Source organism: Pseudoalteromonas sp. Of7M-16 (genome assembly GCF_022347805.1).
GTDB classification, from domain to species: Bacteria; Pseudomonadota; Gammaproteobacteria; order Enterobacterales; family Alteromonadaceae; genus Pseudoalteromonas; species Pseudoalteromonas luteoviolacea_F.
This window is the reverse complement of the sequence record NZ_JAKRFY010000015.1, coordinates 57,672-114,366: the sequence shown is the minus strand read 5'-3', so window position 1 is coordinate 114,366 and position 56,695 is coordinate 57,672. Positions and strand designations below refer to the sequence as shown.

The following is a 56,695-nucleotide window of genomic DNA, read 5'->3' as shown; positions in this document are numbered from 1 at the left end:
AATTAAGTAAAAGCGCATTGAATTCCTTTGCGTACTGACGCTGTAATCTCTGCCGCATTGCCGACAATGCGGGAAGCCATGCCACGTTATCCAATGATTTTCCAGAATATCCATAACGAACCTCTCGGTCGGCAATAAAACATTGCAATCGTGGGATGTGATGATATTTGCCGTATACCTGAATTTGAGGTTGCTGCCATGGAATGCTGTCAACTAAATGATCATATAGCGCAAGGCTCTTATCAAAAGAAATAACACTCGGAAAATAAGCAAAGCCCTCAGGCAAACATTCTTTGTTCAGCTGTGACATGATATTATGCACTCACAATTTTAGTGAAAAATAAAGAACTATGACAACCGACGCGGTCTTGGCTAATCACCCATTTACTCTACATCGATTTCCCTTAGAACAAAAAAATCGCAGCCTACAAGCATGGGATTCCGCTGACGAATATCTAATCGACTATATCAGCGAAGAATACCCAAGTGTTCGAAATATATTGGTATTAAACGACAGCTTCGGTGCACTTAGCTGCGCCATTTCAGCGCTTTATAAACAGGAAGAACAATTACCTAGCATTCATTTTGTCAACGATTCATTTGTCAGTACAGCGGCATGTCGACACAACCTTAAAGAGAACCAGTTACCACTAACACATATCTCTTTTTTGCACAGCTTAGAGACGCTACCCCATGCTGTAGACTTGGTTGTGTTGAAAATACCTAAAAATGCCGGCTATTTACAGCATCAATTGGCACAATTAAGTCATTTACCGGCCGACATCCCTGTTATTGCCGCAGGCAAAGCGAAAGAAATACACACCTCAACGCTGAAGTCCTTCAATCACTTTCTATCTGAGCCCAAAACAAGCCTCGCAGTCAAAAAGTCTCGATTAATTTTTTCAAGCACAACGAACAAACCTGTAGATAGTAAGTTTCCTGTTTCTTGGCCGCTAGAAAGCACTGATATGACATTGATTAATCATGCAAATGTCTTTTCGCGTGACTCCCTAGACATCGGTGCTCGCTTTTTTATTAACTATTTGCCTGCCGGAAAAAAGCCTCTCAATATTATTGATTTAGGCTGTGGAAACGGGGTCATTGGACTGCAGACTTTAAAGCGAATGCCAAACGCAAAAGTTACTTTTGTCGATGAATCTGCGATGGCTGTTGCCAGCGCAAAACAAAATGTACATCACAACTTGCCAGAAAGGTTGAACCATTGCCAATTTACTCATAACGACTGCCTAACTGACTTTGCACCTAATAGTGCTGATTTGGTTTTGTGCAACCCGCCTTTTCACCAAGCTCAGGCCATCACTGATCACATTGCGTGGCAAATGTTTTTACAGGCCAAATATACTCTGAGAAATGGTGGTGAGCTCAGAATAATCGGAAATCGCCACCTAGATTACCAAGATAAGTTGCAGCGCCTTTTTGGTAATTGTAAGGTACTGGGCAATAATAAAAAGTTTACCGTATTAAGTGTAATAAAAAGGAGCTAATCATGGCCAAAACTCTCTACTCCGTCGCAACTGCGGGCTTGCTAACTATTTTATCAGGCTGCGCAGCTGCGCCAAAAGCGGTGATCATGAATCCTCAATACTCTGCCGGCCAAATTGTTCAGCTCAATACACCACTCACAGTTAATGTCGTAGATTTAAGAACTTCCAAGTTCACTGTAAAAGTCCTCGATACTGAGCCAGCAGTTTACCTGCCTGATGCCAACTTACCTGTGACTGTATCAGCTGTGTTAGAGAAAGCTCTAGCTGCCAACAACGCCAACGTAGTACCAGAAGCAAAGACAACCCTTACCCTAGAAATTCACCGCTTTTTAGCCTTGGTCTCAGAATCCTACAGCAAACATGAAAGTAACGCAGAAGCGGAGTTTAAAATTTCAGTATCCAAAGGGGGCAGCACATTTACTAAATCTTATAGTGGAAAGCGTACCCTATCTGGATCTTTAAAACACGACCAAGCTAAAATCGAAGGACAATTAAATACTCTCGCAGAACAACTGGTCACGCATATAATGGAAGATAAAGAACTAACGAACTTCATCTCACAATAAAAACAAATAGGCACTGACATGATCCGTACATTAGTATTTGCATTAATAATTGTTTCAGCTGGTTTTGCCCACGCAGCAAATAAAGAGGGACGATTTGTACAAAAAGATAACTTATTTCCTAGAGTTCAAGTCAACACCTCTCTCGGTAAGATAGTGATTGATCTCGACCGTTCTCGCGCACCTTTAACGGTAAATAACTTTTTGACGTACGTCGTCAATGGCGACTACAAAGGCTCTGTATTTCATCGTGTTGAACGCGATGAAGTAAATGAAAAGGATTTTGTTATTCAAGGTGGTGGGTACGACAAAGATTATGATGGTATGTTCGAACGCAAGCCCATTTTCAATGAAAGTGGCAATGGTTTAAAAAATGAAATGTACTCGGTCGCAATGGCGTATCAAGACAACAAACCTCATTCGGGCACACGTCAGTTTTTCTTCAATATGGATGACAATAATCATTTAAATCCAGGCCGCGGATGGGGCTTTGCTGTATTCGGTAATGTGACAGAAGGTTATGAAACCTTAGATAAAATCATGCAAGTAGAAACCGGTTATAACAAAAAGCTTGGTTACTCATTCATTCCTAAAACAGCGGTAATTATCCACAGCATTGAAATTCTGCCAGTTGAAGAGCTCTAGCTTAAACTATGATGACAACAGCAAGCATTGCACAATATTTAAACTACTATAAAGACAAACGACTATTAACTGTTTTTGCTCTTGGCATGAGCCAGGGGTTTCCTTGGGTTCTTATCGGTTCGGTAATGTCTGCTTGGCTTAAAGATGAAGGCCTTAGTCGCAGCTTAATTGGGTTATTTGGTATTGTATTTAGTGCCTATACGATCAATTTTTTGTGGTCGCCTTTAGTTGACCGCTTAACTCTCCCTCTCATAGGTAAAAAGCTCGGTCAAAGAAGGAGTTGGATTTTTTTAGGGCAGCTTGTCATCACGCTGAGTGCAGCTTGCTTGGCCTTTGTCGACCTAAAAAGCAGCTTATTTTACGCCGCGTTGCTGTGCTTTGTAATCGCGCTGTTTGCCGCAACACATGATATTGCAATTGATGGCTATCGAATTGACGTTCTACCACAATCTGAGAGTGAAAAGTCGACAGCCGCAGCAGCTATGGCAACGTCAGGATGGTGGACTGGCTATGCACTGCTTGGAGCCATACCATTTTTTGCTGCGGATCTTCCCAACGTGAGTTGGCCCGACATATATCTTCTGTTGGCTATGATAATGGCATTGCTATCTGTTGTCACAATATTGGCGAAAGAGCCCGACTCCCATCGCGATACAGCACAAGCACAAATACAAAAAGCGTACGAACAGAAATTATCTCAGCTTGGTCATTCCCGTGCGAATAAACTCCTTGCATGGCTAGGTGTCACACTCGTTGCCCCTTTTGTTAGCTTTTTCAACAAAAACGGAGTTAAAACTGCGCTTGCACTATTAACTTTTATCTTCTTATTCAAGATTGGTGAAGCTTTTTTAGCTCGCATGTCGATTGTTTTCTACAAAGAAGTGGGGTTTAGCAATACTCAAATTGCGCAGTATTCAAAACTTGGGACAGGCCTTATTACCATCATTTTTGCCTTTTTGGGAAGTATTTTTAACCATAAATATGGCATTGTTAAAGGGCTATTCATCAGTGGCATTGCAATGGCTGCATCCAACTTAATTTTCTCTTGGATAGCCATAGCTGGACCAAAAGAGTCGCTATATGCATTGGCAATTGTTGTCGATGGCTTTACACAAGCTTGGTCACTTGTTGCCATGGTCGCATTTATTTCGATGCTCTGTGACAGAACGTTCAGTGCAACACATTACGCTTTACTTGCCTCTTTGGGCAGCTTAGGTCGAACCGTGCTATCTAGTTATAGTGGCGTGGTCATTGATGATTGGTTAGGTGGAAACTGGGCTGTATTTTTTGTCATCACAGCACTTATGGTTATCCCTTCATTGCTGTTTCTCTATTTTATTAGGCATAAACTGTATGCCATTGAAGCTGCATATAAAAAACAAGACTAAGGTGCATTTCCTTGCACCTTGTTTTCTTAATCCCGTTGCAGGTTAAAGCTCTTCTTTGTTAATTAAAGACAAGCCTTCATACGGGTCAACTTCCAACGCTTCACAGTAACGTAAGAATTCAATCACATCTAAACGGCGCTCTTGGTTTTCAATCTTTCCAATGAAAGAGTGTGGCGTTCCTAAAACTTGAGCTAGGCTACGCATTGTATGACCTTTCTCATGACGCTTTGATTTCAACCATTTTGTTAACTTTCCGTTTTCTTCCGAAGAAACCGTTTTACCCATCATAAATAAACATCTCCTACTCGATGATTAATCTCAACTGGCCTCGTGAAATTTGCCCGTCTCACTCGGCTGTATTAATGTAGCTTAAATTATTTCGCTAGAGGCCTTACAGGCCTTGCACATTTCCTGTATCAACAACAGGGTTGTTCCTATGTACCCAATTAGGTATAGACTATCTTAACGCTAAATCCTAATAAAATTTCAAAAAACTATATTCGTTTTTTTCATGTAGGGTACAAGGTACACTTTAACAAAAATTTTATATCTTGTACCAGTATTTGAAATAATTTATTTTTCTTTAAAAAATAAGTATTTACAGCTAATCTTAAAATTAACCTAAAAAAAAGGGCTTCAGAATGTTCCGAATTTTATTTTTATTGCCACTGGTTTTGTGCTTTGGATGGTATTACTTCTTGCGGGTTAATAATGTACCTATCAGACAAGGAAAACGTGGTTTTATCTATATTCTTCTCTTTTCAGCATTTATCTTGGGCTTTTTTGTTCTGATGATCCATGTCACCAACCCGACATAAAAAAGCCATGCAATTGCATGGCTTTTTTACTGTTTAAATTGAATCTATTAGACACTAAAGCTTGCACCACAACCGCAAGTAGTTGTCGCATTCGGGTTGTTTACGAAAAAGCGCGCACCTTCTAACCCCTCAGTGTAATCGACGATCCCATCAACCAAATATTGGATACTCATTGGATCAACCACCATGACCACACCGTTTTTTTCAATTTCCAAATCGCCTGGATTAACTTTCTCATCAAACGTGAAGCCATATTGAAACCCAGAGCATCCTCCGCCAGTTACGTATACGCGAAGCTTTAATTCAGGATTTTCCTCTTCAGCAATCAACTCTTTTACGCGCGCTGCCGCTGCATCGCTAAACTTTATCGGTAACTCTTCTGACATGTGCGTTCGACCCTTGTACAATAATTAGCGGAATTATCTAATACCCGACTATTTTAATCAAGTATCTCTGAGCGCTCCACAATGAGTAGTCGCTAAATTGCCCAATCCCTCAGCAGAACACTATAAAGCTAAATTTATGGCAGGGACTTAGCATTAATCTTTTGATAAAATAAAGAGATAATTTCAATCCCAAGCGATGAACTATGACACTTGACCAAGTTAGACGGCGCCTTGCACAACCTCGAACATCAGCACAACTATGCCTGCTTGGCGTTTGTGCAGGTTTAATTGCTGCCGTATTAATAATCTTATTCAGATTAATGATCGAGCTAGTTCAGTCAGCCTTCCTTGATAGTCATGACGATTTTACTTCTCTTGCCGAACATCAAAGGCTTTTACTGCCCGTCGGCGCGGCCCTTATCATTGCCCTTTTTGCCAACTTAACTGGATTTAAGCACTATCGACTTGGTATTCCTTTTGTCATTAACCGTATCAAACTCCATTACGGCCATATGCCTATTTGGAACTCGGTAAATCAATTCTTTGGAGGCGGTATTGCGCTCATTTGCGGTTTTTCAGTTGGTCGTGAAGGACCTTCTGTACATATGGGCGCAACTGGCGCAAGTGTCCTTACAGAACGTCTTCACTTACCTCACAACGCAGCGAGAACTCTAGCAGGCTGTGGCGTGGCAGCAGGCATCGCGGCGTCATTCAATACCCCACTAGCCGCAGTTATTTTTGTTATGGAAGTTGTATTGAGGGAATACAAAATCCATATTTTTGTACCTATCATGCTTGCAGCTGTTACAGGCGCACTGGCTACACAATTTGTATTTGGCAATGTTTCTGAGCTCTCTCTAATTCAAATTGAAATGTTAAGCTTCTGGCACTACCCATACCTTATCCTTTGTGGTTTTGCGCTTGGCGCAGTTGCTTTTGCGTTTAATCAAAACCTCATGCTCATTATTAAAACCTTCAAACCAATCAGCATGTTTCCTCGCTTGCTACTTGCTGGACTCATCGCAGGCCTAATTGGATACCTAGTACCTGAAGCCATGGGCTCTGGCATGAGCGCTATTAAACTAGCGATAGAAACACCTGACGACTTGCAACTACTCACCACAATTTTTATCGCCAAATTACTCGCAACTTTATTTGCAATAGGACTCGGTATTCCGGGAGGGTTAATTGGCCCGGTAATCGGACTAGGCGTTGTAATGGGTACCTTGATGGCCTTTTTTGCTCAGTTTATTTCTCCTGAAGCAAACGTCGCCGGGACATATGGCGTACTTGGTATGGCGGGATTACTAGCGGCGACGTTACATGCCCCGTTGGCTGCACTGACAGCAGTGATGGAATTGACTTCAAACCCTCAGATCGTTGTTCCTGCTATGCTCGTTATTTCAACAGCTTATGTTACAGCACTACAAGTGTTTGGCAATCGTTCTATTTTTATTCAGCAACTTGATTTTCAGGGCCTGCCCTATCAAGTTTCCCCAGCTAAAGAAGCGTTACAAAAGGTGGGGATCGTAGAGGAAATGGAAGAAGACTTTAAGTTGCTTTACTCAAGCGATAAAAACCAAATTAAAGACACGCTTTCAGCCGTTGACAGCCAAACACCTCTCATTATCTATGATGAACAAAAAGGCTACCGCCTCGCAGAATACGACCTGACGCTGGTATCAGACGACAGCGCAACCGTTAAATACATCCCACTTCAAGGCTTGAGCACTCAGGCTACACTTGCGGAAGCATTTGAAATATTGAAAGATAAACGTTCTGGTGCGGTGTATGTCTATAACCAAAAAGACAGCCTCCAGATCATGGGCGTAGTGCGTTGGGATAAATTACGGCATATTCTAACAATGAGAAACAGTTTACTTTAACTAAAAATAAGGGGCACTATGAGCGCTTTGCTGATTTACAAAGCTTTGCACATCTTTTTTATGGTCGCGTGGTTTGCAGGCATTTTCTACTTGCCTCGGCTATTTATCTATCACACCATGACTGAAGAAAAAGCATGCTCTGCCATGCTCAAAATTATGGAGCGACGGCTGCTATACTTCGTGACGCCTTTTGCAGTACTCACCGCCGTTTTTGGTGTGCTGACTATTGTTGAATACGGCAGGGAGTGGTTTAAATACAATTTATGGCTCCACTATAAGCTGGTCTTTGTGATCATTCTTTATATATATCATGCCTATTGTTTCAAACTGTTGGCAGACTTTAAGCACGACCGAAATATTCGCAGCACACGTTTTTATCGATTTTTTAACGAGTTTCCGGTGTTCTTGCTATTACCCATCATATTGCTCGCAGTCTTAAAACCATTTTTTTAATACAAATATGACGGTATCCTGCCGTCATACTCTCCTGTTGACGTTCAATTATGCTATCATATCGTTCCAGTAACCTGCTGTTGCCAAGGTTATCTCGGTTAGGAGCGCACCCTTGCCTCCTGTTGTCAATCTGTGATTAGGAATCGCCGCATGCTAAGTTTCCAAGGTGAAAACATCCTTTCTGTCAATCAACTCGATAGAGAAGCCATTGAATTAATTTTTGACGTCGCCAAGCGCATGGAGCCGTATGCCAAAAAGCATAAACGTACTCAAGTGCTTGAAGGTGCCGTACTCGCAAATTTATTCTTTGAACCTAGTACCCGTACACGTGTCAGTTTTGGTACTGCATTTAACTTATTAGGTGGTCTAGTAAGAGAAACCACCGGCATGCAAAGCTCCGCCTTGGCAAAAGGTGAGTCACTATATGATACTGCCCGTGTTATCTCAGCCTATGCTGACGCGGTTGCCATGCGCCACCCAGATGCTGGCAGTGTCGCAGAGTTTGCGACAGGCTCCGATGTACCAGTACTCAACGGCGGCGATGGCCCGAACGAACATCCAACTCAAGCGCTATTAGACCTACTGACCATCGATCGTGAACTTAGTCGTTTCGATCGCACAGTCGATGGTATGCATATCGCTTTGGTCGGCGATTTGAAATATGGCCGCACCGTACATTCTCTGTCCAAACTACTGTGCCATTATAAAAATATTAAATTCTCAATGGTTGCACCTGACGGTTTGCAAATGCCTGACTACGTCCTCGACGCGGTCACCAATGCAGGCCATCAAATAGAGCTTGTTTCTCAAATGGAAGGTAACCTCGCAGCGGATATCGTCTACCAAACACGTATCCAGGAAGAGCGCTTTCCATCGCAAGAAGAAGCCAATAAATATCGTGGTGGATTTAGAATTAGCCAAGCAATTTACGATGCGCACTGTAAACCTGAGTCTGTACTGATGCACCCACTTCCAAGGGATAGCCGCAGCGATGCCAATGAGCTGGATAACGATTTAAACAGCAACGATAACTTAGCCATCTTTAGACAAGTACAAAACGGTGTACTGATCCGGATGGCACTTTTCGCACTGACACTGGGTGTAGAAAATAAAGTACAACAGTATGAAACAAACGTACCTTGGTTCAGCAGAAAACGTCAAAGTTAATCAAGAAGGACACATTATGACAATTAGCCAAGATTTATTTGAGCGTGCACAAGCTTCCATCCCTGGTGGTGTAAACTCACCAGTAAGAGCGTTTAACGGCGTTGGCGGCACACCTTTGTTTATTACAAAAGCACAGGGCCCTTTCACCTTTGATGCTGACGATAACCGTTACATCGACTATGTTGGCTCGTGGGGGCCAATGATCCTTGGCCACAATCACCCAGCTATCAAACAAGCTGTGTTAGACGCTGTTGAAAACGGTTTAAGCTATGGTGCGCCAACCGAGACCGAAATCTTGATGGCTGAAAAAGTCAAAGAGTTGGTTCCATCAATTGAAACTGTACGTATGGTAAGTTCAGGTACTGAAGCAACCATGAGTGCTATACGCCTTGCTCGTGGCTATACAGGCAGAGATAAGATTCTCAAATTTGAGGGTTGTTATCATGGTCATGCTGACTCTTTGCTAGTAAAAGCGGGCTCTGGAGCGCTCACTATGGGCGTCCCCAATTCCCCGGGAATTCCAGCAGACTTTGCCAAGCATACGCTAACGGTATCTTTTAATAACATGGATGAAGTCAAAGCGATTTTTGCCGAATATAAAGACGAAATCGCGTGCATCATCGTGGAGCCAGTTGCTGGCAACATGAACTGCATCCCACCTGTTGAGGGATTTTTAGAAGGTCTGCGTGCAATATGTGATGAACACAAGTCAGTACTTATTTTCGATGAAGTAATGACTGGTTTCCGCGTTGCTCTTGGTGGTGCTCAAGCATATTACAACATCGTGCCTGATCTGACTTGCCTAGGTAAAGTCATCGGCGGCGGTATGCCAGTAGGCGCTTTTGGTGGTAAACGTGAAATCATGGATTACATCGCACCTGTTGGCCCTGTATATCAAGCTGGTACCTTATCTGGTAACCCAATTGCGATGGCTGCGGGCTTAAAAGCTCTGGAGCTTCTCTCTGAGCCTGGTCTACACGATGCATTGGAAGCAAAAAGCAAAGCTTTATGCGCCGGTTTCCAAGCTGCGGCTGATAAACACGGTATTGAACTAACAACCAACTATGCCGGTGGCATGTTTGGCTTTTTCTTTACTTCAGCACAGCGTGTCGATAGCTACCAGCAAGCAACAGAATGTGACTTAGATAAATTCAAACGCTTCTTCCACTTAATGTTAGACGAAGGCGTATACCTTGCGCCATCTGCGTTTGAAGCCGGCTTTGTCAGCACGATGCATAGCGATAAAGATATTGAAAACACAATATCTGCCGCAGATCGCGCATTCGCAAAGCTAATCGCAAAATAAGTAGCAAAAAATGCCAACCTTGTTTGGTTGTTAAGTACATAAGAAAAAGCCCATTAAGGGCTTTTTTTTCATATTGAAAAAAAATTTCTGTTTCTTTGAACTATTCTTTGTCTTAATAAGGTCTCTATTTCGTGACTCAATAACAAAGATTTAAATTATGACAGGACTCAGATCGCTATGTAGCCCCGCCATCTCATTTATGGCTCAGTTAAAATATAAAACAAAAATCAGTCTGGTATTCGGTATTTTACTATTGCCTTTGGCACTAAGTCTGTTTTTTTTAAATTCAACTTTGACTCACTCAATTGAAGTTAGCCAACAACAGCAACAGGGTCTGAACCTCTACCCTAAACTGCTAGAGAACATCATCAACAGCCGTCAGAAAGATAATCAAAGACTGCTCTCTCAAAATGGCTTTTCAGTCAATGCAAAAGCGTCCAACACGCCGTTAGAGCAAGTATCCATTGCCTCCAAGTTAGCCATTGATAACGACTTAAGTCGCTCTTACTTAAACCGTTCACTGGTGGAGTCTCTACCCAAGGTTGTATATCAAATAAACAACATTGCAGAGCAGGCCAATGCCATCATTAGCAGAGGTCGTTTTACGCCAGACTCATTTATCGCGCTGTCTAATCTCAACAAAGCTCTGCCCATAGTAAAAGCTCAGTTGTTAGATAAACTTGAAGTTGCCACACAAGAAAGTCCATTTGTTAAGCAGCAGCTTTCTGGACAAATTGATGCACTCAACAAAGCATTGGACCAATATCAGCTAGCAATTAGAACAAAATTACTCGAGCCAGATGATATTGAGCTGACCGCCAGCGCTTTTGCCAACAGTCATAGAAATGTACAACGAAAAACACAGGACTTGATTGAAGCCGCGCTACCCACACTAAAAACCTTGCTGCAGGAGAAGCTCAGTACAGAACAAACGATCCGAAACCTTGTAGCTTCGGCATCTCTGCTGAGTCTGTTTATCGCTCTGTATCTAATGCTAGGTTTTTATTTTGCCGTTGTTGACACCATTTCTGAGTTTTCGGTATCTGCACAAAAGGCAGCTCAGGGCGACTTGCGTGCTAGAGCTGTTTCTCGGGGAGATGATGAGTTAAATGATATCGTTGCCCAATATAACCGTGTGCTGGATGCCTTTACTGAATTATTAGCAGATGTGCACAATACCACCAGCGACCTGCATCATGCTACCGACAAACTAAGTCACATAAGCCAAGACACTCGCCATGATGTCGCCCAGCAACAAATTAAAATTTCCGGCATTCATAATGCCCTTTCCGATATGGCCAATGCCGCAGATTCAGTGGAAACCTCTGCACAACACGCGACTGAGCTGGCAAGCGCCGCCGCTCAACAAGTTAAACAAGGCAGTGTGAATACGACTGAGCTCGCCCAACATATGACTGTGTTACAACGCGAGTTTGAGGAGAGTAGACAAGCGTTAGACAAACTTGCTCAAGACAGCCAAAACATCAGTAAAGTAAGCCTAGGGATCAGTGAAATTGCCGAACAGACAAATTTATTGGCTCTCAATGCGGCCATAGAAGCTGCGAGGGCGGGAGAACAAGGAAGAGGATTTGCTGTTGTTGCAGATGAAGTACGCACACTCGCTAAGCGCACCCAACAACAAACTGAGGAAATCCATTCGATTATCAAGTCATTGCAAAGTGCGTCAAATAATACTCAGCAAAAAATGCTGAGTAGCGTTGAAAAAATGGAGCGAGGGGTAAGTGCAGCCAACGAGACCAATCAAATATTAAGTGCCGCCGAGCAAAGCATGACAGATATTGATCAACAAGGACATGTCATTCGAGAGCTCGTACAACAGCAAACTCAAGCCACACAACAAGCGCTTTCTGAATCCAGCGAAATTAGCGATCTTGCTGAACATACATTGGGCTCAGCGGAAGCTACGCAAGATGATGCCCATCAACTGAGCAGCATGGCAGCCAATTTAAAGTCTGCCATGAGTCAGTTCAGAACATAAGGTCTACTCGCAACTTGGGCGTGGGTTAAATAGCTCCGCCCGCAGAGGCAACTGAATAGTTGGTCCACAGTGTGGTGCAGCTTGTTTACCCGTTGCTTTATTGACAAACGCCCACTTAACTCCTGCAGGCCGCTCATCCACAATAGCCTGCGGATTAAGAGGTTTCAAATAGCGAATATAAAGCTCAAGTGCGCCTCTTCCGCCAGTCAACTTTGCAGGTTTATTATCGTCTCGGCCGATCCAAGTTACCGTAACGGTATTATGATCGAAACCGGTAAACCAGCTGTCTCTCAAATCATTACTCGTCCCGGTTTTGCCTGCCAGTTGAATCGAAGGAAAGTGTTTATTAAGACGCTTACCAGTACCACTTTTAGTTACTCTTTTTAGACCATATTTCGTCATGTACACAGATGCAGGCTCAAACCTTTGCTCCCGCTCAGGTTGGTGTTTATAGAGTGTTTTTCCGCTGGAATCGGTGATCGCAGAAATACTGGTCAATTCACTATAACGTCCATCGGCAGCCAGCGTTGTATACATTTGAGCAACATCGAAACTAGAAAGCTCTACGGCCCCTAGCAACATTGAAGGGTACGTCGGAATATCACTTTTTATCCCCAGTTCAGTCATGGTATCTGCTACTTTATGTACCCCAACGTCTAACCCAAGGTTTACTGCTGGTATGTTTAAACTTTTACTGAACGCTTCGTAAAGCGGCACCTGACCTCGAAACTCATGATCAAAATTTTCAGGAGACCAAGTTTTACCCGATGCATCAGTTACTTGAAGTGGTGAGTCATCGACCAATGTGCCCAAGTTGTAGTCTTTTTGCAGTGCCGTTAAGTATATTGCAGGTTTGACCAAAGAGCCGACACTGCGCCTTGTATCCAACACTCGATTAAAGCCAGAAAAACGCATCTGCCTACCTGCCACCAATGCAGATACTCCAGACTTTTCTGCATTTACAGACAACATGGCCACTTCCAGTCCTGAAGTACCAAAGCGACGCTCTAAATAAGGTAAGCCAGATGTGATAGCTTCTTCCATCGCACTTTGTTTTTGCAATTCAAAGTAGGTAAATATCCTCACACCTGCGTGAATAATATCATCATTTGGCACCAGGCCTTTCAGCTCTCGATTTACCAACTCCAGATACCCCGGATAAGACTGAAGTAAACTTTCTTTTAGCGGCTGAATCTCAATTTTACGCTCTAGCGACTGACGATATTCAGTGGTTGTGATGATGCCATTTTCTGCCATCAGTCTAAGTACGAGATCTCGACGTTCCATAGTCCGCTCTTGGTATCGTCGCGGGTTGTAATAAGAAGGCCCTTTAACCATCGCAACTAACAGCGCAATTTGGTCAAACTCTAACTCATCTACAGGCTTAGCAAAGTAAAATTCCGAAGCTAGCCCCATACCATGTACACCTTGGTTGTATGCTTGACCCAAATAAACTTCATTGAGGTAAGCTTCCAAAATTTCATCTTTGCTATATCGGTAGTCCAAAATCAACGCGATAAAAGCTTCATTGATTTTGCGTACAATTGAACGTTCACGTGTCAGGTAGAAATTTTTAGCCAACTGCTGAGTGAGCGTACTACCCCCTTGCACTGTTCTTCCCGCTCGAATATTACTGTAAAGGGCACGCATTATTGACCATACGGATACTCCGTGGTGCTCATAAAAATTGCGATCTTCGACGGCCAATAGCGCTTGTTTGAGTACATTGGGAAATTTATCTAAAGGAACAAACTCTCGGTCTTGATTGGTTTCATTCCCGATCCGAGCAATTTGCACAGGTTCTAGACGCTCAGATGAAGTTCTTCTACCACTCTTATCAACGACACTTGCCAGTTTTTTTCCGGCAAAGTTAAGCGTAAATACTTTTGCCGACTCTTCGCCTTCATAAAACTCAAAAGCGCGACGATATATGGTGACCGTGCGACCTTGAACCAGATATTGACCCGTTCTTTTAATGCGATTTACTCGAGAATAATTTAGTCGTTCCAACTCCCAAATCACTTCATCTTCTGACAAATACTGATCTGGATAAAAGGTCATAGCTCGTGCATATACTTGCACTGGAAGTTGCCACTTATTGCCTTCAAACTGCTTACTCACTTTCGCATCTAGGTATACAACGTACATAGCAACCGCACAGCAAACTGCTAGACCACCTTTCCAAAATAGCGACCAAAGCGTTTGTAAAACCCGGGATTTAAATACCCCTAAGCGCTGCTTTATAGGCATTTTTTTAGAATTTGATGACTTCTTAGTTGTGCGCTTCGACTTTGATTTTTTTGCAGGGGTACGTTTTTTATCTGACATTTACCGGAGTAATTTTTACGATATCTAGAATGATGCTAGAGTAACTTAGATTAACGGCCACTGAAACCAAAAAAGCAGGCTAAAGCCTGCTTTTTTAATCTTTTTAACTGCTAGTGGTTACGTATCGTGACAAACTCTGGATACGCGTCAACCCCGCAGTCATGCTGGTCCATACCACTGAGTTCCTCTTCTTCGCTAACTCGGATCCCCATGGTCTTTTTCAAAAGCGCCCAGACCAAATAAGAGGTAACAAACACAAAACCGAGAATGGACATGAGACCAATTAACTGAGATACAAAATTGGCTTCGTCATTTGAAAATGGCACCATCATTACCCCTAAGCATCCACATACACCATGAACAGAAATAGCACCGACCGGATCATCAATTTTAAATTTATCCAATGTAACGATACTGAACACCACCAAACTGCCACCCAGTGCACCTATGATACATGCTAAAAGCGGTGTTGGAGAGGCAGGCTCCGCGGTAATACTCACCAACCCAGCCAGTGCACCATTTAAAATCATCGTTAAATCCGCTTTTTTCCACATAATTTTGCATACTAGTAGTGCTGATATCGCGCCTGCAGCAGCGGCAGCATTGGTATTGAGCATGATCTGACTCACCGCAATGGCGTTTTCTTTGTCTGCTATAAACAACTGAGACCCTCCGTTAAAGCCAAACCACCCCATCCATAAAATAAAGGTACCGAGTGTTGCTAGTGGTAAATTAGAACCAGGGATCGGGTATATTTCACCGTGCTTACCATACTTTCCTTTTCTCGCTCCCAATAGCAAAACTCCTGCAAGTGCAGCCGCAGCCCCCGCGCCATGAACAATTGCCGAACCAGCAAAGTCAACAAAACCCAGTTCAGATAAAAATCCAGCTCCCCAACTCCAATAACCTTGAATTGGATAAATAACACCAGTCAATACCACGGTAAACAATAAAAACGCCCATAGCTTCATCCGTTCGGCAACTGCGCCTGAGACAATAGACATAGCCGTGGCTACAAAAACTACCTGAAAGAAAAAATCAGACTCTAGTGCATGATCCGCATCCGCTGAGGCTTCGCCAATCAATGCTCCAAAACTTGGGACAAATCCACCTTCTGAATTTCCTACATACATAATGTTATAACCAATCAACAAATACATGGTGCAAGCGATCGCATACAATGCGATATTCTTGGTTAAAATTTCGGTGGTATTTTTTGATCTGACCAATCCCGCCTCTAACATGGCAAACCCCGCAGCCATCCACATCACTAAAACGCCCGATATCAAGAAGTAAAACGTGTTGAGCGAGAATTGTAATTCTATAATTGTGTTGTCCATCAGTTGCCTCTCAAATTGCTTCTTCGTCTAATTCGCCAGTACGGATCCGCACTATTTGCTCTAGGTCATACACAAAAATTTTACCATCGCCGATTTTTCCGGTATTGGCTGCTTGTGTTAACGTATCTACAACTCGCTGACAATTTTCACTGTGTGTTGCTATTTCGAGTTTTATTTTTGGAATAAAGTCGACTTGATACTCAGCACCTCGATATAACTCAGTGTGGCCTCGTTGTCTGCCAAACCCTTTGACATCGACAACCGTCATGCCTTCAATACCTAATTCGGCGAGCGCCTCGCGAACTTCATCCAATTTAAATGGCTTGATAATCGCACTTATCATTTTCATCGTTGACCTCCAGAGGAGTGTGATTCCTGTTGTTGATGGAATTCACAATCCAACCTTTGTGCCAATAAAATTAATTTTTATTAATCAATGAGATAAAACTTGAAATGAGATGGGGAATTGCAAAAAGTGCACTTAGGTGGTGCACTCTTCCAGTATTTGATTTGATTTGGTGCAGGCACCAACTGCACTATTGCGGCCTTGTGCTTTTGCTTGATACAAAGCTTTATCAGCGTGACGCATTACCTCACTCAACGTGGGAAATTCACATCTTGCGATACCTATACTTACAGTGCAATGTAACTTGTGTTCATCTATGGAGAAAATGTTCTTGGCAAACTTTCTTCGGAAGCCATCAAACGCAGCTTTTGCCTTCTGTATATCTTGCTCAGCTAACAACACAGCAAACTCCTCTCCACCGACTCGTGAAACGAGGCTATCTGAGAATGAATCCGTCAACAGCTGAGCAACTTGGGTAAGGATACTATCCCCACCTAAATGACCGTATTTATCATTGATTTCTTTAAACAGGTCCAAGTCTAGCAAGGCTAAACAGCTATGTTGTAAACCTGTTTTAAGCAATTTATCCATTTGTTGGCAGAAATAACGGCGGTTATATAAGCCTGTGAGATAATCTCGATGAGCATAATCTTTAATATCAGCAATTAAATTTAATTGCTCCATTGTTTGCATTACTCGGCAATGAAACTCTTCGTTCATAAAAGGTTTCATTAAAAAATCATTGGCACCATATTTAATAAACTTAGCAGAAAGGCCGTGAGTTCCAGCACCAGACAACCCTACAATCGCAAGGTCATCACGCCCCCGGAAATTACGCACCGCTTTGACCAATTCAAAACCATCCATCGTTGGCATAGCATAATCGGTAAGTAGGAGTTTAATTTCATGCTCAGCTTTTAGCATAGTAAGCGCTTGCTCACCATCTTGCGCTTCAAAAACTGTAAATAGCTGCTTTTCTAACATTTGCCTCATTACTGCTCGACTGATCATTGAGTCATCGGCAATGAGTGCTTTACAGCCCTGATTTCTTAACAATCGACTGACGAGTTTAATCGCATACAAGTAGGAATCACGATTATCCTTAATCACATAATCGACCACGCCCATTTCGAGCATCTGTTGGCGGCTATATTCATCAATTTTTGATGTCAGTACGACTGTGGGTACATTGTGGCTCAAAGTTAACTGCACCACCTCTGCGTCCATCGCATCAGGTAAAGTTAGATCGACCAAGGCCAAGGTGTAGCGGTTGCTTTTTAGTAATGCTTTACTTTCCTTGAGTGACCAAGCAAAGTCTATATCGACATTTAAATGTTGTGATGCCAAATGGCGTAAGATCTGTTGAACAACCTTACTATCTTCAACAATTAATACTTTTTGCATGGAAGCTTTCTCTAGTGACTGCAATGAGAGATGTAGTTACACAAGAATTTAACAGGGCTAAATACTTTAATACTACAGACATAAGGGTGAAATATACGCGATTTTTGTGACAAAAAAAACCTGCATCGCCCCTAATTGGTAAACAAATTGTAATAGGCTGCGAATATTGCTATTTAGTCTCATTCACTTTGAATTCAGCGTAAAAAAAGCATTAAATGGACACTATTAGTGAATTTTGAGGATTACCATGACCGCTGTACCTAAAATAATATCAGGTCTATTGTTGCTTTGCATTAGCGCAGCCAGTGCTGCCAATGTTAAACAAGCTGAAAAATTAAGTTTTGATATTGATCATCAAATTACCACAAAGCATAAAGCAACGATAAATGGCACACGCCTAAATTATACGGTCTCAACTGGTACGCAACCACTATGGGACAATGAAGGCAACCCAATCGCCTCACTACACTATACTTATTACAAAAAAGATAAGGTCAAAGATCTTTCTAAGCGCCCACTCCTTATCTCATTTAATGGTGGCCCAGGCTCAGCATCTGTATGGATGCACATCGCATATACCGGACCTAGAGTATTAAAAATCGATGATGAAGGCTTCCCTGTTCAACCCTACGGGCTTAGAGATAATCCATACTCGGTGTTAGACACAACCGACATCGTATTTGTAAACCCTGTCAATACTGGGTATTCAAGAATGCTACCTGACGGCAACGGAAAAATGCCAAGTAAAGAATTGCAAAAAAAGCAGTTTTTTGGAGTCAACGCTGATGTCAAATACCTTGCAACTTGGCTAAATACTTTTATCAACCGCCATGACAGAGCGCTATCGCCTAAGTTTTTGATCGGAGAAAGTTACGGTACGACACGTGTTGCTGGACTGGCTCATGAGCTGCAAAATAAGCAATGGATGTACTTAAATGGGGTTATTTTGGTCTCTCCTACCGATATTGGTATTAAGCGAGACGGACCTGTAAAAGCAGCAAATCGCTTGCCGTATTTCGCCGCCACTGCATGGTACCATAAAGCTCTCAGCGAGGAGCTGCAAAATAAAGACCTACTTGAACTGCTAGAAGAGGTCGAAGCTTATACACTGAACCACTATTTACCAGCCTTGGCCAAAGGTGCCATGATCAGCGCACAAGAGAAACAATCCGTGATCACTCAAGTTGCCAAGTATGCGGGTTTATCTGAGCTATTTGTCGCACAAAATAACTTGGACATTCCAAATTCCGCGTTTTGGAAAGAGCTTCTTCGCGAGAGAGAATTTACGGTCGGCCGACTAGATTCACGCTACCTGGGCATAGACAAACGTGCCGCTGGTGACATACCTGATTACTGGCCAGAGCTAACGTCTTGGTTGCATTCATTCACGCCAGCAATTAATCATTATTTCCGCCAAGAGCTAAATTATAAAACTGACATCAAATACAATATGTTTGGTCCAGTGCGTCCTTGGGATAGAACCAAAAATAACGTGGGTGAACGTTTGCGCTTAGCAATGGCACAAAACCCTTATCTACATGTTATGGTGCAGTCTGGATATTACGACGGTGCCACTAACTATTTTGATGGTAAATACAATTTATGGCATTTAGATCCAAGCGGCAAAATGCAAGAGCGTTTAAGCTTTAAAGGTTACCGCTCAGGTCATATGATGTATTTGCGTTATGAAGACCTTAAATTATCAAATCAAGACTTAAGAGATTTCATCTTAAAGGCAACACCTAAAGCTGGGCAGCCTGCGAAGTACTAATATCGTCAATGGTGTGAGGGCGTTGCTTTCACACCATATCAAGGTGCGAAGTACTCTGTTCTTTTAAACTTAGATGGCCCTTCGCGCTAAACCCCCCTCCTCTCTCTACAGAATAATTTGCCTTTACAACAATTCCCTTGCTCACATTGATCGCCGCCTCCAACTTCAACGGATTAATTCAATGCTTCCGATAACTTTTTGGGTATACTCTTCATATTAGAACGAAAATAGGATCATATATGAGTGACCAATTTAGAGTTGTCTTTGTAGGGTTTAATGCTGATACCGATAGCCAAAATGCTATGGAGAGTCTCGCTGTAAAATTAGGCGTGTCGAAAGAAAAAATTGTCGCGTTTACACAGGGCAAACCACTCTTTGGCGCCGCTGATAAGAACAAATGTTTGAAACAAGCTAAGCTGCTAGCAATTTACGGATTTCAAAGCAAAGTACAGCCGCTACAAAATAGTGCAACTAGCACAGCACAAGTCGATACTGCAGCCAACGAACGCGTCTTTGAAGCTCTTGATTACATAACCAGTAGCCTGATCCGCATTGAAGAAAAATTAGAAGAGCTAGAACAACGGATAGATGTACAAGCGAAAAGTATTGACGAAAAAGATGACGAACACTGGCAAAGCGACGAGCTGTTCGATGAGCTTGACTTAGAAACTAAGCCCAAGCCCAAATCTAAAAAGCTACTTTATACACTGTTAGTTATTTTATTTATATTGCTCATCGTACTTGGTTTCAGCCTCGCTTTCCCAGAGATGGTGAAGTTCTAATGCAAAAAAATTCAAGTTCAAACGTAGAAAGTTCTGAGTTAAGAAAAAATATTCGAATTGAAGTACGAAAACGAAGAAAGTCTCTAGATGAAAATTTTCAAACTCAAGCTGAATCCTCTCTAAATATTAGTTTTTTTCAACATATAAACCCAGCAAAAAACACCGCAATTGGGGTGTACCTTGCAAATGATGGCGAGCTTAAAACAAACCTTTTAATTCAATCACTTTGGGATAAAAATATCGCTGTTTTTTTACCCGTTATACACCCTTTTAGCGGCAAGACTTTGCTATTCCAAAGGTATGAAAAAAACTCAACCATGACTCAAAACCGCTATGCTATCTTAGAACCTAAATTGAATTGCAGTGAAATTTGCCCAATTGATCAACTTGATTTCTTACTCATGCCATTGGTCGCATTTGACGAACAAGGAAACAGGTTAGGTATGGGGGGCGGTTATTACGACAGAACCTTGGCAACATATTATAACCAAGGTTGGACAAAGCCTCGTTTGGTTGGACTTGCTCATGATTGCCAAAAAGTCAGTCAATTACCAATTGAAGCTTGGGACGTTCCTCTTCCTGCGATATTGACGCCGACTCAATATTACCAATGGGGCTAATTTACTGCCGTTGCTAAAAATAGTGCTATGTATGCAATTTATAGTCATACAACTCGAGTGTTTAAGCGTATAATCTCAGCTCAATTAAAGACAACAAAGTGATTACGTTATGACACAAGATGAAATGAAAAAAGCAGCCGCGTGGGCAGCCCTCGAACATGTAAAAGAAAATACAATTGTCGGTGTAGGTACAGGCTCCACGGTTAATCATTTTATAGACGCACTTGGAAGCATTAATGATGAAATAAAAGGTGCAGTCTCTAGTTCAGAAGCCTCAACTGAAAAGCTCAAAGCACTCGGTATTGAAGTATTTGAATTAAATGATGTAGCCCAACTTGACGTCTATGTTGATGGTGCCGATGAAATTAACGAGCACGGTCATATGATTAAAGGCGGCGGTGCGGCATTAACTCGTGAAAAAATCGTTGCGGCAGTTGCCAACAAATTTGTTTGTATTGTCGACGAAAGCAAACATGTTGACACATTAGGCAATTTTCCACTGCCTGTTGAAGTTATCCCAATGGCGCGTAGCTATGTAGCCAGAGAACTTCTTAAACTTGGTGGAGATCCTGTCTATCGCCAAGGTGTGATCACAGATAATGGCAACGTCATTTTAGATGTTCACGGATTAAATATTACAGATCCAAAAGCACTTGAAGAACAAATTAACCAAATCGTCGGTGTTGTCACAAATGGACTATTTGCCCATAGAGGAGCAAACACCGTAATAACAGGGACACCAAAAGGTCCACAAACTAGGTAATAGGAATGAGTCATGAGTAAGGTATCTTTGTCAAAAGATAAGATTAAAATTTTATTGTTAGAAGGCGTGCATCAAAGTGCGGTTGAAACATTGAAGCGCAATGGGTATAGCAATATCGAATACCTTAAGACATCGTTACCTGAAAGTGAATTAATTGAGCGTATTAAGCATGTTCATTTTGTCGGTATACGCTCGCGAACGCACCTAAATGAAGCAGTCCTAAATGCCGCTGAAAAGCTTGTTGCCGTGGGTTGTTTTTGCATCGGCACCAATCAAGTGAACTTAGAGGCAGCTAAGCGGCTTGGCATTGCGGTCTTTAATGCACCGTTTTCAAATACTCGTTCAGTTGCTGAATTAGTGTTAGGTGAAATTCTGTTACTACTTCGCGGAATTCCAAAACGTAATGCCATGGCACACCGTGGCCAGTGGTTCAAATCTGCCATTGGATCATTTGAAGCACGAGGTAAAACCTTAGGCATCATTGGGTACGGCCATATCGGCACCCAGTTGGGGATCATGGCCGAAAATATTGGCATGAAAGTAGAGTTTTATGACATCGAGGACAAGCTCACGCTAGGTAACGCACAACAGGTGCAGAACTTAACTCAGCTATTACAACGTGCAGACGTGATCAGTTTACATGTCCCAGAAACTCCGCAGACTAAAAACCTTATTGGCATGGCTGAAATTGAAGTGATGAAGCAAGGCGCTATTTTAATCAACGCGTCGCGCGGAACCGTCGTAGATATTGACGCGTTGGCAGAGGCACTACAACATGAAAAACTCGCTGGCGCCGCCATCGATGTGTTCCCTGTAGAGCCTAAATCAAACGATGAAGAGTTCACCTCTCCTCTCAGAGAGTTTGACAATGTTATCCTTACGCCGCATGTTGGAGGCTCAACACAAGAAGCCCAAGAGAATATTGGTATTGAAGTTGCTGGAAAGCTAGCCAAATATTCTGACAATGGTTCGACAGTAACCGCAGTGAACTTTCCTGAAGTATCTCTGCCTGAACTGTCAAATCGCAGCCGCTTATTACATGTTCATGAAAACAGACCAGGCGTACTGACTCAGATCAACCAAGCGTTTGCGCAACACGGAATAAATATCGCTGCACAGTACCTACAAACAGATGACTGTATAGGTTATGTTGTTATTGATGTGGATAGTGACCATTCTGAGGTCGCTTTAAAAGAACTTAGTGCTGTTGAGGGTACGATAAGAGCACGTATCCTTCACTAATTAAAAACCTATATTTACTTAAAGAAAAGCCGGCAAGTTGTCGGTTTTTTTATGGGTGACCAAAGAGGCACTTGACCGTGTCACACCGGCTCACCAAAAACAAAAAAGCTGCTTAAGAAGCAGCTTTTATACTCAGCATGATAACTTGGCATTAAGCCATGAAATCAACACCTTCTTTGATGTCTTTTTCAAGCGTAGCAAGCATATCGTCTTTTGCTTTTTGCTCAAATGCACTTAGCTCACCGTAAGGTAGTAGCTCTTCTACACCATTTTTACCAAGGCGGATAGGCTGTGCGAAGAATTCTGCGTCGCCTGTGTTACCTTCAACATAAGCGTACTCAAATACGTTCTCTTCGCCTTGTAGACCTTTAACAAGTGAGAAACAAAAACGCGCTGCTGCTGCACCCATAGAAAGCGTTGCAGAACCACCACCCGCTTTAGCTTCAACAACTTCAGTACCTGCATTTTGGATACGTGTAGTAAGAGAAGCAACTTCTTCGTCAGTGAACTCAACACCTTCTACTTGAGAAAGTAGAGGTAGGATAGTAGTACCTGAGTGACCACCGATAACCGGCACTTTAACTTCAGAAACGTCTAGGCCTTTTAGCTCAGCGATGAAAGTTTCAGCACGGATAACATCAAGAGTTGTTACACCGAATACGCGTGCAGCATCATAAGTGCCTGCTTTTTTGAATACTTCACGTACAATTGGCACAGTGCCATTTACAGGGTTTGTGATGATGCCAACGAACGCTTTAGGACAGTTCTTTACGATACCTTCAGCTAGAGTTCTAACGATACTCGCGTTTACATTGAACAGATCCGCACGGTCCATGCCAGGCTTACGTGGCATACCAGCAGGGATCAATACAATATCAGCACCAGCTAGTGCTGGGTCTAAATCGTCTTTTCCGTAGCCAGCTACATTAACAGCTGTTGGGATGTGAGAAAGATCAACGGCAACACCAGGAACAACCGGTGCAACATCATATAGTGCTAGCTCAGAGCCCGCAGGTAAACCGTTTTTAAGCAGAAGTGACAACGCTTGACCGATACCACCAGCGGCACCTAATACAGCAACTTTCATTATAATTCTCCATATATTGAAGGTAAGAATTTAGTGTGCAGTAAAGATAATGAAAAGCGCGGGTAAAGACAAATTAATCCGCATTATTTTCGAGATTTTTTCGACTATAGTTGTAAACAAGACACAACTTGTTGCAATTTGTCTTTACGATACTCCATGAAAATAACTCCAGCGTGAAAATTTGGGTAACTGAGATGATTTGTGTAAAATCGGGCAACCAAAATTGAAAGAAGAGATGTATATGCAAGCGCAAGACAAACAAGAAGCCTTAGTGAAAGCCTTTAAAGCACTTTTAAGAGAGGAAAACTTCGGTTCTCAAGGCGAAATCGTTGATGCGCTAAAAGATCAAGGCTTTGACAATATCAGCCAAAGTAAAGTGTCTAGAATGCTGAGTAAATTTGGTGCAGTCCGAACAAGAAATGCCAAACAAGAAATGGTTTATTGCCTTCCTGCAGAAATGGGCGTACCTACAGCGAAGAGCCCCCTGCGACAGCTAGTCATTGACATCATGCACAATGAAATGATGATCATAATCAGAACCAGTCCTGGAGCCGCTCAGCTAATCGCTCGCTTGCTAGACTCTTTGGGCAGTGCAGACGGTGTACTTGGCACAATAGCTGGCGATGACACAATTTTCATTGCACCAGCAAAAGTCTCTGAGATAGATGCAACATTAGAAAAAGTAAAAACCTTATTTGATAATGTGTAAGGCCTAGTCATCACTCATGATTTGCGCCATCTCAGATAAAAACTGCAAAGATGGTGCAAAAAAAGAGGCCCCCATATCCGCTTCAGAGTAATCCAAAAGTGGATCGTAGCAATCATGCCCCGACAATAAGCCAAATCGACTCATCAATACGGTTTCAAATGCGTTACCATGGGCTGCACAACTTAGGTTGATACTGCCCTGCTCAAACACATCACCAAATGGCATACTTTGATCAAGCAATAATACCAGACCTTGTGCATCCTTAAGCTCAGCGCGACTTGCGTGACTAAATGCAACTCGGGGCTCAATTAAATTATTGTCTAAGCGCGTACGCCCCATCAATGCCTCTTGCTCAGCAATCGCGAGTTGCTGCCACCGCGCCAAATCGAACTTAACTCTTTGAATATGGATATAGCTGCCTTGATGATCCATGCCATTAGGGTTATCAACTAAAGCCACTTTGCGTTTAAAGCGACCATGAGGCGACTCACTGGCGTAAATAAAACCATTGAAGTTGCGGCCATCTAAAAAGCGAAACCCTCGGACATGAGCAACAAGCTCTACACTGCCTGAAAGCATGTGTAACACACTTTGAGCAAATAAATGATTTACATCTTCTCTATCAGAACGGATCACGTAAAGTAGATCAAATGGCTGGCTATGAATGAGATGATCTGCAGATTTAATATGCGGAAAACTCTTTAATTCAGGCGGAATAAACTCAGGGTATATATGCGGCCAGTACTGGGCGCCAATAGCAACAAAGCTACTCAGCATAGACTCTGAAAACCTGTCGCTCAACTCATCTTGGAGTCGCCCTGCCTGCGCAAGCGCCTCTCGTACAGCTTCATCTTGCCCTTCAAGTACATTGAAGAATAAATGTAAGCCATGCAAGTTTGCCTCTGCACAGATCCCCGATTGCGGCTGGGCCATACCTTTTCCCTATCGTTATTCGTTCTAAGAAAAGAAATTTACCGCATGAGGCTTAATTTTTAAAGAGATAGGTTTAGACAAATCTAAAGGGTTGTCAGCTGGCTTAGCAATTTCCAATTGCTGTCCTTGAAGCTCGATGGCGTATAAATATTCTGTGCCTACAAACCTTTCTTGATTTACTTTTATCTCACCACTGTCGGTATTGTATAATTCAATATGGCTCGGCCTAACAAAGATTTTCCCTTTATTTTGAGCATTTTGTTGTTGTGTTAAAGAGTCAACCAGTCCAAATTGAGTTTGGAAAGAGCCATTTCCAGAATGTGTCGCGTCCAGGTATATTCCTCGCCCTAAAAACTCTGCCACAATCTGATTCTTCGGTTGTTGAAATAGCTCGGTTGGACAACCTAGCTGCGCAATTTTACCCTGATGCATAATCGCGAGACGGTCCGAAAAAGCAAAAGCCTCATCTTTAGAGTGACTGACAAAAATCGCCGATACTTTTTGATCTTTAATAATACTGCGTATATCACTGATCAACTGAAATCTTACTTGCGCATCTATGTTAGAAAAAGGCTCATCTAACAGTAAAAGGCTAGGCCTATAAGCCAACGCTCTGGCTATTGCGACACGTTGCTGTTGGCCACCAGAGAGTTCGTGAGGAAAGCGCTTTGCATACGCCCCCAAGTGCACAAGCTCAAGCATTTCATCTACACGAGATTGTTTTTCGACTCGGCTTAGTTTACGCAAACCAAACGCAACGTTTTGCGCAACCGTCAAGTGTGGAAACAGCGCATAATCCTGAAACATCATGCCCACATTACGATGCTGCGGTGCGACAAATTCCCTATCCCCATTCACCTGTTTTTGGCCAATACGTATCACACCATTTTGCGGCCTGATCAAACCAGCGATTGCCTTCAAAGTGGTGGTTTTACCGCAGCCACTGGCACCCAGTAAACAGACAATTTCATTCTCTTTTACTTGCAGATCAAGGTTGTCTATAACGGCGTGTCCGTCATAGCTATATTGCAATGATTCAATTGAAAGACTGTGCATTATGTTTGTTGCTCCATTGAGCGATTCACTAAATAAAGGGGAATTAATCCAACCAGCACTATAAACAACGCCGAAATAGAAGCGAGTTCCAATTGCTCATCGCTGACAAACTGAAACACATGTGTCGCTAAGGTTTCAAAATTAAATGGTCTGAGTAACAGTGCCGCTGGTAATTCTTTCATGCACTCAATAAAGACCAATAACCCAGCAGTGAGGATGCCTCGCTTAAGCAATGGTATATGAACGCGACCAAGTGTTTGTAAATTGTTTTTACCTAGCGATGCACTGGCCATATCGATGCTTGGACTAATCCGAACAAAACTAGCCTCTACAGCACCATGTGCAATCGCATAAAAACGCACCACATAAGCAAATACCATAGCAAAAATAGTACCGCTCAGTAGTAGACCCGGCTCAAAGCTTGTGCCACTAAACCATTGATTTAGATAGTCATCAAATAAAGTTAGCGGAAGTAATACGGCAATTGCCAAAACAGTGCCAGGTAAGGCATAGCCCATACTTGCTACTTTTCCAGGTACTCCTTTTGACTTTTGGTCGCCCACTCTTTGATAAAAAACCACTAGAATACTGAGTAAGATAGCGATAATACTGACGTAAAAACTAATTTTTAGACTTTGCCATGCATAATTAAAAAACGCGTCATTCCAAGCTTGATCGAAATAGTCTATGGCATAAGAAAACAGTACACCTACAGGAATAAAAAACGCCAATATTAAAACTAAGCTACAAAACGTGGTGGCTAGCCACCCACTTTTACCACTGAGTTCGTATAAACTCGTATCGTTAACGCTGCTTTGGCGTTCATGCACCACATTACTTTTGCGGCTCATTTTTTCTAAGGTCAAGGCGACGAACAAAAACAGCAACATAATGCCTGATATTTTCGCAGCGGCGGTAAGGGAATAATAGCCAAGCCAAGTATCATATACGGCTGTTGTTAACGTGCTTACAGCAAAATAGTGTACAGTTGCGAAGTCAGCCATGGTCTCCATACTGATCAACGCAAGTGCGGCAACGATGGCTCCTCGAGACAAAGGCAAACTGACTTTTAAAAAGCTCTGAAATGGGGATAACCCCATTAATTGACTCGCTTGCACAAGCTTAAAAGACTGCTCTCTCAAAGCTGTTTTAAAAATCAAATATAAATAAGGGTAAAGAACGAGAGCTATCATGACAATAGCACCTGGCAAGGTACGTATATCAAAAAACCAATAGTCGTCAGGACTTGACCATCCAAACCAATCTCTTAAAAAGATTTGCACTGGGCCTGCATAATCGAGCATATCGGTATAAACATAAGCGATAATATAGGTCGGCATCGCAAGTGGCAGCATCAATGCCCACTCAAAGATTCGTTTGCCGGGAAAATGGCAATAGGCGGTCAACCAACCAAGAGGTAGCGCGATCAGCGCACTGAGTAGAAGCACACCGGCAATAAGCCAAACTGTATTGCTGATATAGTCCCATAGAACTGTATTCCACAGGTGTGAGAATACTTCCGACTCTCCTTGTAATGATTCAAAAATGAGAAACGCCAGCGGGGTGGACAGGCAAATACCTATCACCCACGCTGTTATCTGCCAATTCGACAGTTTATTTTTTAGCTGCATTAAAGGTCAAATTTTACCTCATCGATTAGCTTAAGCGCTAATGGACGGTATTTACTAATTTCAGCAAGTGGCAAGCTGTCTTCCTTAAACGCTCCCCATGACGCTACCATTTTAGATAATTCGACGCCCGGTTTAACCGGATATTCCATATTCGTCGATGCATACATGTTTTGAGCCTTATTGTCCGTCATAAACTCTATGAGTTTCAAGGCATTTTCTTTATTTTTTGCATACTTGGTTAAGACCACGCCTGACACATTTAAATGAGAGCCGCGATTTTTTTGGTTAGGGAAGTTGATGTAAACAGAGTCAGCCCAAGACTTTTGTTTGTCATCTGTCATCATTTTACCAAAGTAGTAGCTGTTACCCAGTGCAACATCACACAGGCCTTCTTTCACTGCTTTAACTTGTGCACGGTCATTACCCTGGGGCTTACGGGCCAAGTTGTTTTTCACGCCAACTAACCACTCTTTTGTTTGGGCTTCACCGTGGTGAGCAATCATTGATGCAACAAGACCTAAGTTGTATGGATGCTTACCAGAGCGAGTGCAAATTTTTCCTTTAAATTTAGGATCCGCCAATTCTTCGTAGCTAAGAGATTCCAATTTTCCTAAACGCGACTTGGACGAGTAGACATTGCGCACTCGCTTAGTCAAAGCGACCCACTGCCCTTGAGGATCTCTAAATGAAGCTGGAATATTGCCCTCAACCGTTTTACTGGCAATTTTTTGCGTGAGACCTAAGTCTTCCAGTTGGATCATTGCGCTAAAGTTAGAAGTCAAAACCAAATCCGCACGAGAGTGCTTTCCTTCACGTTTCACACGCTCAATCAAGCCTTTTTTTGCAAAAACAACATTAGTTTTAATCCCTGTTTGCTTAGTAAAATCATCCAAGATAGGCTGTATTAAAAAAGGTTGGCGAAATGAATAGATGTTTACTTCATCCGCTGCGAAGGCTGGCATGCAGGTCATAGCGGTCAATATTGTGGCGATAGCTCGTTTCATGAAGGCTCCAAATCCAAACAATTATTATTATCAACTGATTCTAACGCGATTATACATAAATTACATCCCACTGAGGTGAGTGACTCAAATTATTATTGCCGTATAAAGACAATTTATATGTAAGATATGTCTCACTCTGTATGTAGAAATCGAGTAATCTACACTAGATTTAACTGCCCTCAAATTAGGAACCTATTGTTATTTAATAATTTTTAATTATTAAATAGAACATAGACCTTTTTTCATAATCTTCAAGCCAATGTTTAATAGCTCAAAGCAGCATATACTGTAACTGTCTTTAAGGGAGAGACGTCGCAAGGAAAAAGGATGTGGTAAGCACCACATGGAATGGATCCCTTTATGGAGTATGGAACTAGGATTATGATGTATTTGCAGGACGCAAATATTTAAGTAAGGATGTTCACAAAATCAGGATGTCAGGACTTAATGGAATTGGATAGGGTAATGGAGCAGCCCATAAGGAATGATTGCAGGGTAATATCAAACATTGGATGTTTTGATGCAACTTTGGATGGGGTTAGGAAAACCCAAGTGGATATGTGCAGGATGCGCAATAATTCGCAGAACCAAAACACCAAGCGAATTGTATGGAAATGAATTAGGGAGTTGAGTTATTCAACATAGCAGGATGCTGTTTAGAAGATTCCGTCAAGCGCGGCTCGAAAGAGTCGCGCTATCTTCGTGTTTGCTTTAAGCTTCAATGAACTTACTACGCTTCCCTCTTAAATACGCATCTCTAAAATCTATAAAGTGCTCGGTGAGATTCTCAGCGGCTTCAGATTCACCATTTTCGGCCAAAACGATACATGCTACCTCAGCTGTGCCCAACTGATGTTCATGGGGGGCAACTCTTAACTTATAGTTAGACATACTCTGTGGTGATATTGACAACACGGGAAACTTGTCAAGATAAGGGCTTTTTCTGAACATTTTTTTTGCTTCGCGCCAAGTACCGTCTAGAAAAATATATAGTGGTTTTTTTGTCGCTTCGCGGTGCACTTTTTTAATCAGGCGTTGAGGCTCGACATTGTCTTTGGGAAAAACAATGATAGGTTGATATTGTGGGTTTTCTAATAGAGCAATTAAAGCGCTATCTGGCTCGGTTCTGTCCCACCTAAAAGCATGATTATCAGGCACAATATCCGCGATCAAACGCCCTGTATTGGATGGTTTAAAGCTCTCGTTGTGATACATTAATAAACATACAGCACTGGAGCACTGAGCTTGCTTCACCCCGGCACAGATACACAAAGGTTCAGCTAATAAACATGTCTCGCAACGAGCAAGCTTAGAGCCACGAGCTTTAAACTCTCTTTTCGATTCAGAAATTTGCTGCGTGCGCAGTGCCAATACAGAATTGCCCAAAATAATCTCCCATATAAAACGACAGGCCATTGTACCAAGTCTGACAATAAAAGGATAAAGCATTTATTATGAAGGTTAATCAATCAAACAGACTTAAGTATCGGCTCCTCACCCCTGCCGATAGTCAATTACTCTTTAGACTGGACCAAGACCCAAAAGTGATGCAGTTCATCAACGGTGGCAAGGTCACTTCCCAAGAAGATATAGACACTATCTTCATACCCCGACTCAATCAGTTCACCAATGTAGACAAAGGCTGGGGGTTATGGGGCTGCTTCTTAACAGATAACAATGAATTTATCGGTTGGATTTTGGTACGCCCAATGGACTTTTTTACTGAGCACAGAGATGACTCTAACTTAGAGATAGGCTGGCGGTTTATGCAATCAAGTTGGGGAAGGGGTTACGCTACAGAAGCCGCAATGCAGATCGCTGGCGCGCTAGCCGAGCACCACTGTGCAAACAAGTTGACGGCGATTGCACTCGAAGACAATAGCGGATCGATAAAGATTATGAAAAAAATAGGCTTAGAATACGTTACGACTACCGTTCATAGCGACCCACTAGGGAGCGCGGAAGTTGTCGTCTATGAAAAACCACTCATTACTTGAGGAAAAAAGAGCGGGGACCCCCGCTCTATCTTTTACATTGATAAATAAATAACTAAGAAAGCGCCAAGCGCCAATCTATAGATAACGAACGGCAACATACCCATTTTCTCGATGACCTTTAAGAAAAAGTGAATACATGCATAAGCTGCGAAAAATGACAGAACTGCACCAGTCACAATGTCTGAGACATTAAACTCATCTCCCTCTGAGAGTAGCTTATAGGTCAAATAACTGCCTGCAGCGGCAATAACTGGGATTGACATTAAAAAAGAAAAACGTGCTGCACTTTGCTTGTTAAGGCCCATCATCAATCCTATCGTCATTGTGATCCCTGAACGTGACGTTCCGGGCAGCAACATCGCGATGACTTGAGACAAACCAATACACAGCGCCATAAACCAGTTTATTTGATAAATCGTTTTTATTTGTTTGGCCGTTTTATCGGCATACCAAAGTAACAAACCAAAACCGATAGTTGTGCCCGCTATGATCCATGCATTTCGCGAGTATTCTTCCACAAAATCTTTCGCAAAATAGCCAATGAGCAGTGAAGGTAAAGTCGCGAGCAAAATAAACCACCCCAGCTTACTATCATCTGTTGTCCCCTGACTGCCAAATGATTTAAACCAGGCGGTAAGGATCTCTGCGACTTCTTTTCGGAAGTAAATAATGACCGCGAATAACGTACCGACATGAACGGCCACATCAAAAGCAAGACCTTGATCCTGCCACCCAAATACTTGTGAAGGTAATATCAAGTGTGCTGAACTTGATATTGGCAAAAACTCAGTTAGACCCTGAATTAATGCTAAAACAATAATTTCAATAATACTCATAACAGTTACAGCTCCACTTTCCATAGTTTTTGGTTTGGATTATGATAATTCTCCCATAGAGAAGATATGCTTTCACCAGTTGTTGGTAGTGTGACATGACCACCGACTTCGGATAATGGCAACAATACAAATGCATTCTTAGAGATCTCATCCCGCGGCAACTGAGCGGGCTGATCGCAAATTAGGTCATCATACAACAGCAGATCCAAATCCAAAGTTCGTGGGCTGAATTTCTTATCTCCAGGCGTTCGACCATTATCACGCTCGATTTGCTTTAGTAATTTGCAAACTTCTTCTACACCCATTTTGGTGTTTGCTGCAAATACTGAGTTATAGAAATTCCGACCATTAAAACCTACAGGCTCACTCTCATATACATTGGAGTGTTTGTAACTGGGAAAATGATCTATCAGAGCCGCAAGCCCATTTTTAAAATGTCGTTCTCTATCAACATTGGAGCCAATGCTAATGTATATTTCTGCCATGCTACTTTTTCCGATAAATTTCAATGCCGACAGTCTTAGCCTGTGTGACCGCAGCAGGTTTACTGACTTTAATTCGAACATCACTCACTGAAAACTCAGCTAATATCATTGCAGCTAACTTTTCCAATAACGTTTCTAAAAGCTCTACTTGTGTTGTTTCTGATAAAGTGATTACACGTTCACTTACCTTTGCGTAATCAACTGCAAGGTTGATGTCATCAGTCTGCGCTGCTGGGGTAATATCTGTAGACATTTCAATATCAAAATAAAGGCTCTGTTTACTTTCTTTCTCAAAGTCGTAAACTCCTATTATGGTCTCGACGTGCAGTTGCGAGATATAGACCTTGTCCATGTATACTCCTAGCATGACTAATATGGGTCGGCGCAATAATTTAGGCCGGGTAAAAAGAATCGCGATCATAGCCCAAAACAAAGCAATAAAAAATAAGGAAGCTTGTGTTAGTCATATTAATGTGTATTTGTGCTTATTTATTTGGATCGATTTCCTCTGCGATTTTGATTTCGAGGATGTTTAGGCTACCCGATCCTCGCTTTTCTGGCTCCAATAACCCTGGAGCCACTAACGTTTTGCGTATAGGCGGTAAACTCCCCGCAGCACTTGTACTTATTTTTGATGTATTAAAAGGGACTATTCCTGTTTGGGGCGCTTACTTTTTAAACATTGAGCCAGTTTGGCTTGGTGCGGTTGCTGTCAGTGCTTGCCTTGGCCACATTTACCCGATTTTTTTTCACTTCAACGGTGGTAAGGCGGTAGCCACTGCATTTGGTGCACTATTGCCGATCGGCGTGTCATTAGCTGGACTGCTTATTTTAACCTGGCTGCTTGTACTTTGGGCGTTTCGCTACTCTTCTCTTGCTGCCATAGTCACAGTTATTACAGCACCTTTTTATACATGGTTCATTAAGCCCCAATATACATTACCAGTTGCTTTTTTAACCGTTTTGATTATCTTCAGACATCGAGCAAACATAACTAGGCTCCTGCAAGGAAAGGAGCCTAAAGTCGGTAAGAAAACGCCTAAAAAAGATTAAGAGATTGCCGGCAAACTATCCAACGGCCAGCGGGGCTGTGTTTTCATATCTAAAGGGGCTGTATGGCCAGCTTTCAGACGTTGCATACCTGCAAAGGCTATCATCGCACCATTATCTGTGCAAAACTCAGTACGAGGGTAATAGACCCGTCCTTTCATCCCTTGCATCATACGTTCAAGCTTGGTTCTCAACTCCACATTTGCGCTCACACCACCGGCAATAACCAGTCGCTTTATACCCGTTTGTTTTAGGGCTCGTTTGCACTTAATTGCTAGCGTATCAATCACGGCACTTTGAAAAGCGTGAGCAATATCGGCCTTAGTCTGTAAATCATCACCTTCATTTTTAATGGTGTTTGCCGCTGCCGTTTTAAGACCGCTGAAACTAAAGTCTAAACCGGGCCTATCAGTCATTGGCCTTGGAAATACAAACCTATCAGCTGTGCCCTGTGTAGCTAGTTTTGCTAAAAGAGGACCTCCAGGATAATCCAGTCCCAGTAGCTTAGCCGTTTTATCAAATGCTTCCCCAGCCGCATCATCCACCGACTCGCCTAAGATTTCATACTCACCTATTCCAGCAACTTTAACCATCATGGTATGACCACCTGAGACGAGCAGTGCCACAAATGGAAATTCAGGCTTTTCTTCTTCCAACATAGGCGCGAGTAAATGGCCTTCCATATGGTGTACTGCCACCGCGGGAATATTCCAGCCAAATGCCAAAGAACGCCCAATAGACGTACCAACAAGAAGTGCACCAACTAACCCTGGGCCCGCCGTATATGCAATTCCGTCTAATGAATCCGGGCCACACCCAGCTTGTTTAAACGCAGCTTCAATCAGCGGAATAGTTTTGCGAACATGATCCCGAGAAGCAAGCTCAGGCACGACACCACCATAATCCGCATGTACCTTTACCTGACTATATAATTGATGTGCGAGTAACCCCTGCTCATCATCATAAATTGCAATACCAGTTTCATCACAAGAAGATTCAATACCTAAAATACGCAACCTTGTTCTCCACTACATTTTTTACTATTCACGCTCAATCGCTAAACCAATATTGGTTTGGCCATCGATGATCGCTTGCGCTTTTAATTGCTTGATTGTTTCAGAGGAAATTCGTCCCATCCCTTCAACAAAATCGATTAACTCACCTAAAACCTCGATTTCATACTGCATCAATGGATGCTCTCTGACGAGTTTATTATCCGGCATGATATCTTCTTGCGCTAACAAAAACTCAATATACCTTGCGACCGTTGCCTGAGAGATTTTTGCAACATTAACAAACTCAATTTCATCTTTGGTCATAATACCTTGAATAAAACCAAGAAGCGCTGTTGCCATATCAATCGCGGGGTAAGTACCAAACATGTCAAAATCTGATAATTCAGGTACATTAGGTTCAATTTTTTCGATTTGCTTTTCTAGACTAATTTTACTTTTTGGCAGTAGTAATTTTTCCCAGCACAGATTCAGGGCATTTCTAAACACCTGCTCATCACCAAACCCCGTTGCTTCACTAAATAAGCCATAGTTTGGCGTCATTCTTTCCAAAATAGCAGCGGCTAGTGCTGCTTTTTGTAAATAGTTCAACTCACGAATGCGCTGAAAGTTATTTGCTTTGCTCATACTCATTTCCACAATGCCAGCAATATTCAAAAGCTGAGCCATTCAGCTCATTGCAATATCGACACTGCCAATCTAATTTTGATTTTTTCTGGTGATAGTTTACCAAGATTTCTTCGCCAAGGGGCAACTTTATCGCCGGTACGAAGATCTTAATGGTGTTATCTGCAAAAGGCAGTTCGCCTAAAGTGGAAGATAGTGCTTCTCCTTGCATTGTCGTTTTAATACGGGCTTGGTGTAAAAGGCCATTTACAAGGTGTGCCTCAATCATATTATCGGTGCTAAAAACACAGCACCATTTATCTAATTCATTAACCATCGCACTCAATGCTAATTTTGCTATCATAAACAATATTGTAGTGTGTAAATTGGAAGAGCTCTATGACGCTTACCACACCTGGGTTATTATTTCCCGCTATTTCATTGTTGTTGCTCGCTTATACTAATCGCTTTTTAGTACTCGCTCAGCTAATTCGCGAGTTAAATGCGAGAGAAGGTGACACTTTGCGCCCGCTCGTTGTTCAGCAAATCAATAATTTAAAAAAACGCATCAAACTAATTCGCTTAATGCAAGTATGGGGCGTGTTCTCATTTATTCTTTGCACACTTTCGATGTTTGCTTTGTTCATCGACATTAACTTGCTAGGGATCATCTTATTTGGAGTCAGTTTGTGCTGCCTGATCGGATCTCTCATGTTGTCCTTGTACGAAATTCATATTTCGTGCGATGCAATAGAGATTGAGCTAAATAATATTGAAAAAAAGCCACTACAAGAGTAAGCAACTCGAATTGGCCTTACTATACTGACATTATCAATAGCTGAAGGTAGGTCATGTGTGAGCGGTTTTCTTTTTTCAAATGAGCATCTAAAAGAGGAAACTTCACAACCCGAAGAGCGTGCTTTTTGGGATGTGTTGGTCGTTGACGACGAAGAGGACATTCACCAAGTAACAAAGTTGGTTTTATCCGACTTTAAGTTTGAAGACAAATCTTTACGTTTTCATCATGCATACTCGGCCAAACAAGCAATGGAGATACTGGAAGACCAAGCGAGTATATCAGTTGGGCTTATTGATGTTGTTATGGAAAGCAACCATGCGGGCCTAGACTTAATCAAGTTTATTCGCAATGATATGGCAAACCACGATATCCGCTTGATTCTCAGAACCGGTCAACCAGGTGAAGCCCCTGAAGAATCTGTTATTCGTGACTACGATATCAATGACTACAAAAATAAAACAGAATTGACTGCTGTAAAGCTAAAAACCCTTCTGTACTCTGCACTACGTTCACACCGTGATATACAGACAATTGAACTCCACAAAAAAGGGCTGGAAAGGATCATTGCAGCTTCATCCAGCTTTTTGGAATGTGATAATGTGCAAGATTTTGCATCAACAATACTTGAACATGTTGCGCAGGTATTGGGGCTTTCTGACTCTGAGATTTATTGTGCCGCGGCGACAAATAAACAAACCGATGCTGGCTCTCAGTTTAAGCTTTTAGCTGCTTCTGGAGAAGGTGTGGAGCCCAGTTCTGACAAAATACCAAATAACGTCAAAAACCTATTTATTGAAACCCATAACAGGAAAACTTCTTGCAAGTCTTGCAATGAGTATGTCGGCTACTTTACTTCTAAAGGTGGCTTAGAGACTATGCTATACGTCAGTAAAGAGAGTTCGTTGCGAAGTACAGATTGCCAGTTGTTAGAGTTTTTCGCCAATAACATCGCACTGGCTCACGACAACATAAAGTTACGAGAAACAGTCAAAGAATCGCAAAGAGAGCTATCATATATCCTAGGTGAAGCCGTCGAAAAACGCTCTAAGGAAACAGGCTCTCACGTAAAGCGTGTCGCTATGTACAGTAAGTTACTTGCGGAGTTATCTGGCATTAACAGCTATCGCTCTGAGATAATAAAGATGGCATCTCCGCTACATGATATAGGTAAAATCGGGATCCCCGATGTCATATTAAACAAACCTGGTAAGCTGACCAATGATGAATGGGAAATAATGAAAACTCATGCGCAGTTGGGTTTTGACATATTGAAAAAATCAACGAATGAAATATTGCAATGTGGCGCAACAATTGCTCACCAGCATCACGAAAAGTGGGATGGTACAGGGTACCCTCGTGGTCTAAGTGGAGAAGATATTGATATTGTTGGAAGAATTACTGCAATTGCCGATGTTTTCGATGCTTTGGGTAGTAAACGCTGTTATAAAGAGGCTTGGTCGCTCGAAAAAGTGCTTGAAGAGATAAAATCGCAGAAATCTAAGCAATTTGATCCCAAATTAGTTGATTTGTTTATAAATAATCTGGAACAATTCATTTTAATCAGGGATACCTATCCCGACTAAAACTTTGTAAGCGAAATGTAAAAAATTCACTTGGATGTTTCCTTAATCTGTATTAGTATTAGGAAATCAACGTCATGATTGCATTTTTGTTGAAATAAAAGGAATTTCAAATGAGATTTGAACAACTTGAGCAATTTGTTGCTCTAGGCAACCTACGTCACTTTAGACAGGCTGCCGAACAAACCCAGATTAGTACATCAGCTTTGACAAGAAGCATACAAACTCTGGAAGATGAAATTGGGTGTGAGCTTGTCAAACGCTCTACACGTTCAGTAAAACTAACAGAACAAGGTGAACTGTTTCTAAATTACTGCAAAGCGACACTTAGCGAGCTAGATGTAACGAAAAACACTATCAAGCAAAGTTTATTCGGTAGAGATCAACAAAAGCTAGTTGTTGGTTACACCGCAAAAGCCAGTGAAATTGTACCAATGTCATGTGGTAGATTCTTAGCAGATTCTCCAAATGTGAAAATTGAGATGCAACTACTTGATGAGCATGAACTTACGAGAAAGCTTCAGCTTGGTGAAGTAGATATCAGTGTTTACTTATCATCAGCAACGAGCTTAATCAGTGATATTCACTTACCTGATCAGCTTATTCTTTTTGTATCTAAACAACATCCTCTTGCAAAACAAGAGTGTATTCGTAGAGGTGAATTATCACAGTATCCTATGTATAGCTGCTTCTCTCAATCTAAGCAGGTCCAAAGCATGCTAAACGAAGCTGTTGAAGGTTTAAACAAGTCAACTAGTGTGAAAATTGGCAACATAACACAAGTGATCGATGGTTTAAAAAACAGCCAAAGCTTCGCTATTGCAAGTATTGAACATTCTAAAACGATTGCACAAGATCCTGAGTTAGCGCTTCTTAAGACTAATAAAGACAATAGTCACGAGCAGTTAGTTATCAATACTAACCACCAGCTAAGCGGCAACAGTCATGTAAATAGCCTATTACAGTTGATTGAAAAGACAGCCTCTCAACTGCAAGTAAATGGTGCGCCAGTGCATTCTTAATCCTTCTCTATACTCGACGCGCTAATGCCCACACTTTTTACAGTGTGGGCCAAAACCCTAACCAAGAAATACACCACAAAACAGCATTAAACCAATATAGTTATTATTTAGAAATGCTTTAAAACACGCTTCTCTACCTCGGTCAGCTATCTCTCTTTGCAAATAAACCAGCCCAAACGTCGCTATTGTAAACGCCACCCAGTACCATATATCCAGCGAAAAATATAAGCCAGCTACCAACATACATGACATAAAGCTAATATTGAGAAGCGCAATAATATGTCTATCCCATTGTCCAAACAAAATAGCTGTTGATTTAATGCCTATTTTTAAATCATCATCTCTATCAACCATGGCGTACATGGTGTCATAAGCAACCGTCCATAAAACATTCGCAATAAATAGCAGCCATGCAATCAAAGGAACTTCTCCTGTGGCAGCCATAAACGACATCGGGATCCCCCAACCAAACGCAGCCCCCAGAACAACTTGTGGGAGGTGAGTGTATCGCTTCATAAAGGGATATAACGAGGCGAGTATCACACCGCCAAAAGAAAGCACTATGGTTTGCCAATTTAAGGTAAGTACCAATAAGAATGATGCAATTATCAGCACAAAGAAAAGCGTTAGGGCTTCTTTCTCAGACACAGCCCCACGTGCTAAAGGCCGCATTGCAGTCCTTTTTACCGCTCCATCTACTTTTCGATCTGCGTAATCGTTTATAACGCAGCCTGCACTGCGCATTAAAAAAGTGCCTAAGGTAAATACAAAAATATGCAATAAACTTGGCTTGCCGTCTGATGCTAACCACAAACTCCACATCGTAGGCCATAACAATAAGAACGTACCAATGGGCTTATCAAGTCGCATTAATTGCTTGTATTCAGGGTAGTTTTCAAACCGCAATGTCGCACTTTTCATTTACTCGATCTCGCTGTTAAACATCTCACATACCAGAACTTTAGCAGAGTGATTGGTAAATACACTTCGTCTGGCAAATACTGGAATGTCTGTTACACCAAAAAGCTGCCACAACTTCAATTGCGCATCAGCGTCTTCAACACAGCCGATTTCCAAATCACCTCTTTGCCATGAAGATTGTTGAAACAACTTGTCACCTAATGGGCTCTCACCAAGGTTTTTCAACCCGTATTGGTTCGCTTCAAGCGAAATCCAACTCTGAGCATAAACATGAGGTTTATCATCGCAATATAGCAATACTTCTCTACATATGGCGGTTTCCATTACATCGCCAAGCAGTCGACAAATATAAGCGGGAGGCGCTAGGTGTTGCTCATTAATCACTTTCACTCTAAAGCTGCTGCTTTGACTCTTGAGTAAAGCGGTCAAAGAGCCTTGTTCCAATAGCCGATCATGTATATTTTCCGGCGCTTTGTCGGCAACTTGCTCAAAGCTGCCCCAACTAAAATCTAAAGAAATAGGATATTTTAACAATTCAATAATTCAATTAAGACTAAACGCAGACATAATAGCAAAGCTTGGCAATGCAAAAAAGTTCACTATTATCTAAATGCTCGCTGTTCATGCTCTACAATTAAGTATAAACTAACGATATTGTTGATATTTAGTTACATATTTTCAGGCGATTATGGTTCGTACTCTTATACTATTAGTGGCACTTACAATCAGCACAGCAAGCTTTAAACTCAAAGCCGAGTCTAATGTTGGCTATTATGGTTTCGAACCGGATATCATTACGAACTATATTGGTCAATCCAACAAAAAATTGGGTTATGTTCGAGTAACCATAGATCTTATGCTAGATGATATCGCTAATATTGCGGTAGTCGAACACCATACTCCATTATTGAGGGATGCCATTGTGCAGATACTCAGTAAAGAGCCAGAAGAAACAATTAAATCTTTAACTGGCAGAGAGGAAATCAGACAACGCTGTGCAGCAAAGCTGAAATCCTTATTAAAAGATGAAACTGGCCAGGAGATTGTGCGAGAGGTTTTATTTACTAAGTACCTTTATCACTAAGACGTTGGGCTAAAACAGCAAGGCTCATCCCCGACAATAGACCAAATAGGTGGGCCCAGTTTGCCATACTGATAAACAACACGTCTGCAAACCCTAAAACCATCCACAACAACATGAAGCCAATAATTGAATTTGACAATATAGGTTGTTGATCTTTGTTCAATTGGGACAATATCCAACAGAACCCCATTTGCGCATAAACCACTCCGCTCAAGCCACCAAAGTTTTCGTCAACCAATAAAAACTGCGCCCAATTACTTAATAATGCACTGACCGTAAAAACAGTAATTAACATAATAAAGCCAGTTCTTTGCACAATTTGATTGCCCAAATATAGCCACCAGCTAAGGTTAAACAGCAAGTGTATAACACCAAAATGCATAAATGTTGGCGTTATCCAGCTCAAAGGATGGTTAACATCGAACTTGAGCGCATTAAATACATCTGCGGGGGTAAAATAATAGTAACCGCCATAAACAAGCAATGAGGCTATGGCAATGCTCTGAATAAACCAATTTAAGTGGAAAAAACGTTGCAACAAATTAAGCTTGGCACTGTGATACTGTAAGCCACTATCTGTCGCACCAACTTGCCAAGACGCCTTACTATACTTCTCATGGTACGGATTTGTCAGAAACTCCTGCCAAACAGCATCCGCTCTTTGCCAATCTTGGTCATTGACCCATACCGACACGTTTCGTCCATCTTCACTATGAAGCTGACTGTCTATCCCTAGTGTTTTCAGATAATCAACGGCTCCTTGAACCGCTCTAGGGTCTGAAAAGGAGCCTAGCTGTTTCATTTTTCGATGTGGTTAGGAAGCGCTTGCTCCCACTGGGTAAAGCCACCATCCATGCTGTACACCTCTTCAAAACCTTGCTCAACCAAGTAGTTTGCAGCATTTTGAGAGCTGATACCGTGATAACAGACAATAACTATTGGTTGCTCAAATTCCTTTTCCTGCATGAAATGCGCTAAATTTTCATTAGACAAGTGCTCTGAACCAGGTATATGGCCCGCTGAAAATGAATTTGGGTCACGTATATCCGCAACAACTACCTCTTCTCGAGACATCAATTCTTGTGTTTGTTCAACACTAATATGTTTAAAAGACATTTCTCTCTCATTAAAAAAACGGCCTCTCAAGCATCGATACCTAGCAATGGGCACACACTCAAAAAGCCGCTGATATACTTCAGACGTAAATTACTTAGTCCAGTCTAGGATAACCTTGCCTGACTGACCTGAAATCATTGTATCAAAGCCTTGTTGGAAATCATCCACATTAAATTCATGGGTAATGATTGGCTCTAAGTTCAATCCAGATTGAATAAGGCTTGCCATTTTATACCAAGTCTCAAACATCTCTCGTCCATAGATCCCTTTAATAACGAGACCTTTAAAGATCACTTGGTTCCAATCAACAGCCATATCGCTCGGAGGAATACCTAGCATCGCAATTTTACCACCGTGGTTCATGTTGTTCAGCATGCTGTTAAATGCAACTGGAACACCAGACATCTCTAAACCAACATCAAAACCTTCTGTCATACCAAGTTCTTGCATAACATCTTCAAGGCTTTCTTTTGCCACATTGACCGCTTTTGTAGCGCCCATCTTACGTGCTAGCTCTAAGCGGTATTCATTGACGTCAGTGATCACAACATGACGAGCACCAACATGTTTAGCTACTGCCGCCGCCATGATACCGATTGGACCAGCACCTGTTATCAGAACGTCTTCGCCGACTAAGTCAAATGACAAAGCCGTATGAACTGCATTGCCAAATGGGTCGAAAATCGATGCCAATTCGTCAGAAATATTGTCCGGGATCTTAAATGCATTATAAGCTGGGATCACAAGGTACTCTGCAAAAGAGCCTTCTCTGTTAACACCGACACCGATAGTATTGCGGCACAGGTGAACGCGACCACCACGGCAATTTCGACAATGCCCACATGTGATATGACCTTCGCCTGAGACGCGATCACCGACTTCAAAACCGCGAACTTCCTGTCCCATATCCACAATTTCCCCAACATATTCATGGCCTACCACCATAGGAGTTGGAATTGTGTTTTGTGACCACTCATCCCATTTATAAATATGGACATCGGTACCACAAATCGCGGTTTTACGGATCTTGATCAATAAGTCATTGTGCCCCATTTCAGGTTTAGGCACATCTGTCATCCAGATCCCTTCCTCGGCTTTCAACTTGGATAATGCTTTCATAATATTCACTCGTTAGAAAGTAGGTGCAAACGCACCTAGCAATTAAATCACACCTAAATCTTTACCAATGCGGATAAACGCAGCAATGGCCTTATCTAACTGCTCTTTAGTGTGCGCTGCTGAGATTTGCGTACGAATACGAGCTTGGCCTTTAGGTACTACAGGGAATGAGAAGCCAATCACATAGATGCCTTCTGCCAACAATCGATCTGACATTTCAGCAGCCATTTTTGCATCACCTAACATCACAGGAATTATAGCGTGATCTTTACCTGCACACGTAAAACCTGCTGCTTCCATCTCAGTACGGAAATGCGCCGCATTTTCCCAAAGTTGGTCGCGTAGTGCTTTGCCATCTTTAAGCATGTCTAATACTTTAATCGACGCTGTCACGATTGAAGGAGCCAAAGAGTTTGAGAATAGGTATGGACGAGAACGTTGGCGTAACCATTCAACGATCTCTTTTTTACCTGACGTATAACCACCAGAAGCACCACCAAGTGCTTTACCAAGCGTACCAGTAATAATATCTACTCGATCCATTACACCACAGTACTCTGGTGTACCTGCACCATTTTCACCGACAAAACCGACAGCGTGAGAATCATCGACCATCACTAATGCATCATATTTGTCTGCCAGATCACACACCGCGGCTAAATTACAGATCACACCGTCCATTGAGAAAACGCCGTCTGTAGCAATAAGCTTCGTCTTTGCGCCCGCTTCAGTGGCTGCGATCAGCTGCTTCTCTAAGTCAGCCATATCATTGTTTGCATAGCGGAAACGTTTTGCTTTACAAAGACGAACACCATCGATAATTGAGGCGTGATTCAATGAGTCAGAGATAATTGCATCTTCTGGCCCAAGAATAGTTTCAAATAGACCTGCATTCGCATCGAAACATGAAGAGTAAAGAATAGTATCTTCAGTTTTCAAAAACTCGCTAATTTTTTCTTCTAGCGTCTTATGAATATCCTGTGTACCGCAAATAAAGCGTACAGATGCAACACCAAAGCCATGGTCTGACAACCCTTGTTGTGCAGCAGCGATCAAATCTGGGTGATTGGCTAAACCTAGGTAGTTATTTGCACAAAAGTTAATTACGCTTTCACCCGTTGAAACAGCAATTTCAGCTTGCTGTTGTGATGTGATAATACGTTCTTTTTTATATAAGCCTTCAGCTTTAACTTCTTCTATTTGTTGTTGAAGTTGGCTGTAGAATGCCGCTGATCTCATGTAGAGTCTCCATTGGTTGCACGGAGTGTGTATACCTAACTTGATTACTGAGGTGAACACACGACTTTAAGGACTCGAAGAATGCGTTGTGATTCCACAATACAAACCACTTTCTTCGACTCGTTAGACGCTAAAACTCAGGGTAAATCAATAAAAAGAATACACACCAAATGAAAAGTCATACTCAAGCCAATTACCCACTTGTTGTATGAATGAGTTAAATTACTTGAGTATATTTTAAAAGGTTCGCAAGCTAATTGCACGAATTGTGATTATCTTGTTTTACCTTCGCGTAAAGCTTACTGGGCGTTACACCAATTTCTCTGGCACTTCAGCCAAAGAACCACATACCAAATCAGCATGGGACTTGTCTTCATCGCTTAAAGTTTGCCCAGAACATACTAAGATTTTTGTTGTCACTCCAGCAGCTTCTGCTGCTTGCATATCTGACACTTTATCACCAACCATGATGCTCTGCTTTGGATCAATATTATGCTCTTCAATGGCTTGTAATATCATACCAGGCTTTGGCTTTCTGCAATCACAGTCCAATAAATACTGCGACAGCGCCTTTTTTGGATGATGTGGGCAAAAGTAAACTCCCGAAATATTGATATCATGTGATGAAAACTGTTGGCACATCCAATCACTTAACTTTTGAAATTGCATTTCATCATAGTAACCACGGCCGATACCAGATTGGTTTGTGACCACGACAATTTTAAAGCCATTGTCTGAAAAATATTTACACGCATCAAATACGCCGTCGATAAATTCAAACTCTTCGATGGCATGTACATAGGCATGATCGTGATTAATAACGCCATCCCTATCTAGAAATACTGCTTTAGACTTCATAATTTCTCTTGCTCAACAACTTTATCAAACATCGCTTTAACTTCATCGACACCAATTTGCGTCATCAGTTCCGCACCCTTAATTCGAGTTCCCCAAGGCAATTCGTTAGCAGGTTTGCCCTTTTGAGCGAGGACATTTTTATGATAAACCTCAACGACATAATCTTGAAACAAATACGGCCCAGTGCGCTTAGGGTTCGAATGGGCATATAAACCAATCACAGGCGTACCAACCGTTACAGCCATGTGCGCAGGCCCAGTATCTGGCGCAAGTACAAGCTTCGCTTGTTTAAGCACGCACAGTAATGTTTTTAGCTGCGTTTGACCAACTAAATTCAGAATATTACATTTGGCGTGCTCTATAATTGAGCTACTCAAATTCCGTTCAAGCTCAGTTGGACCGCCGGTTAGTACAATATCAAAACCTAGCTCTGCGGCGTAATCTGCCAATGCGGCATAGCGCTCAGGCAACCAGTTACGCTCTTTTTTGCTTGCCGCTGGGGAAATAACCAAAATACGCTGCAAACCACTTAAAAGAGAGCGAGCTTGCATTTCATCGTCTTCTGTATATGGCATTTCCCAGCGAGGGCTTTCTAACTTGGCACCAATGGTTTGTGCAAACTGCTGGAAGCCTTCGAGAACATGAGGCTCAGTTTGTTTGGCTATTCGCTGATTGACAAACAGCGAATGTAGCTCTTTAGCACGCGCATTATCAAAGCCGATTTTTACTTTGGCAGGAATAAATAAGGCCGCCAAGTTGGCGCGAAATGCAACTTGCATATGTAACAGCACGTCAAACTTAGTACCCTTAAATTGCGCTTTGAGGTCTTTAAATGCAGCTTTACCACGCTTTTTATCAAACACAACAAACTCAACACCGGGTAAGTCAGCCAGTAACATAGCCTCTACTTTACCGATCACCCAAGTGATCTTGGCTTGTGGATGTGCACGTTGAATAGCTTGAACAGCCGCCACAGCATGACATACGTCACCAATGGCCGATAACCTTAGTATACAAATAGAAGCAATTGATTTAGACACTCAGTCCCACCTTATCTGTTTATGAACGCACGATCTTAAATTAATCACTTCGATTTGCAACACTTGTGCATTTCACTCAAGAGAAAAAGCCGCTAAACTTGCCTCACTTTATTCCAGTGCAAACCAATTATGCTTAAAATAGAACACACCAATAACAGCTACATTTTACAGCCTCAAGACTGTGCAATGAAGATTACCCATAATTGGTTTAACGTGGAATATTGGCGTCAAAAAGAAGCCATTATTACGAGCAAACAAGGCCGTGCACCAGCATGGTTTATAGAATATCAAGAAAGCCAAGTCGGCGTTCTCAAACACTACTGGCGAGGCGGTTTAATAGGCAGGCTGCTCAGCGATCAATACCTGTTTGTTGGGCTAACTAACACCCGCGTATATAAAGAATTCAAATTACTTACTGAACTCAAAGCATTAGATCTACCAGTACCAGCCCCCATAGCTGCATATGTAGAAATACGCTTTGGTATTTATCGTGCTGATATTTTAACAGAGGCCATTACAGGCGCAAAAAGCCTATGCGAAATCCTTCGGCAACGTGTGGCAAGCAATGTCGAATTACAAGCTATTGGACGTACCATAGCTAAATTTCACAACAATGGGGTATATCACGATGACCTCAATATCAACAACATTCTTTTTGACAAACAAGGTGTTGTTCACCTGATTGATTTTGATAAAGGCGATATTCGCGAACAAGAAGCAAATTGGCAACAGGCGAACATAGACAGACTTGCGCGCTCTTTTAAAAAAGAAGCCAGCAAATGGCCGGCTTTCTTTTTTGAAAAAAGGCATTGGCAAATATTACACAACGCCTATAAAACCGAGTTAAGCGGTTAACTTTTACTGAGCCGTGCTTTTTTAATCACATTAGAGGTTGAGCAACCATCCAAAAAAGACAGGACCTCAACCTGGCCCCCTTGTGCTAAAACATGTTCAGCCCCAGCAATTTCCTCAACTTTATAATCGCCACCCTTAACTAGGATGTCCGGACTAATTGTTGCAATTAAATTGGCCGGAGTATCGCCTTCTTCTTCTTTGCCAAATGGGATCACCCAATCGACAGAAGCCAAAGCTGAAATAACCATAGCACGTTCGTTGAGTGGGTTAATTGGTCTATCTGGGCCTTTTAAACGTGATATTGATTCATCGTTATTCAACCCGACGACTAGTTTGTCTCCCATTGCTTTTGCTTGTGCTAAGTAGCGAACATGCCCTGCATGTAAAATATCAAAACACCCATTGGTAAACACGATTTTTTCACCATTTTGCTTAGCAAAAGAAATGTGTTGCAACACGTCTTCAAATGGCGCTTGATAATGCTCACCAGTATCTTTGAGATATTGACTCAGTTTTGCACTCAACTCTTCTGGTGAAACCGTTGCGGCACCCAGTTTTCCAACTACGATGCCCGCAGCTAAATTCGCCATCTCAACCGCATCTTTGGCATTCAACCCTGCGCCTAACATAGCCGTCAAGGTCGCAATAACAGTGTCACCAGCGCCTGTAACATCACTCACCTCTAAAACTTGCGCGGCAAAGTCATGTTTTTCACTCTCAGAAATGAGCGACATCCCCTGCTCAGAGCGCGTGAGTAGCATAGCACCTATGCCGGCTTCAGAAATCAGCTTTCTGGCACTCTCCGTTAGTGTTGTTTCAGAACTAACATCACCACCAGCTAACTTAAATTCATTCAAGTTAGGGGTGATAAAATCAGCACCTCGGTAAACTGACAAATCACTGAGTTTAGGGTCTACTAAAACCGTTTTACCTGCTCGTTTGGCAATTTCAATCATCTCTTGGATATTTGCAAGAGCGCCTTTGTTATAATCCGAAAAGAGAACAAAATCATAATTATCGATAACCTGTTTTAACTGAGCTACCAATAAAGCACTATGCTCTGACAGAAACTGTTCTTCCATATCTAGTCTGACAACTTGCTGATGCCGACTTATAACTCGCATTTTTGCTATCGTTGGCAAAGTCTCTACAGCAACGAGCTGAGACTCAATGTTATCGTTTTCTAAAATAGTGCGTAGCTTGTGCCCGTTATCATCTTGACCAATTAGCCCTAATAACCCCACTTTGCCATCTAAATGCGCAATATTCTTCGCAACATTGGCTGCCCCACCCGCTTTATCTTCTAGGCTACTTACTTTCACAACTGGAACAGGCGCTTCAGGAGAGATCCTGCCAGTATCACCGTGCCAGTAACGGTCAAGCATCACATCACCCACAACGAGAATGCTGGCGTTGTGAAGGTTTTGTAAAGCAGCTAGTTTCATAGGCTTTGCTCCGAGATTAACAGGTCGACCGCTTCACATAACCAGTGACCTATAAACATATGCGCCTCTTGAATACGCGCGGTTTCATCAAAATCGATGATGATTGGCAATTTAGCGATGTCTTTTACATCCCCGCCTTTTCGGCCTGTTAATGCGACCGTATAAGCGCCTATTTCATTCGCTGCGGTAAGTGCTAAGTTGATGTTTTCGCTGGTGCCTGAAGTTGTCAGTCCGATCACCAAATCTTCCGGTTTGCACAGAGCCTGAACTTGCCTTTCAAAAACAGTGTTAAAGTGATAGTCATTGCTATGTGCGGTTAAAATTGACGTATCTGTTGTTAACGCAATTGAAGCCAAAGGTCCACGCTCTAATTTATAGCGAACCACAAACTCGGCAGCTAAATGCTGCGCATCTGCCGCGCTTCCACCGTTACCAAACCAAATAACCTTGCCACCAGAGGCGAGCGTTTTTTGACACGCTTTTAAAAGCTCAATTGATTCTTTATGGTAATTTGCCATATTAGCAAATAGCGCCATATGGCGCTCCAAGCTATCTAAATAGCTATTCGCAATCTGTTCATTGACTGACATAGTGAACCTTAAATTTATTACAAGCCCAAATATGGTGCTAGTTCTTAATACTTACCCGTGTTTTACCAGTATACATTGACTGAAAGCCAAGTGTAGCTTTCTCCGTATACATCTTTTCCAACAGTCAGGCTTGTTTCCAATTGATAGCCATCAATTTTTCTCGAGTTTGACAGTTTTATTTCACGCATATCTTCATAGGTATCACTCACACCACCTAACTCATTTACGTAACCGCTTTTGTTTTTTACGTTCGTCAGCTTCAGATTCCACATCGAGTCTAGGCTTTCTGTATAAGTTACCTCAAGTACATTATTGGTCGTGGGTACACCATCATTAAACGTTCTGTTGTTTGCCGCAAAGTGTCCAATAACAAAGTTATCTATACTATTACCAGTTTTTGCATAGATTTTATTTACATACCAAAGGCTATGTAGATTCGTATGTTCAAACCTGATGGCTAAATCTTTGGTTATATTCGGAAAATGAACACCAAAGCTCGTAACATTATTACCAAACAAGTAATTCTTGTGCTCTCGAGTATCTTCGCCACCATGTTCTAGATACCACTCAGCGGTTGTCCACCAATTGGTTTTAAATACGGTCGTAACGCTAGCCCACTGATCTCCAAGCTCTGCGTCTTGGCTACCTGTTTTACCGCTGTTATCGTTTCCAGCAGGATCAAAATAGGCTTTAACTACATCTTTGAAATCAACTTTTCTCGGGCCGCCACCAAATTGCATGATACGGTTAATGCCAATTTTCCAATTCTGCAATGGTTCAAAGTTGAGTTGTGTACCCGCAAGACGCGGAGTGCCATCATGCAGTGTATTCTGATACATAATGCCATCTTCAACATGTTCTAACTCAGAATAGAAAATTTCAAAATCGAAATTCCACCAGTTTTGAAGTGGTGAATTTAACCCCAAAGAAGCGGATAAAGGAGCTTTTGCATTGGTAGAATATATGGTTGCGGAGTGCTTAAATGGCGAAAACCAGTGCTCTTTATACCCTAAGTTTAATTGTAGATTTTCTCCACCAAGTGCGTAAAAAGTGTTATATGGCACTAATTTACCTGACTCTACACGATATTCTGCGCCCAATTGCACTAACGAGCTTTTGCTACCTCGGTAGATGCCATCCAAGGACAACTCAGCATACTCACCCGAGTAATTTCCACGATCATTTGCCAGTTTTTGCTCCTCACCCGAGTCAGCTCGTAATTTAAAACCTCGACGCGTGATGCCATCCTGTTGTAAATAAGGAGCGATACGTGCTCGAATGCTGGCTTGCAAAGCTGGGTCTATGTTGCCAAGTTTAACAATATGCTTATTGATTTCAGTAATACGATAAGGTTTGCTCATCGGTGTTACCGCCGTTAATGCAAACATTTTATCTACTTGATATTCCAAGATCTTATCTTTGCCGATAGGAAGGAAAGCAGTCGGCGTCGCGTACACTAAAGAAGAGCTTAAAAACAGTATCAAAGTAACAGCAAACAACAACTTTTTATAAATTGACAACATTTTATTTCTTTCAAATACAAACAGGGGCGAGCATACTAGCAAATTAAGGGCTTTTGAGCACGCCCAGATATGTGTAAAATTGTTATAGTAATTTTCATCCAACTACAAACGCGTTAAACTGCCCTTTTATTTGTACCCTGATGCCATGACTCGATTTATATACTCCACCATGCTGCTGCTACTTGCACCACTCATTTCGATTTACTTGTATCAGATCAGAGGGAAGAAAAACCCCGGCTATAGACACCATTTTTGCGAAAGGTTCGGACAGATAGATGCCAGTATTCCCGAGGGAGCTATTGTTGTCCATTGTGCATCTGTAGGTGAAGTACTCGCGGCCGCCCCCTTAATAAAAAAAATGCAAACGCGCTATCCATCATATCCGTTTGTGATCACGTGTAACACACCAACTGGTCGAGCTGAAGTTTTAAAACAATTTAAAGATTCGGTCTACACATGTTATCTGCCAATTGATTTTGCGTTTTCGACGCGTCGTTTTATCAAACGCTTAAAACCTAAGCTAGTCGTCGTATTAGAAACTGAGCTATGGCCAAACCTATTTCATTATGCCAATCAGTATTGCTGCCCCGTTGCAGTGGTCAATGCCCGCTTGTCGGAGAAATCGTTTCATGGCTATCAAAAATTCTCAGCGATAAGCCGTAATATCATGAAAAATATTAATGTACTTGCAAGCCATAACGAAGAGGATGCTGAGCGGTTTACTACATTGGGGTTAGAAGAAAAACGAGTTATCACGACCGGATCAATTAAGTTTGATGTCGAACTTAGCGAAAATGACATATCTAAATTGCAGAACATCAAATCTCAGCTTGGCGAGCGTCCGGTATGGATTGCAGGGTCAACTCACCCTGGCGAGAATGAGCAAATCATCGCAATACATCAAAGTTTATTGGCTAAAATGCCTTCATTGCTGTTGATCATTGCACCGCGTCACCCTGAGCAATTTAATGCGGTTGCAAACTTGTTGCGTGACGCTAACCTAACATTTAGCCGTCGCAGTCAATCGTTTGAAAATACCAGTGAAGTGCTATTAGCGGACACCCTAGGCGAGCTTAAGTTTTTATATGGCTGCGCAGATGTAGCCTTTGTCGGCGGTAGCTTGATCGAACGAGGAGGTCACAATCCTCTGGAAGCCGCAGCGAGCTCAGTGGGTGTATTAAGCGGTCCAAGCACTTACAACTTTTCTCATATTTACCCGCAACTAACAGCAATGCACGGCGCTAAAATATGCTCAAATAACAGCGAGTTAGCAGCGCAATTAGATACGCTATTAAGCGATTCAAACGCAGCCCACAAACTGGGGCAGAATGCGCATGCCTGCTTGGCAAAAAATCAAGGCGCGATTAATCGCACGCTCAATATTATCGATTCACTGTTGGAGCAGTAAATGAGTGAACATATCATTAATACGATGAAGAGCTGGGTCAGTAAGGTCATTGTAAAATATAACTTTTGTCCATTTGCCAGAAAAGAAGTCGAGCAAAACGCTATCTACTATCATATCAGTAGTGCTGTCAGTCATGATGACGCCGTAATGGACATGCTAGAGCAGTGCTTTGAGCTAAATCAGAACCCAAAAAGAGAAACAACATTAATTAGCTTTTCGGAGGGCTTCGTTGATTTCGGGGATTTTTTAGATTTAGTCGATTTAGCAAATGCTATGCTTTGCGCACAAGGTTTTGAAGGGACATATCAAATTGCGACCTTTCACCCCGACTACGTTTTTGCAGATAGTGATGAAACTGATCCGGCTAATTACACCAACCGCGCCCCTTTCCCTACCCTCCATTTGATCAGAGAAAGTAGCATGGCTGCCGCTCTCGAAGAGTATGATGACCCTGAATCTATCCCAGACAATAACATTCGACTAGCAAGGCGAAAAGGTGAAGCTTTTTGGCAACAGCTACTCGCCAGCTGCTCACATCATAAATAGCCGTTTCATTCGGACTTGCAGCGCAACTTGACGCTGCAAGCCAACAGGTATATTTACTTTTTAACCCACTTTCCTTTCACTTGAATAAAGTGACCTGCAGACGTTTTTTTGTAGGTTTTTTCCGCAGCAAGCTTTTCTACCTGCGATAGACTGATGCCATTTTTCTTGGCCAACTGCTGATATTTGGTTTTGCGCTTCTTGTTGATATCCGCGACAAGTTTTTTCACATCGTCTGAGCCCTTAATAACACCTAAATATCCGGATGCGTTTTCACCAACCATACCTTGTGACTTAGCTTCATTAATTGATAAAGCCATCACAGAAAAGCTCATACATGCCGCTGCGATTGTGGTCAAAATTAGTTTTGCTTTCATGTTCTCGCTCCCTAGAATAATTCACTGTCATCACTAAACAAATCGTCTAGCTCTTTGTCTACTTTCACACGGATTTCGTGATCAACTTTTACATTTAAATTGATGGTGATAGGTTCTTTAGTCTCAACTTGTACTTTATGAGTACAGGCTGAGGTGACTAAAACCAGCATCAAAGTTAGCATCCATTTCATGCCTTCTTGCTCCTGTTAGTTTAATGCGTTTTCTACTTCTTTGGTGATCTCATCGCTTAGGCGCAACGCTCTAAACAACTGAAAAATATTTTCTTTATGTGTGTAATTAAAGTTAATTGGCTGAGGCTCTGTCTGCTGCTCATTAACACCAGTAATTTGCACGGCTAAGTCTAACCAACCATCTGACGACATATTCACGTCGCTTGATAGCTTTTCAATATTGAGCCTTTCCAGCATGCCAAATGCCGTTTCCAAACTCGGTTGCTGTGCTTTAAGCGCTTCAACAGACGCATTGTTTTCAATACTTAATAACCCGACATCAATGTTATTGAGCTTGCCACCGTCAATTTCAAATAACCCATCGACTACCGACACTGGTAGATGACCATGCACGCGACCACTAAGTTCTACACCTGCATTTTTAGCCGCTTTTGCGATCACAGCAAGGTCCCAATTCTTGGCCTCTACTAGAAAGCTCTGATCTTGGTTAGAAAGTTTAATCCCCTTTGCAAAGAGTTGGCCGTCGAATATGTTCGCGCTGATATTACTCAGCATGGGCTCCCCCTCATAGGAAGACAAAATAGCGCTGAAATTTTCTAACACAGCACCAGAGCGGACTTCTCTTATGTCTATTTGAGAGTCTTCGAATGCGATCGCTCCTGCGTTAACTTTCCCCGCAACAGGTATATTTAAGCCGCTCAAATAGTGTGAGTCATACAAAATCCCCCCTTCCTCGAGGACTGCATTGAACGAAAATGCTTGTTGGTTAACATCACCTTGTAAAGTCGCAGAGATCGTACCTTCACTAAGCTGCAACTTTGGTTCAAACTGTGTCAGTATCGGCGTCAATGTCAAAAAGCTCTGTTCAGGCACCCTCACTGTCAAATGGTGTAACTGTTGATCAACCTGTTGCTTAATCAGCATTTCAAAATCATCTAGGTGTAACACATGCTCAAGAGAGGCCTGCTCTGCCAATATACCTGCCGATGTTAAAACAACATGCCTAAAAGAAAGCTGAGGAGTCGCGACTAAGCCTAGGTGCGTCTCTCCATCCACCTCTGCGCTCACTTTATTATCTTTAAATTCGCCTTGCAATGTTAGGGTATGGGTGACATCTTTGCCTCGTACCTCTGCTTTTTTAAAAGAACCAACTTGAAACTCAAGCTGACTCTTGAATTGCTTATCTTGATCAAAACTCACTGCACTTTCTAGCAAAACATGTTTACCAGATACATCCTGAACCTGATATCGCTCAGCACTAAGCTGTGTGTTTAAGACGTCTACTTGCAGCGCTTGTGCAATACCGTCTACCAACTGTTTCATATCAACGTTGACATGAGTCGTTAAATTCAGCTCTGTATTGTTCACTTGCGCCTGTGAGTTAGTTACCTTACCCACAGATGATTGCGTTGCTAAATCAACACTGATAATTTCACCAACGACGCCTTTTAGCACGTAATCACCTTGGCTAACAACGTCTTGAACCTTCAAGTCTTGAGGTAAACGTACCTCTTCACTGCTGAATAACCAATCCCCCTCAAGAGATAAGGTATTGTTTTGTAAACCCAATTTTGACTGAAGTTCAAGCCAGCCAATCCGTGGGTTTTGATGGCTGAGCTGAATATCAGTTTGCACAATTTGACCACTAACATCGAGCGATAGATTTTTCAATTTTAGGGCGGTTGCGCCATTGTTATCTTCAAGAGTTAGCGCTGGTATTTCTACACTATTGAAAGCTATATTGATCGGCTCAGGCAGCACAACACGCCAACTTGTGCTTAGCAAGTCTATAGAAGCACTCTGCTGGTAGCGTTGTAGTTTGTCACAGGCGAGAGCATCAAGCTTAATATCGAGTGATGATAAGTCTGCGCCCCCACTTTGCGCGTTTAAATCCCAACTACCAGATAACTCCCCTACAACCCTAGCTGTAATATCACACTCGTCTAGGGTTCGATCTAAGATACTTGCATCTAAGCTCACCGATGTAACGGCTTGTATACCATCAAATGTGGCCGATAGTTGCCCTGCTAACGCCTTTAATTGCGATGGCAAGTAAGGTTTAATCCCTTGGCTTTGAAGATCAGCATTCAAATTTACTTTATCGCTATACACTATGACCTGTGCCAATATATCTCCGCTAAGAGAGAATCTATCAAGCTCAGATTCATGAATTGATAAGGAGAGAGGTTGGCGCAATACTGGTGATTCAACATTCAGCTTATCGATCGAGACTAGTGGTCTATCTGCTATTAATGGCAATGAAAGCGGTGTCATAGTTGCCGGGTTAGAACCCGATGCGATCGGCTTATGCTTTACCTTTACATACGCTATTTCTATCGACTTTGTTGTGATGGTTATATTTTCCCCATGTACATCCGCTTGCTCATTAGAGAAACACACCTTGCTAATGTGAATTGTAGTGACATCAGAAGGAGACCACTCCAAACAACTCAATCGGCCTTGCTGTTGGGTGAGAAAGTAATTTGCAGCCGCAATACTGAGTGGCGATCGGAATATAAAAAGCGTGGCTAGCAACAGGCAAAAGCTTATCACTGCATATAACAAAAAACGGCGCATTCGTTCCTAACTATTTTGCAATCTGAACAACTAGTTTAAGTCATCTTTAGCCTAATGTAATGTAGTAGAGCGTAAGAAGTTGTAAAATCGACAAAGTCGTTTTTGAAGTACGTTATAAGTGTTTACGAATGACCATTCAAGTAGCAGCTACTTGAATAGGAAAACTGTAGATCTAGTATTTTATTGAAGGATTATTTGATAATTCGACTAACTCACACAGGCAATACAACCTAATGTAATTCGCTATTTTTAAATTGCAGTAGCACTACCCGCTGGAGTTAGTCGTCAACACCTTTTAGTGACCGATACTCATAATTAAAACTTTAGGGTAATAGCCATTCGGATCTTCTGCCCAGCGCACCCACATTTGTGAAGACTGAGACACTTTCCCTGACAGTGCAACTGACATCATACTCTGAGTATACGAGTTATCCGTTTTACCTAAGCTAAGCCAGCTTGAAACACCTTTCACCTTGATTAATACCTCAGACGAACTGTTTACATAAACAGACGTAATTTCACCATTATACTTTTCTTCAAAGCTCGCGAAAGATGAAAAAGAAAACGCCAGCAAAATCAAACAAAAAAACTTAGACACACAACCACCTAACAAATATTTAGTAAATTAATAATAAACTATAGCAATCTATACTCTAGTGAAGGATTTCCATTTCAGTGATTAAACAAGCCAGAAGCCTCTGCTTTTTAACAACAAATTACACCTAGTGCTTACCACCTAAGAAAACTAAACACCATATAAAATAGCTACAATGCAATATAGATTAATATATCAAAATACTTAATAAATTAATTTATACATTAAATAGTATAAACACTTAAATCTCAATTAAATAGTGCTATTAATAAATTCAGAAATTCATAGAATGAAGTGTTTTCCGCAAATAGTTCACTTTTCATAAGCAACAAAAAAACCACCGCAATGACCCTTCTCAATAAATGAATTGATGCAGCGAAGGCTAATTCATCCTGACGCTGCGGCCCGGTGCGCTGCGCAGTAATCGTCATTGCAGGCTGACGTAAAACATGCTGCGAAACATCGATGACTATAGGCATGCTGCCTTTCACCCTTCGGGCGAGCTTCACTGTTCAAAAATATTACCGCTATATTTGTCGGCCTCAACTTGCAGATACAAAAAAGGCCGCTTACGCGACCTTTTCTTTTCAGCTAAGTATTAGCCGATGTTCTTTCTCGCATTACGGAACATACGCATCCACGGGCTGTCTTCTTTCCACTCATCTGGGTGCCAAGAGTTAGCGACTGCACGGAA

The 56,695-nt window shown here is 42.0% G+C and carries 60 protein-coding genes (2 of these 60 only partly in view); 24 read left to right on the top strand and 36 right to left on the bottom strand.

What is annotated here, in order from left to right:
- Positions 1-310: the 5' portion of an alpha-ketoglutarate-dependent dioxygenase AlkB gene (locus MHN81_RS16145; RefSeq protein WP_239426206.1), read on the bottom strand. It extends 272 nt beyond the left edge of the window; only the first 310 of its 582 coding nucleotides appear in the window; the start codon lies at positions 308-310; the stop codon falls past the left edge of the window.
- A 40-nt stretch (positions 311-350) separates the two neighbouring features.
- On the opposite strand from MHN81_RS16145, the gene MHN81_RS16140 reads away from it, so the two are divergent.
- Genes MHN81_RS16140 through MHN81_RS16125 form a run of 4 tightly spaced genes read left to right on the top strand, consistent with a single transcriptional unit; the run spans position 351 to position 4,101 of the window.
- Complete coding sequence (locus tag MHN81_RS16140) at positions 351-1,505, top strand: methyltransferase (protein ID WP_023399558.1); 1,155 nt, start codon at positions 351-353, stop codon at positions 1,503-1,505.
- Between the two features lie 2 nt (positions 1,506-1,507).
- Positions 1,508-2,071: a YajG family lipoprotein gene (locus tag MHN81_RS16135; protein ID WP_023399557.1), complete on the top strand. Its 564-nt coding sequence runs from the start codon at positions 1,508-1,510 to the stop codon at positions 2,069-2,071.
- 18 nt (positions 2,072-2,089) lie between these two features.
- Positions 2,090-2,713, top strand: coding sequence for a peptidylprolyl isomerase (locus tag MHN81_RS16130; protein ID WP_023399556.1), 624 nt, complete (start codon positions 2,090-2,092; stop codon positions 2,711-2,713).
- A gap of 8 nt (positions 2,714-2,721) precedes the next feature.
- Positions 2,722-4,101: an MFS transporter gene (locus MHN81_RS16125; protein WP_239426205.1), complete on the top strand. Its 1,380-nt coding sequence runs from the start codon at positions 2,722-2,724 to the stop codon at positions 4,099-4,101.
- Positions 4,102-4,143: 42 nt separating this feature from the next.
- On the opposite strand, the gene MHN81_RS16120 is transcribed toward MHN81_RS16125, so the two are convergent.
- Positions 4,144-4,389: a helix-turn-helix transcriptional regulator gene (locus MHN81_RS16120; protein WP_023399554.1), complete on the bottom strand. Its 246-nt coding sequence runs from the start codon at positions 4,387-4,389 to the stop codon at positions 4,144-4,146.
- A 577-nt stretch (positions 4,390-4,966) separates the two neighbouring features.
- Entirely contained in the window at positions 4,967-5,305 is a 339-nt protein-coding gene (gene erpA, locus MHN81_RS16115) for an iron-sulfur cluster insertion protein ErpA (protein WP_023399553.1), read from the bottom strand.
- Positions 5,306-5,508: 203 nt separating this feature from the next.
- Here erpA and MHN81_RS16110 point away from each other — a divergent pair, with 203 nt between their 5' ends.
- From MHN81_RS16110 to MHN81_RS16090, 5 genes are all read left to right on the top strand, one after another.
- Entirely contained in the window at positions 5,509-7,191 is a 1,683-nt protein-coding gene (locus MHN81_RS16110; RefSeq protein WP_023399552.1) for a chloride channel protein, read from the top strand.
- 18 nt (positions 7,192-7,209) lie between these two features.
- On the top strand, positions 7,210-7,644 hold the full coding sequence (locus MHN81_RS16105) for a CopD family protein (RefSeq protein ID WP_023399551.1): 435 nt from the start codon (positions 7,210-7,212) through the stop codon (positions 7,642-7,644).
- 150 nt (positions 7,645-7,794) lie between these two features.
- A complete protein-coding gene (locus MHN81_RS16100) occupies positions 7,795-8,811 on the top strand; it encodes an aspartate carbamoyltransferase (RefSeq protein WP_023399550.1) in 1,017 nt (338 codons plus the stop codon).
- A gap of 16 nt (positions 8,812-8,827) precedes the next feature.
- Positions 8,828-10,117 (top strand): glutamate-1-semialdehyde 2,1-aminomutase, encoded by a 1,290-nt coding sequence (gene hemL / locus MHN81_RS16095; RefSeq protein WP_239426226.1) that lies wholly within the window; start codon positions 8,828-8,830, stop codon positions 10,115-10,117.
- A gap of 157 nt (positions 10,118-10,274) precedes the next feature.
- Positions 10,275-12,116 carry a methyl-accepting chemotaxis protein gene (locus MHN81_RS16090; RefSeq protein ID WP_239426204.1) on the top strand — a complete coding sequence of 614 codons (1,842 nt, stop codon included), beginning with the start codon at positions 10,275-10,277 and terminating at the stop codon, positions 12,114-12,116.
- Positions 12,117-12,119: 3 nt separating this feature from the next.
- Here MHN81_RS16090 and mrcB read toward each other — a convergent pair whose 3' ends face one another.
- The 4 genes from mrcB to MHN81_RS16070 form a co-directional block, all read right to left on the bottom strand.
- The gene (gene mrcB, locus MHN81_RS16085) at positions 12,120-14,444 is read right to left on the bottom strand and encodes a penicillin-binding protein 1B (RefSeq protein ID WP_023399547.1); all 2,325 of its coding nucleotides are present in this window, start codon (positions 14,442-14,444) and stop codon (positions 12,120-12,122) included.
- Between the two features lie 110 nt (positions 14,445-14,554).
- The gene (locus MHN81_RS16080; protein WP_239426203.1) at positions 14,555-15,784 is read right to left on the bottom strand and encodes an ammonium transporter; all 1,230 of its coding nucleotides are present in this window, start codon (positions 15,782-15,784) and stop codon (positions 14,555-14,557) included.
- Between the two features lie 10 nt (positions 15,785-15,794).
- Entirely contained in the window at positions 15,795-16,133 is a 339-nt protein-coding gene (locus MHN81_RS16075; protein WP_023399545.1) for a P-II family nitrogen regulator, read from the bottom strand.
- 132 nt (positions 16,134-16,265) lie between these two features.
- The gene (locus MHN81_RS16070) at positions 16,266-17,534 is read right to left on the bottom strand and encodes a response regulator (RefSeq protein WP_239426202.1); all 1,269 of its coding nucleotides are present in this window, start codon (positions 17,532-17,534) and stop codon (positions 16,266-16,268) included.
- A gap of 247 nt (positions 17,535-17,781) precedes the next feature.
- Here MHN81_RS16070 and MHN81_RS16065 point away from each other — a divergent pair, with 247 nt between their 5' ends.
- From MHN81_RS16065 to serA, 5 genes are all read left to right on the top strand, one after another.
- Complete coding sequence (locus MHN81_RS16065) at positions 17,782-19,305, top strand: carboxypeptidase C (cathepsin A) (protein ID WP_023399543.1); 1,524 nt, start codon at positions 17,782-17,784, stop codon at positions 19,303-19,305.
- 239 nt (positions 19,306-19,544) lie between these two features.
- Positions 19,545-20,087 carry a hypothetical protein gene (locus MHN81_RS16060; RefSeq protein ID WP_239426201.1) on the top strand — a complete coding sequence of 181 codons (543 nt, stop codon included), beginning with the start codon at positions 19,545-19,547 and terminating at the stop codon, positions 20,085-20,087.
- A complete protein-coding gene (locus tag MHN81_RS16055; protein WP_239426200.1) occupies positions 20,087-20,707 on the top strand; it encodes a 5-formyltetrahydrofolate cyclo-ligase in 621 nt (206 codons plus the stop codon). Before MHN81_RS16060 ends, MHN81_RS16055 begins: the two co-directional genes overlap by 1 nt.
- A gap of 109 nt (positions 20,708-20,816) precedes the next feature.
- Positions 20,817-21,470 carry a ribose-5-phosphate isomerase RpiA gene (rpiA, locus tag MHN81_RS16050; protein WP_239426199.1) on the top strand — a complete coding sequence of 218 codons (654 nt, stop codon included), beginning with the start codon at positions 20,817-20,819 and terminating at the stop codon, positions 21,468-21,470.
- Positions 21,471-21,482: 12 nt separating this feature from the next.
- Positions 21,483-22,712 (top strand): phosphoglycerate dehydrogenase, encoded by a 1,230-nt coding sequence (gene serA / locus MHN81_RS16045; protein ID WP_023399539.1) that lies wholly within the window; start codon positions 21,483-21,485, stop codon positions 22,710-22,712.
- Between the two features lie 151 nt (positions 22,713-22,863).
- Here serA and mdh read toward each other — a convergent pair whose 3' ends face one another.
- On the bottom strand, positions 22,864-23,799 hold the full coding sequence (gene mdh, locus MHN81_RS16040) for a malate dehydrogenase (RefSeq protein ID WP_023399538.1): 936 nt from the start codon (positions 23,797-23,799) through the stop codon (positions 22,864-22,866).
- 241 nt (positions 23,800-24,040) lie between these two features.
- Here mdh and argR point away from each other — a divergent pair, with 241 nt between their 5' ends.
- Positions 24,041-24,508 (top strand): transcriptional regulator ArgR, encoded by a 468-nt coding sequence (gene argR / locus MHN81_RS16035; RefSeq protein WP_023399537.1) that lies wholly within the window; start codon positions 24,041-24,043, stop codon positions 24,506-24,508.
- Between the two features lie 3 nt (positions 24,509-24,511).
- Here the strand turns inward: argR and MHN81_RS16030 are convergent, their stop codons facing one another.
- The 5 genes from MHN81_RS16030 to MHN81_RS16010 form a co-directional block, all read right to left on the bottom strand.
- On the bottom strand, positions 24,512-25,441 hold the full coding sequence (locus tag MHN81_RS16030; RefSeq protein ID WP_023399536.1) for a Dyp-type peroxidase: 930 nt from the start codon (positions 25,439-25,441) through the stop codon (positions 24,512-24,514).
- A gap of 24 nt (positions 25,442-25,465) precedes the next feature.
- Positions 25,466-26,497, bottom strand: a complete 1,032-nt coding sequence (locus tag MHN81_RS16025) for an ABC transporter ATP-binding protein (RefSeq protein WP_023399535.1) — start codon at positions 26,495-26,497, stop codon at positions 25,466-25,468.
- Complete coding sequence (locus tag MHN81_RS16020) at positions 26,497-28,128, bottom strand: iron ABC transporter permease (protein WP_023399534.1); 1,632 nt, start codon at positions 28,126-28,128, stop codon at positions 26,497-26,499. The genes MHN81_RS16025 and MHN81_RS16020 overlap by 1 nt, the downstream gene beginning before the upstream one ends.
- Positions 28,128-29,132, bottom strand: coding sequence for a Fe(3+) ABC transporter substrate-binding protein (locus MHN81_RS16015; protein ID WP_023399533.1), 1,005 nt, complete (start codon positions 29,130-29,132; stop codon positions 28,128-28,130). Before MHN81_RS16015 ends, MHN81_RS16020 begins: the two co-directional genes overlap by 1 nt.
- 711 nt (positions 29,133-29,843) lie before the next feature.
- Positions 29,844-30,518 (bottom strand): DTW domain-containing protein, encoded by a 675-nt coding sequence (locus MHN81_RS16010; protein WP_036976298.1) that lies wholly within the window; start codon positions 30,516-30,518, stop codon positions 29,844-29,846.
- Between the two features lie 68 nt (positions 30,519-30,586).
- Here MHN81_RS16010 and MHN81_RS16005 point away from each other — a divergent pair, with 68 nt between their 5' ends.
- Positions 30,587-31,129: a GNAT family N-acetyltransferase gene (locus MHN81_RS16005; RefSeq protein WP_023399531.1), complete on the top strand. Its 543-nt coding sequence runs from the start codon at positions 30,587-30,589 to the stop codon at positions 31,127-31,129.
- A 32-nt stretch (positions 31,130-31,161) separates the two neighbouring features.
- Here the strand turns inward: MHN81_RS16005 and MHN81_RS16000 are convergent, their stop codons facing one another.
- Genes MHN81_RS16000 through folB form a run of 3 tightly spaced genes read right to left on the bottom strand, consistent with a single transcriptional unit; the run spans position 31,162 to position 32,802 of the window.
- Positions 31,162-31,965: an undecaprenyl-diphosphate phosphatase gene (locus MHN81_RS16000; protein WP_023399530.1), complete on the bottom strand. Its 804-nt coding sequence runs from the start codon at positions 31,963-31,965 to the stop codon at positions 31,162-31,164.
- A 5-nt stretch (positions 31,966-31,970) separates the two neighbouring features.
- Complete coding sequence (folK, locus tag MHN81_RS15995) at positions 31,971-32,450, bottom strand: 2-amino-4-hydroxy-6-hydroxymethyldihydropteridine diphosphokinase (protein WP_239426198.1); 480 nt, start codon at positions 32,448-32,450, stop codon at positions 31,971-31,973.
- Between the two features lies 1 nt (position 32,451).
- On the bottom strand, positions 32,452-32,802 hold the full coding sequence (gene folB / locus MHN81_RS15990; protein ID WP_239426197.1) for a dihydroneopterin aldolase: 351 nt from the start codon (positions 32,800-32,802) through the stop codon (positions 32,452-32,454).
- A 104-nt stretch (positions 32,803-32,906) separates the two neighbouring features.
- Here folB and plsY point away from each other — a divergent pair, with 104 nt between their 5' ends.
- Complete coding sequence (plsY, locus tag MHN81_RS15985) at positions 32,907-33,503, top strand: glycerol-3-phosphate 1-O-acyltransferase PlsY (RefSeq protein WP_023399527.1); 597 nt, start codon at positions 32,907-32,909, stop codon at positions 33,501-33,503.
- Here the strand turns inward: plsY and tsaD are convergent.
- From tsaD to MHN81_RS15970, 3 genes are read right to left on the bottom strand one after another with little or no spacing between them, the layout of a single operon-like run.
- Positions 33,500-34,516, bottom strand: coding sequence for a tRNA (adenosine(37)-N6)-threonylcarbamoyltransferase complex transferase subunit TsaD (gene tsaD / locus MHN81_RS15980; protein ID WP_023399526.1), 1,017 nt, complete (start codon positions 34,514-34,516; stop codon positions 33,500-33,502). The genes plsY and tsaD overlap by 4 nt on opposite strands.
- Positions 34,517-34,540: 24 nt before the next feature.
- Positions 34,541-35,140 (bottom strand): YjaG family protein, encoded by a 600-nt coding sequence (locus tag MHN81_RS15975; RefSeq protein ID WP_036976290.1) that lies wholly within the window; start codon positions 35,138-35,140, stop codon positions 34,541-34,543.
- Positions 35,124-35,483, bottom strand: coding sequence for a DUF2007 domain-containing protein (locus MHN81_RS15970; protein ID WP_023399524.1), 360 nt, complete (start codon positions 35,481-35,483; stop codon positions 35,124-35,126). The genes MHN81_RS15975 and MHN81_RS15970 overlap by 17 nt, the downstream gene beginning before the upstream one ends.
- Before the next feature lie 35 nt (positions 35,484-35,518).
- Between MHN81_RS15970 and MHN81_RS15965 the strand changes: the two genes are divergently transcribed.
- The 3 genes from MHN81_RS15965 to MHN81_RS15955 all read left to right on the top strand — a co-directional run bounded on the left by MHN81_RS15965 (position 35,519) and on the right by MHN81_RS15955 (position 38,520).
- Positions 35,519-35,917: a DUF2721 domain-containing protein gene (locus tag MHN81_RS15965; protein ID WP_023399523.1), complete on the top strand. Its 399-nt coding sequence runs from the start codon at positions 35,519-35,521 to the stop codon at positions 35,915-35,917.
- Positions 35,918-35,974: 57 nt separating this feature from the next.
- Positions 35,975-37,501 (top strand): DUF3369 domain-containing protein, encoded by a 1,527-nt coding sequence (locus MHN81_RS15960; RefSeq protein ID WP_023399522.1) that lies wholly within the window; start codon positions 35,975-35,977, stop codon positions 37,499-37,501.
- Positions 37,502-37,611: 110 nt separating this feature from the next.
- Entirely contained in the window at positions 37,612-38,520 is a 909-nt protein-coding gene (locus tag MHN81_RS15955) for a LysR family transcriptional regulator (RefSeq protein WP_023399521.1), read from the top strand.
- A 57-nt stretch (positions 38,521-38,577) separates the two neighbouring features.
- On the opposite strand, the gene ubiA is transcribed toward MHN81_RS15955, so the two are convergent.
- Positions 38,578-39,441: a 4-hydroxybenzoate octaprenyltransferase gene (gene ubiA / locus MHN81_RS15950; RefSeq protein WP_023399520.1), complete on the bottom strand. Its 864-nt coding sequence runs from the start codon at positions 39,439-39,441 to the stop codon at positions 38,578-38,580.
- Positions 39,442-39,975, bottom strand: a complete 534-nt coding sequence (locus MHN81_RS15945) for a chorismate lyase (RefSeq protein WP_023399519.1) — start codon at positions 39,973-39,975, stop codon at positions 39,442-39,444.
- Between the two features lie 154 nt (positions 39,976-40,129).
- Between MHN81_RS15945 and MHN81_RS15940 the strand changes: the two genes are divergently transcribed.
- On the top strand, positions 40,130-40,525 hold the full coding sequence (locus tag MHN81_RS15940; RefSeq protein WP_023399518.1) for a flagellar basal body-associated protein FliL: 396 nt from the start codon (positions 40,130-40,132) through the stop codon (positions 40,523-40,525).
- Here the strand turns inward: MHN81_RS15940 and glpG are convergent.
- From glpG to MHN81_RS15910, 6 genes are all read right to left on the bottom strand, one after another.
- On the bottom strand, positions 40,506-41,327 hold the full coding sequence (gene glpG / locus MHN81_RS15935) for a rhomboid family intramembrane serine protease GlpG (RefSeq protein ID WP_023399517.1): 822 nt from the start codon (positions 41,325-41,327) through the stop codon (positions 40,506-40,508). The two genes, MHN81_RS15940 and glpG, sit on opposite strands and share 20 nt — an antisense overlap.
- Entirely contained in the window at positions 41,324-41,641 is a 318-nt protein-coding gene (gene glpE / locus MHN81_RS15930) for a thiosulfate sulfurtransferase GlpE (protein ID WP_023399516.1), read from the bottom strand. The genes glpG and glpE overlap by 4 nt, the downstream gene beginning before the upstream one ends.
- 90 nt (positions 41,642-41,731) lie before the next feature.
- Positions 41,732-42,760 carry an L-threonine 3-dehydrogenase gene (tdh, locus tag MHN81_RS15925; RefSeq protein ID WP_023399515.1) on the bottom strand — a complete coding sequence of 343 codons (1,029 nt, stop codon included), beginning with the start codon at positions 42,758-42,760 and terminating at the stop codon, positions 41,732-41,734.
- Positions 42,761-42,802: 42 nt separating this feature from the next.
- The gene (locus MHN81_RS15920) at positions 42,803-43,999 is read right to left on the bottom strand and encodes a glycine C-acetyltransferase (protein WP_023399514.1); all 1,197 of its coding nucleotides are present in this window, start codon (positions 43,997-43,999) and stop codon (positions 42,803-42,805) included.
- 309 nt (positions 44,000-44,308) lie between these two features.
- A complete protein-coding gene (gene gmhB / locus MHN81_RS15915) occupies positions 44,309-44,857 on the bottom strand; it encodes a D-glycero-beta-D-manno-heptose 1,7-bisphosphate 7-phosphatase (protein ID WP_023399513.1) in 549 nt (182 codons plus the stop codon).
- Positions 44,854-45,897, bottom strand: a complete 1,044-nt coding sequence (locus tag MHN81_RS15910; protein ID WP_023399512.1) for a glycosyltransferase family 9 protein — start codon at positions 45,895-45,897, stop codon at positions 44,854-44,856. The genes gmhB and MHN81_RS15910 overlap by 4 nt, the downstream gene beginning before the upstream one ends.
- 129 nt (positions 45,898-46,026) lie before the next feature.
- On the opposite strand from MHN81_RS15910, the gene MHN81_RS15905 reads away from it, so the two are divergent.
- Complete coding sequence (locus tag MHN81_RS15905; protein ID WP_023399511.1) at positions 46,027-46,752, top strand: 3-deoxy-D-manno-octulosonic acid kinase; 726 nt, start codon at positions 46,027-46,029, stop codon at positions 46,750-46,752.
- Here the strand turns inward: MHN81_RS15905 and hldE are convergent.
- The 3 genes from hldE to MHN81_RS15890 all read right to left on the bottom strand — a co-directional run bounded on the left by hldE (position 46,749) and on the right by MHN81_RS15890 (position 50,310).
- Positions 46,749-48,197 (bottom strand): bifunctional D-glycero-beta-D-manno-heptose-7-phosphate kinase/D-glycero-beta-D-manno-heptose 1-phosphate adenylyltransferase HldE, encoded by a 1,449-nt coding sequence (gene hldE, locus MHN81_RS15900; RefSeq protein WP_023399510.1) that lies wholly within the window; start codon positions 48,195-48,197, stop codon positions 46,749-46,751. The genes MHN81_RS15905 and hldE overlap by 4 nt on opposite strands.
- Positions 48,194-48,787: an SIS domain-containing protein gene (locus tag MHN81_RS15895; protein WP_023399509.1), complete on the bottom strand. Its 594-nt coding sequence runs from the start codon at positions 48,785-48,787 to the stop codon at positions 48,194-48,196. The genes hldE and MHN81_RS15895 overlap by 4 nt, the downstream gene beginning before the upstream one ends.
- 62 nt (positions 48,788-48,849) lie before the next feature.
- Positions 48,850-50,310 carry a capsule assembly Wzi family protein gene (locus MHN81_RS15890; RefSeq protein ID WP_023399508.1) on the bottom strand — a complete coding sequence of 487 codons (1,461 nt, stop codon included), beginning with the start codon at positions 50,308-50,310 and terminating at the stop codon, positions 48,850-48,852.
- A 145-nt stretch (positions 50,311-50,455) separates the two neighbouring features.
- Here MHN81_RS15890 and waaA point away from each other — a divergent pair, with 145 nt between their 5' ends.
- Together waaA and MHN81_RS15880 are read left to right on the top strand one after the other, a co-directional pair.
- Positions 50,456-51,718, top strand: coding sequence for a lipid IV(A) 3-deoxy-D-manno-octulosonic acid transferase (waaA, locus tag MHN81_RS15885; protein ID WP_036976285.1), 1,263 nt, complete (start codon positions 50,456-50,458; stop codon positions 51,716-51,718).
- Positions 51,719-52,264, top strand: a complete 546-nt coding sequence (locus MHN81_RS15880) for a DUF1415 domain-containing protein (protein ID WP_023399506.1) — start codon at positions 51,719-51,721, stop codon at positions 52,262-52,264.
- Between the two features lie 53 nt (positions 52,265-52,317).
- Here the strand turns inward: MHN81_RS15880 and MHN81_RS15875 are convergent, their stop codons facing one another.
- The 6 genes from MHN81_RS15875 to purL form a co-directional block, all read right to left on the bottom strand.
- Positions 52,318-52,638 carry a YdbL family protein gene (locus MHN81_RS15875; RefSeq protein ID WP_023399505.1) on the bottom strand — a complete coding sequence of 107 codons (321 nt, stop codon included), beginning with the start codon at positions 52,636-52,638 and terminating at the stop codon, positions 52,318-52,320.
- A gap of 11 nt (positions 52,639-52,649) precedes the next feature.
- Entirely contained in the window at positions 52,650-52,829 is a 180-nt protein-coding gene (locus tag MHN81_RS15870; protein WP_023399504.1) for a YnbE family lipoprotein, read from the bottom strand.
- Positions 52,830-52,844: 15 nt separating this feature from the next.
- Positions 52,845-55,406: a YdbH domain-containing protein gene (locus MHN81_RS15865; RefSeq protein WP_239426196.1), complete on the bottom strand. Its 2,562-nt coding sequence runs from the start codon at positions 55,404-55,406 to the stop codon at positions 52,845-52,847.
- A gap of 295 nt (positions 55,407-55,701) precedes the next feature.
- Positions 55,702-56,004: a hypothetical protein gene (locus MHN81_RS15860; RefSeq protein WP_023399502.1), complete on the bottom strand. Its 303-nt coding sequence runs from the start codon at positions 56,002-56,004 to the stop codon at positions 55,702-55,704.
- A gap of 245 nt (positions 56,005-56,249) precedes the next feature.
- Complete coding sequence (locus MHN81_RS15855) at positions 56,250-56,480, bottom strand: hypothetical protein (RefSeq protein ID WP_023399501.1); 231 nt, start codon at positions 56,478-56,480, stop codon at positions 56,250-56,252.
- Between the two features lie 119 nt (positions 56,481-56,599).
- On the bottom strand, positions 56,600-56,695 hold the 3' end of the coding sequence (purL, locus tag MHN81_RS15850; protein ID WP_023399500.1) for a phosphoribosylformylglycinamidine synthase. The gene runs 3,789 nt beyond the window's last position; only the last 96 of its 3,885 coding nucleotides appear in the window; the start codon falls outside the window, past its right edge; it ends in the stop codon at positions 56,600-56,602.

What these genes read in the sequence shown, in the direction of transcription:
- MHN81_RS16140 (WP_023399558.1), top strand. Translation starts at nt 351, where the DNA reads ATGACAACCGACGCGGTCTTGGCTAATCACCCATTTACTCTACATCGA.
- MHN81_RS16135 (WP_023399557.1), top strand. Translation starts at nt 1,508, where the DNA reads ATGGCCAAAACTCTCTACTCCGTCGCAACTGCGGGCTTGCTAACTATT.
- MHN81_RS16130 (WP_023399556.1), top strand. Translation starts at nt 2,090, where the DNA reads ATGATCCGTACATTAGTATTTGCATTAATAATTGTTTCAGCTGGTTTT.
- MHN81_RS16125 (WP_239426205.1), top strand. Translation starts at nt 2,722, where the DNA reads ATGATGACAACAGCAAGCATTGCACAATATTTAAACTACTATAAAGAC.
- MHN81_RS16120 (WP_023399554.1), bottom strand. Translation starts at nt 4,389, where the DNA reads ATGATGGGTAAAACGGTTTCTTCGGAAGAAAACGGAAAGTTAACAAAA.
- erpA (WP_023399553.1), bottom strand. Translation starts at nt 5,305, where the DNA reads ATGTCAGAAGAGTTACCGATAAAGTTTAGCGATGCAGCGGCAGCGCGC.
- MHN81_RS16110 (WP_023399552.1), top strand. Translation starts at nt 5,509, where the DNA reads ATGACACTTGACCAAGTTAGACGGCGCCTTGCACAACCTCGAACATCA.
- MHN81_RS16105 (WP_023399551.1), top strand. Translation starts at nt 7,210, where the DNA reads ATGAGCGCTTTGCTGATTTACAAAGCTTTGCACATCTTTTTTATGGTC.
- MHN81_RS16100 (WP_023399550.1), top strand. Translation starts at nt 7,795, where the DNA reads ATGCTAAGTTTCCAAGGTGAAAACATCCTTTCTGTCAATCAACTCGAT.
- hemL (WP_239426226.1), top strand. Translation starts at nt 8,828, where the DNA reads ATGACAATTAGCCAAGATTTATTTGAGCGTGCACAAGCTTCCATCCCT.
- MHN81_RS16090 (WP_239426204.1), top strand. Translation starts at nt 10,275, where the DNA reads ATGACAGGACTCAGATCGCTATGTAGCCCCGCCATCTCATTTATGGCT.
- mrcB (WP_023399547.1), bottom strand. Translation starts at nt 14,444, where the DNA reads ATGTCAGATAAAAAACGTACCCCTGCAAAAAAATCAAAGTCGAAGCGC.
- MHN81_RS16080 (WP_239426203.1), bottom strand. Translation starts at nt 15,784, where the DNA reads ATGGACAACACAATTATAGAATTACAATTCTCGCTCAACACGTTTTAC.
- MHN81_RS16075 (WP_023399545.1), bottom strand. Translation starts at nt 16,133, where the DNA reads ATGAAAATGATAAGTGCGATTATCAAGCCATTTAAATTGGATGAAGTT.
- MHN81_RS16070 (WP_239426202.1), bottom strand. Translation starts at nt 17,534, where the DNA reads ATGCAAAAAGTATTAATTGTTGAAGATAGTAAGGTTGTTCAACAGATC.
- MHN81_RS16065 (WP_023399543.1), top strand. Translation starts at nt 17,782, where the DNA reads ATGACCGCTGTACCTAAAATAATATCAGGTCTATTGTTGCTTTGCATT.
- MHN81_RS16060 (WP_239426201.1), top strand. Translation starts at nt 19,545, where the DNA reads ATGAGTGACCAATTTAGAGTTGTCTTTGTAGGGTTTAATGCTGATACC.
- MHN81_RS16055 (WP_239426200.1), top strand. Translation starts at nt 20,087, where the DNA reads ATGCAAAAAAATTCAAGTTCAAACGTAGAAAGTTCTGAGTTAAGAAAA.
- rpiA (WP_239426199.1), top strand. Translation starts at nt 20,817, where the DNA reads ATGACACAAGATGAAATGAAAAAAGCAGCCGCGTGGGCAGCCCTCGAA.
- serA (WP_023399539.1), top strand. Translation starts at nt 21,483, where the DNA reads ATGAGTAAGGTATCTTTGTCAAAAGATAAGATTAAAATTTTATTGTTA.
- mdh (WP_023399538.1), bottom strand. Translation starts at nt 23,799, where the DNA reads ATGAAAGTTGCTGTATTAGGTGCCGCTGGTGGTATCGGTCAAGCGTTG.
- argR (WP_023399537.1), top strand. Translation starts at nt 24,041, where the DNA reads ATGCAAGCGCAAGACAAACAAGAAGCCTTAGTGAAAGCCTTTAAAGCA.
- MHN81_RS16030 (WP_023399536.1), bottom strand. Translation starts at nt 25,441, where the DNA reads ATGGCCCAGCCGCAATCGGGGATCTGTGCAGAGGCAAACTTGCATGGC.
- MHN81_RS16025 (WP_023399535.1), bottom strand. Translation starts at nt 26,497, where the DNA reads ATGCACAGTCTTTCAATTGAATCATTGCAATATAGCTATGACGGACAC.
- MHN81_RS16020 (WP_023399534.1), bottom strand. Translation starts at nt 28,128, where the DNA reads ATGCAGCTAAAAAATAAACTGTCGAATTGGCAGATAACAGCGTGGGTG.
- MHN81_RS16015 (WP_023399533.1), bottom strand. Translation starts at nt 29,132, where the DNA reads ATGAAACGAGCTATCGCCACAATATTGACCGCTATGACCTGCATGCCA.
- MHN81_RS16005 (WP_023399531.1), top strand. Translation starts at nt 30,587, where the DNA reads ATGAAGGTTAATCAATCAAACAGACTTAAGTATCGGCTCCTCACCCCT.
- MHN81_RS16000 (WP_023399530.1), bottom strand. Translation starts at nt 31,965, where the DNA reads ATGAGTATTATTGAAATTATTGTTTTAGCATTAATTCAGGGTCTAACT.
- folK (WP_239426198.1), bottom strand. Translation starts at nt 32,450, where the DNA reads ATGGCAGAAATATACATTAGCATTGGCTCCAATGTTGATAGAGAACGA.
- folB (WP_239426197.1), bottom strand. Translation starts at nt 32,802, where the DNA reads ATGGACAAGGTCTATATCTCGCAACTGCACGTCGAGACCATAATAGGA.
- MHN81_RS15975 (WP_036976290.1), bottom strand. Translation starts at nt 35,140, where the DNA reads ATGAGCAAAGCAAATAACTTTCAGCGCATTCGTGAGTTGAACTATTTA.
- MHN81_RS15970 (WP_023399524.1), bottom strand. Translation starts at nt 35,483, where the DNA reads ATGATAGCAAAATTAGCATTGAGTGCGATGGTTAATGAATTAGATAAA.
- MHN81_RS15965 (WP_023399523.1), top strand. Translation starts at nt 35,519, where the DNA reads ATGACGCTTACCACACCTGGGTTATTATTTCCCGCTATTTCATTGTTG.
- MHN81_RS15955 (WP_023399521.1), top strand. Translation starts at nt 37,612, where the DNA reads ATGAGATTTGAACAACTTGAGCAATTTGTTGCTCTAGGCAACCTACGT.
- ubiA (WP_023399520.1), bottom strand. Translation starts at nt 39,441, where the DNA reads ATGAAAAGTGCGACATTGCGGTTTGAAAACTACCCTGAATACAAGCAA.
- MHN81_RS15940 (WP_023399518.1), top strand. Translation starts at nt 40,130, where the DNA reads ATGGTTCGTACTCTTATACTATTAGTGGCACTTACAATCAGCACAGCA.
- glpG (WP_023399517.1), bottom strand. Translation starts at nt 41,327, where the DNA reads ATGAAACAGCTAGGCTCCTTTTCAGACCCTAGAGCGGTTCAAGGAGCC.
- glpE (WP_023399516.1), bottom strand. Translation starts at nt 41,641, where the DNA reads ATGTCTTTTAAACATATTAGTGTTGAACAAACACAAGAATTGATGTCT.
- tdh (WP_023399515.1), bottom strand. Translation starts at nt 42,760, where the DNA reads ATGAAAGCATTATCCAAGTTGAAAGCCGAGGAAGGGATCTGGATGACA.
- MHN81_RS15920 (WP_023399514.1), bottom strand. Translation starts at nt 43,999, where the DNA reads ATGAGATCAGCGGCATTCTACAGCCAACTTCAACAACAAATAGAAGAA.
- gmhB (WP_023399513.1), bottom strand. Translation starts at nt 44,857, where the DNA reads ATGAAGTCTAAAGCAGTATTTCTAGATAGGGATGGCGTTATTAATCAC.
- MHN81_RS15905 (WP_023399511.1), top strand. Translation starts at nt 46,027, where the DNA reads ATGCTTAAAATAGAACACACCAATAACAGCTACATTTTACAGCCTCAA.
- hldE (WP_023399510.1), bottom strand. Translation starts at nt 48,197, where the DNA reads ATGAAACTAGCTGCTTTACAAAACCTTCACAACGCCAGCATTCTCGTT.
- MHN81_RS15895 (WP_023399509.1), bottom strand. Translation starts at nt 48,787, where the DNA reads ATGTCAGTCAATGAACAGATTGCGAATAGCTATTTAGATAGCTTGGAG.
- MHN81_RS15890 (WP_023399508.1), bottom strand. Translation starts at nt 50,310, where the DNA reads ATGTTGTCAATTTATAAAAAGTTGTTGTTTGCTGTTACTTTGATACTG.
- waaA (WP_036976285.1), top strand. Translation starts at nt 50,456, where the DNA reads ATGACTCGATTTATATACTCCACCATGCTGCTGCTACTTGCACCACTC.
- MHN81_RS15880 (WP_023399506.1), top strand. Translation starts at nt 51,719, where the DNA reads ATGAGTGAACATATCATTAATACGATGAAGAGCTGGGTCAGTAAGGTC.
- MHN81_RS15875 (WP_023399505.1), bottom strand. Translation starts at nt 52,638, where the DNA reads ATGAAAGCAAAACTAATTTTGACCACAATCGCAGCGGCATGTATGAGC.
- MHN81_RS15870 (WP_023399504.1), bottom strand. Translation starts at nt 52,829, where the DNA reads ATGAAATGGATGCTAACTTTGATGCTGGTTTTAGTCACCTCAGCCTGT.
- MHN81_RS15865 (WP_239426196.1), bottom strand. Translation starts at nt 55,406, where the DNA reads ATGCGCCGTTTTTTGTTATATGCAGTGATAAGCTTTTGCCTGTTGCTA.
- MHN81_RS15855 (WP_023399501.1), bottom strand. Translation starts at nt 56,480, where the DNA reads ATGCCTATAGTCATCGATGTTTCGCAGCATGTTTTACGTCAGCCTGCA.